Raw genomic sequence first — 57671 nt, forward strand, 5'->3', positions numbered from 1 at the left:
TTCGGCGCGCTCCGCACCAAAACTCCACACACAAGACCACAACAGCCGCTACGTGGGGACTTTCGGCGCGCTCCGCACCAAAACTCCACACACAAGACCGCGACAGGCGCTGCGTGGGGACTTTTGGCGTGGAGTGCGCCACAGCTCGACACACAAGATGGCGAGCCCTGCTGTAGGGCGGCTTGTGTGTAGTGCACCATTTCTGCACACTTTCGCGCAGAGCCCGCCCTCCCTGGGGGCTCCCCCTTGGACAGTGTGGTGGGGAGGGGGGTGGGGGTGGGGGTGGCTTGTGGATGGGTGCTGACTGTGGAACGGCTGGCGGTGGCGGGATCGGCGCTACCAGGGGTTTTCCGCGACCACCCACGGGCGTCGCCCCGGAGGGCTTCGCGTTCTGGGCGCGTCAGCGGCCAGCGGAGCCCGCAGGGGCCCCGGCGGGAGCGACGATCTGCACCACAGCGGACGCACGACATCTTGATTTTGATCTTTTGCGGTCAGGCGCCGGTGAACGACTCCTGGCCGACGACCCGCAGCAGCGCCAGATGTTCCGCGGACGGCGTGCCCGGCGGCGCGGTCAGCAGGATCAGGCGCTGGTCCTCGCTGGGCGTCAGCAGCATTTCGAAGTCGAGTTCGAGCAGGCCCACGGTCGCGTGCTGCAGCCGCAGCCGGCTGGTGCGGCGCACCGCGACCTCGTGCCGGTCCCAGATCTCGGCGAACTCGGCGCTGCCGTCACGCAGCCGCTGTACCAGGGCGGCGGACACCGCGTCGTTGCCCCGGCGGGTGACCGCGGCGCGCAGGTCGGCGACGTGGAAGCGGCTGGCGTCGTCGTGGTCCTCGACCGGGACCGCTGATCGCATCCGGTCATCGTGGAACCAGCGCCAGACGATGTTGTGGTCCTGCTCGTGGTCGTGCGGGCCGGTCGCGCAGATGTCGCCGAACAGGGTCTCGGCCAGCGCGTTCTGAGCGAGGAGGTCGCCGAGGTCACTGACGATCTGGGCCGGGGACGCGGTCAGCTGGTCGAGCAGGGTCAGCAGGCCCGGGCGGACGTGGCTGCCGGCCAGTCGCCCAGCCGGCGGACGGTGCCCGGCCAGCAGGTACAGGTGATCGCGCTCGTCCTCGTCGAGCCGCAGCGCGTGCGCCAGAGCGCGGAGCATCTGAGTGGACGGCTGCGGACTTCTGGCCTGTTCCAGACGCATCAGATAGTCCGCGGACATCCCGGCCAGCAGGGCCACCTCCTCGCGGCGCATGCCCGGGGTGCGCCGGCGCGGGCCGGCCGTCATCCCGACGTCCTGCGGCCGCAGGCGGTGCCGGCAGCGGCGGATGAAGTCGGCGAGCCCGGGTCGGTCCATGCCCTCATCGTGGCGCAATCGCCGGCGAGCAGCCAAGGACTGCTGATCCTAGCCAGAGCCGTCCGCTCCTCAACGCCGTCCGCGGGCGGCAGCCTGGCGGACGACTTCGAGAGAGGCGGGTGCGCCATGAAGGCGATCATGTTCGAGCAGTTCGGTGGTCCGGAGGTTCTTTCGGTACGGGAGGTGTCCCTCCCGCGGCCCGCCCCGGGTCAGGTGCGGATCAGGGTACGGGCGGCCGGCCTGAACCAGCTCGACTTCAAGATCCGTAGTGGGGTCATGCAGCAGGTGTTCCCGACCACGTTCCCGGCCGTCCCGGGCGTGGAGGCGGCGGGGGTGATCGACGAGCTCGGCCCGGACGTCACCGGCCTGGCCGTCGCCGACGAGGTGATCGCGTTCACCGACACCGGGTCGTACGCGGAATACGCCCTGGCCACCGTGGTCGCCCGCAAGCCGGCCGGCCTGGGCTGGGACGAGGCGGTGGCGCTGCCGGTCGCCGGGGAGACCGCGCAGCGGGTGCTGGACCTGCTCGCCGTGAAGGAGGGCGAGACCCTGCTGGTGCACGGCGCGGCCGGCGCGGTCGGCGGGATCGCCGTCCAGCTCGCGGTCGCCGCCGGCGTGACCGTCATCGGAACCTCGTCACCGGCCAACCACGATCACTTGCGGTCGCTGGGGGTGACACCCGTGGCGTACGGGGCGGGGCTGGTGGACCGGGTCCGCGCGCTGGCGCCGCAGGGCGTGGACGCGGTGTTCGACGCGGCCGGGTACGGCGTGCTGCCGGACTCGATCGAGCTGCGCGGCGGCACCGCCGAGCGGGTCGTCACGATCGCCGATCCGGCCGCCCGGGAGCTCGGCGTGGTGTTCTCCGGCGGCGGGCGGAACCGTGCCGACCTGCTCGCCGAGCACGCCCGGCTCGCGGCGGCCGGGACGTTGCGGGTCACGGTGGCGGCGACGTTCCCACTGCCGGAGGCTGGGCGGGCCCAGGACCAGAGCGCGACCGGGCACAACCGCGGGAAAATCGTTCTGCGCCCGTAGGGCCGGCTGTGATCCTTGGCCGATGGATGCCGATGCCTTCGAGGCCGGGCAGCGCGCGCGGGAGTACTTCCACTCGCTCACCGTGCTGCCCGGCGCCTGGACCGTGCTGCGGCTGGACGGGCGGGGCTTCTCCCGCCTCACCGAGCAGCACTTCACCAAGCCGTTCGACGAGCGATTCGCCGGGCACATGACGGTCACCGCGCAGACCCTGCTGACCGAGCTGGGGGCGCGGTACGCGTACACCGCGAGCGACGAGATCTCGCTGCTGTTCGACCCCCGGTTCGATCTGTTCGGCCGCGGCGTGGAGAAGCTCGTGTCGATCTCGGCCGGGATCGCCAGCGCCACCTTCACGCAGGCGGCCGGGGTGGCCGGGCACTTCGACTCGCGGGTGTGGCTCGGCACGGCGGCCGGGGACGTGGCCGACTACTTCTCCTGGCGGCAGGGTGACGTGGCGCGGAGCGCGCTGAACGGGTGGTGCTACTGGACGTTGCGCAACGGCGGCGCGTCCCGGTCGGAGGCGTCCCGGGCCATCGACGGCGCGAGCACGGCCGAGAAGAACGAGCTGCTGTTCCGGCACGGGATCAACTTCAACGAGGTGCCGGCCTGGCAGCGGCGGGGTGTCGGGCTGTGGTGGATCGACGCCCTGACGAAACGCCGGCGGATCTGCGTCGAACGGGAGCTGCCGATGAAGAACGCGTACCGGGAACTGGTCTTTCAACTCATCGGTTGAGTGTGCTAGGTTGCCTTTCAACCGATAAGTTGAAACGAGGGACGGCATGGCGGCGGATGAGCTGAACCGGGTCTTCGCCGCGCTGGCCGATCCGACGCGGCGCGACATGGTGGCGCGGCTGTCGGCCGGTGACGCGACGGTGAACCAGATCGCCGAGCCTTACCCGATGTCGCTGCAGGCGGTCTACAAGCACCTCAAGGTGCTCGAGGAGGCCGGGCTGGTCAGCCGGCCGCCGGGGCCGCAACCCCGGTCGGTGCGGCTGGAGCGGGACGTCTTCGACGAGGTCGGTGGCTGGATCGAGCAGTACCGGCGCCGGGCCGAGGCGCGTTACCAGCGCCTGGACGCCGTGCTGCGCGCCCTGCCTGCCCAGGACCCGAACGAGCGAGAGGGAGAAGGACGATGAGCGAGGCACGTATCGAAGCCGACAAGGACCTGCCGATCATCCGGATCACCAGGGACTTCGCGGCCACCCCGGAGCAGCTCTTCCGGGCGCACACCGACCCGGAGCTGTTCGCCCAGTGGTGCGGCCCGGACTCGACAGTCACCCGGATCGACCGCTGGGACGCCACGACCGGCGGCGCCTGGCGCTACGTCGCGGTGCAGGGCACCGAGGAGTACGGGTTCCACGGCTCGTTCCACGAGGTCGGCCCGGAGCGGATCGTCCAGACGTTCACGTTCGAGGGCATGCCCGAGGGGGTGTCCCTGGAGACGCTGACCTTCGAGGACCTCGGCGACGGCCGGACCCGCCTGCACGCCCAGTCCCTGGTGGACAGCATCGCCGGCCGGGACGCCTGGCTGCAGAGCGGCATGGAGACCGGCGTGAACGAGGGCTACACCAAACTGGACACCCTCCTGACCAAGGGCGCCCTGTAGACCGGTTGTCCACAGGGCCGAGCGGGCGGCGCGGGATTTCGGGACCCTGTCCTGATGTCACGCGTCGCCCAGGTACCCACATCACTGACCAAGGCCCCGTTCCGGGGGTCGGCCGCGATCCGCGACGGCACGCTCAGCCGCAAGATGCTGCGCAGCCGGGCATGGCAGCGGCTGCTACCCGACGTGTATGCGCACCGGGACCTGCCCGTCGACCATCGGCTCCGGTGCACAGCCGTGGGACTCGTCATGCCGGCCGGGACCGCGATCGGTGGCGCCAGCGCCGCCCATCTCTGGGGCGCGCCCCTGGTGCACCCCGATCCGCCGGTGTCCGTGGTGGCGCCCCGCGACCGGTGGATGAACAGATTTCCCCGGGTCGCGGTCCATCACACCGTGCTCGGTCTCGACGACCTCACCGAGCTCGACGGGACACCGGTGACGACGCCGGAACGCACCGCCTTCGATGTCGGGCGACGGCTGCCCCGCGTCCACGCCGTCGTGCTGTTCGACGCGCTGCTCCAGCAGGGGACGCTCGACGCCGGCGCCGTGATGGAGCTGGCCCGGCTGCGCGGCCGGTGGCCGGGCATCCCACTGCTCAAGACGGTGCTGAGCCTCGCCGACGGGCGAGCCGAATCGCCGATGGAATCCCGCCTGCGGCTGCTGCTGCACGACGGCGGGTTGCCGGCGCCCCAGCCGCAGTACGAGATCCGGGACAGCCTCGGACGCCTGATCGCGCGGGTGGACCTCGGCTGGCCGGCGGCGCGGGTGGCGGTCGAGTACGAGGGTGATCATCACCGGGAACGCGAACAGTTCCGGCGCGACATCAGCCGGGCACAGGCGATACAGCGGCAGGGCTGGACGATCCTGCGGTTCACCGCGAACGACGTCCTCCGGCTGCCCCGGGAGACGGTCCTGGCGGTAGCGACCGAGCTGGCCAAGCACCGCTGACCCCGCGATCGATCAGGTTAAGGGCCGCCACGACCAGCCGAGACCACCCAGCTGGCCCCCACGGCCCCTATCCGACCCCCATAACGGCCCCCACGACCAGCCGGGACCGTGCAGCTAGCGCTGGCGGCCCGGTCCGACGGGGGCTGCGGGCGGTGACCACAGGCGCCGCCCGGGAGGCGCGGGGTGGTCTGGGGGTGGGCGGCGTCGCGTCTGACCGGTGGGGGCTGTGCACAGGTCGTACCAGGAAAGGAGACGGCCTGGAGCGGCCGCCTCCTTTCCGGACGAAGCGTTATGGGGTGGGGAAGAGGTCGTCGAAGACGGCTACCCGGTCGAACTGCATGGCGAAGTCGCGGGCCCGGGTCTCCATGGCGTGTTTCTCGGATTCCGGCATGTCGAGGACGACACGGTCCAGGGCGTCGCCGAGGGCGTTGATGTCGCCGGCCTCGATGATGATGGCGGTGTCGCCGACCGCCTCGCCGGTGCCGCCGGTCAGGGTGGTGACGATCGGGCCGCCGCCGGCCAGCATCTTCTCGGCCAGGGCGATGCCGAACGTCTCGACGAAGTCCGGTTCCGGCTTGGTGGGCAGCGCGTAGGCGGCGCACCCGGCCATCAGCAGCGGCTTCTCGTCGTCGTCGACGTCGTTGAGGAAGATGATCCGGTCGTCTTCCTTGGTCATCGCGCGGACGTGGTCCAGGGCCGGGCCGTTGCCCGCGATGACCAGCGGATACTCGTCCCGGGCGGCCATCTGGCCGTACGCGATGACCAGGTCGTAGATGCCCTTGGCCCGGGCGACGCGGGACAGGAACAGGATGTACTTGCCGCGTTCCAGGCCGCGCTTCTTCAGCGCCTCGTCGACCGCGTCCTGCTCCAGGCCGAGGAACGCGGACGAGTCGATCGGCGGGTAGCTGACCGTGACCCGGTCCTGGCACGCCTGGGCGAAGGACGTGCCGCAGTGCGCGTCGACCTCCTCGGCCGAGGCGATGATCTCGTCCTTGGTGTACTCCGAGACCGCGACCACCTCGTCGCTGGCCAGGAACGTGGTGAGCAGGACGGTGGCGGCGCCGAAGCGGCCCTCGCGCAGGCAGGAGCGGATCACGTTGGTGACGTCCGAGCCGACCGCCTTCGCGATCGTGTGCACCTGCGGGTTGAAGCCGGCTGCCCGGGCCGCGGTCACCGCGTCGTTGATCACCTGGGTGTGCGGGACCAGGTACATCGACAGGCACACCGTGGGCACGCCGTCGCTGAGCAACTCGACCAGACGCCCGGTGAGGCCGGCCAGATGGCGGCCGTCCGGGACGCGGTAGTCGCCGACCGCTTCCGGGCGTTCGACGGTGATGCCCTCGCTGTACGGGAGCAGGCGGTCGAGCGGCTTCAGCGGCAGACCGGCGGCCTGCAGCGTCGGGATCGGCCAGGTGAGCAGGCGGACGTCGTCGAAGCCCCGGGTCAGGGCCACTTCGGCGAGGTTGCGCGCCTCACCCGAGTGTCCGCAGATCACCGGGTCGGCGCGGACCGCGATCACGAGTCTCCGGGTAGGACGGCTCATGGTCATTCCTTAGGTGTTCGCAGGGGGTTTGGAGAGGGTGAAGGAATGGGACGGCGGGCGGATCCCGTGCGCCCAGGTCGAGGGCTCGGGGCCGAGCTTCAGGTGCAGCCGGCCGCCGCGGTGCACGTCGGTGGCGGCCAGGTGACCCGCGTGCAGCGGTTTGCCGTTGAGGGTGGCGGACTGGACGTACTGGGCCGGCGGGTCGTGGTCGAGACCGTCGACGCCGATCGGCGTCTCGCGGTGCCCGCTCGTCTCGATGATGAACTCCTCGTCGCCCACGCGCATCGTGGCCCGCTCGAAAGCGGGGGCGTTCACCAGGAAGAGGTTCTGCCCGGCGACCGGGAACAGGCCCAGGGAGGCCCAGACGTACCAGGAGCTCAGACCGCCGGAGTCGTCGTTGCCCGGCAGGCCACCGGGGCCGGTGCCGAACTGCCAGGTCAGCGTGGAGTGCACGATCTCGGCGGTGCGATCTGGTCGGCCGGCGTAGTGGTACGCCCAGGGCGCTTCCATGTCCGGCTCGTTGTTCAGCCCCTCGAACCGGTTCAGCGCGTAGCCGAGCGCCATCTCGGCCGGTTGCGGGCCGACGCCGGGCTGCTTGACCGGCTCGGCGCCGTAGCCGAAGAACCGGTCCAGCTGGTCGATGAAACCCTTGTCGCCACCGGACAGCTCGATCCGGGCGGCCATGTCGTGCAGCAGCCGGAACGAGTAGTTCCACTTGCCGCCCTCGTAGAACTCCGAGTCGCGCAGCAGGCCGGTGGTCGGCTCGAACGCGTTCACCCACTGGTGGCTGCGGCGCTCCAGGTCGTCGGCGAGGCGCCGGTCGTTGAGCGCGCGGGCCAGCTTGGCGGTGCAGTGGTGGGCGTAGGCCAGGTCGAGGGTATGGGTGATCGGGTGCACCAGGCCGTGCTCGAAGAAGTCCTCGCCGTACATCCGGCGCAGGTCGTCGGCCATGTGCACGAGCGCCCAGCCCCAGTCGATGCCGTTGCGGCCCAGGGCGTGCGCGTCGGCGATCGCGGTGTGCGCGAGCGCGGACGCCTGCCGGAAGAACCGGTCGGCGCCCCGGGCCATCCGGTACCCGATCGGGAAGTTGCCCTCCTCCTCGCAGACCCGGATGAGCGACTCGAGCAGGTCCATGGCCCGGTCCGGCGCGATCGCCTGCAGCAGCGGGATCTGCGTCTTGTAGATGTCCCACATGGTGCAGATGTCGAACGCGTACGGCCCGGAGTTCGGCCAGAACGGGCTCTCGTCGTCGGCGACGCACGGCTTGATCAGCGAGTGGTAGAGCGCGGTCGCCATCACCGTGCGCCGGGCCGGGGTGCCGCCCTCGACCTTGACCCGGCCGATGTGGTCACCCCAGCGGGCCCTGGTGCCCGACCGGACCTTCTCGAACGCCGGCTCGGCGGTGCCGCACTCGCGCCGCAGGTTCTCCTTGGCCTGCTCGCAGCCGCGCAGCGAGAACCCCATCCGCACCTCGATGGTCTGCCCGGCCCGGGCCGAGCCCATGAAGAGCAGGCCGAACGGGCGCAGCGTGGTGTGCCGGATGCTGTCGAAGTCGAGCCGGGTGCCGCCCGGGATCAGGCGCCGGTCGTACCAGAGCATCTGGCGCCAGCCGGGGGTGTCCGCCTCGATGTAGACCGAGAGCGGCACGCCCTCCATGACCACGGTGCCCTGCGCGCAGCCGTGGCCCATGCTCTCCACCTGGGCGCGCAGCGGAACCGTGCGCCCCAGGTCGATCGCCAGGCCGCCGCAGGACAGGTCGAGGACGACCCGGGCGCTGTGGTGGTCGGGGAACGTGTACCGGTGCACGGCGACCTTCTCGCCCACGGTGATCTCGCTGCGCACCCCGGTGTCGAGGTTCGCGGCGTAGTAGCCGGGCTCGGCGCGCTCGTCGTGCAGCGCCCAGGACTGGCCGAGATCGTCCAGCGGCTGGACCATCGGGGTGACCCGCACGTAGTTGTAGTACTTGCGGATCGCGCCGGTGCCGGACTGCTGGAAGTGGGTGAAGCCGGAGGCCTGGGTCCGCTCGAACATCTCCTCGGGCACGCCCTCGGTGTTCTTCGCGTACCGGCCGTAACCGGTCGGGTAGGCGCCGGAGTAGGCGCAGGCGGAGACCATGCCGAAAGGCGAGGTCGCGCCGGGGTGGGTGTTACCCACCTGCGGCTTGGGCCACCACCAAGTGGCGGCCAGACCGTGTGCCCTGGGCAGGTCGGTCGCCGCGGTGCCGATGAATGGATCAACGTTGTCGAGGATTTCGGGACTCTAACCGGCCGCGAACCCTCCTGTGGTTTCAATCAGGTGAACTGCTCCATAGGAGTGACACATGCCCCGCTCAACAACATCTCCTGGAACTCTTCCGGGGGCTTCGGCGGGCTGAAGAAGAATCCCTGTACGGCCGGGCAGCCGGCCGCCTTCAGCGCCTCCCAGTCGGCGGTCTCCTCGACCCCCTCGGCGATCGTGGACATGCCCAGCGACCGGGCCAGCCAGAGCACCGCCGAGATGATCGACGCCTTGCGCTGGTCCTCGGCCAGGCCGGCCACGAACGAGCGGTCCAGCTTCACGATGTCGGCCGGAACCGACTTGAGCCAGGTCAGCGAGCTGTATCCGGTGCCGAAGTCGTCGAGCGCGATCCGTACGCCGAGCCGCTTGATGGTGGCCAGCCGCTCGCTGACGTCGACCGTCGAGGCCAGCAGCGCGGTCTCGGTGATCTCCAGGACCAGCCGGGCCGGGTCCAGCCCGGGGTGCGAGGCGAGCAGGTCGGCCAGTTTCGGCACGAAGTCCGGCTCGGCCAGCTGCCGCGGGCTGACGTTCACCGACACGTAGCCCAGGTGCCCGGACCAGTAGAGCAGGTGGTCGACCGCGGAGCGCAGCACGTGCTCGCCGAGCGGCACGATCATGCCGGTCTCCTCGGCCGCGCCGATGAAGTGGTACGGGCTGAGGATCCGCCCGTCCGGGGTCCGCATCCGGCACAGCGCCTCGGCGCCGACGATCTGGCCGGTGACCGTGGAGACCACCGGCTGGAACCAGAGCGGCAGCGTCCACGGCAGGTTCCCGGCCAGCGCCTGGCGCAGCCGGGCCTCGGCGGCGATCCGCTCGTGCACCGACGCCCGCATGCCCTCGGCGAACACCTCGAGCCGGTTGCCGCCGGCCCGCTTGGCCGCGTACATCGCGGTGTCCGCGGCCAGCACCACGTCGTCGGTGTGCTCGGCGCCGTACACGGACGCCACGCCGATACTTACCGTGATCGGCAGCTGGTTGCCGCTCACGTCGAGCGGCTGACCCATCGACGCCAGGATCTCCTGCCCGGTGCGCAGCCCGTCGGCCGGCGGGCCGGCCAGGGCCACCACGAACTCGTCGCCGCCGAGCCGGGCCAGCAGCGCGCCGGACGGCACGGTACGGGCCAGCCGGGCGGAGAGCGCGCGCAGCACGTCGTCGCCGGCCGCGTGCCCGGAGCCGTCGTTCACCGACTTGAACCGGTCCACGTCCAGGTAGATCACGCTGACCGGCTCCTTGCGGGCCAGCATCCCGGCCAGGTCGTTCTCGAACGCCTTGCGGGACAGCAGCCCGGTCAGCGTGTCGTGGCGGACCTGCCGGCGCAGCTCTTCCTGGTGGTTGCGCGCGCTGGTGATGTCCATGCAGTGCGCGAAGATGAACCGCAGCTTGCCCTGCTTGTCGTAGAGCGGGGTGCTGTGCAGCTCGACCCAGATCAGTGTGCCGTCGTCGGTGCGCCGGTACTGGCGGGTCATGGTGATCGGGTCCCGGGACGCGACCGCCCGGTCGAACGCCTTCATCTCGTCGTTCACCGCGACGAGCGGCACGTCGCGGACCGAGAAGTCGGCCGGAAGCTGGTCCGGCAGCCGCAGCCAGTGCCGGTAGGCGGCGTTGGTCCGCAGCACCCGGCCGTCCGGGGCGAACATCACCATCGGTACGGGTGTCTCGTCGAAGGCGACGCTGAGCTGGGCCTGACTCTCCTCGAGGTTGTCCTGGGCCCGCCGCTCCTCGGACTCGGTGAGGCCCCAGGCGACCACCTGGAAACCGGCCGCGAGCAGCACCGCGACGCCGTGCAGCACCGCCCAGACCAGCGGGTGCGACATCGCCTGGTGGTGGTCGTAGGTGTGCGAGCTCACCAGCACCCCGAACACCGCGTGGTGCAGGGTGGTGGCGACCAGGAACGCGCCGAACGGCGCCCAGTCCCGGTACAGCGCGAGCGCGGCGACCGCGATGAAGAACGAGAAGTGCGCCTCGGTCAGGCCGTTGCTGAGCGAGACGAACCCGCCGCAGGCGACCGTGAAGCCGATCGCCACGCAGACCGACTGCAGCCGCCGGTGGCGCACCAGGGTGCCGGCCACCACGCACGGCAGCACCAGCAGGTCGGTCCAGAGCAGGGTCGAGCCCTGATCCGGGCGCAGCGCCCCGAACACGGTCACGCCGACCACGACGACGGCGAGCAGCAGCGTCAGCAGACGATGCCGCGCCGCCCAGTCCTCATCACGGAGGCCGCCACCGGCCGGAAGCCGGTCACGCAGCCACGTCAGCCAGGTACCCACGACTGCTAGATCGGCCTGAACCGCACACGGTCATAGGGTGAGGCCGGTAGCTACTCAGGAGCGAAGCACCGCGGCGAGCCCGGCGACGAAGCGGTCGACGTCGCCGGTGGTGCTGCCGAGGCCGAAGCTGGCCCGGAGCAGACCGGTCACGGCGGTGTGACAGCTGCCGGATTTGTCGGTTTTTAACAAAGAGCGGACCAGCGGATGGGCGCAGAACTGACCCGCCCGGACGCCGATGCCGTGCTCGCGGGCCAGCCGCCGCGCCACCTCGGCCGGGTCCCGGCCGGGCAGGTCGAGGGAGACGATGCCGACCCGCGGGTGGTCCGGGCCGAAGACGCTCACCTCCCGGGCCTCCGGGATGTCGCGCAGACCGTCCCGGAGCCGGGTCAGCAGCTCCTGCTCGTGCCCATGCAGAGCGTCCCGGTCGGCGGTCAGCAGGGCCGCGCAGACCGCGGCGAGCGACACCGCGCCGAGCAGGTTGGGGGTGCCGCCCTCGTGCCGGGCCGGGCCCTGCGACCAGGTCAGCTCGCCGGGCCGGTCGCCGACCAGGGCACTGGCGCCGCCGCCGGCCAGGTAGGGCTCGGCGGCGTCCAGCCAGTCGGCCCGGCCGACCAGGACGCCGGCGCCGAACGGGGCGTACAGCTTGTGACCGGAGAAGGCCAGGTAGTCGGCGCCGAGGTCGCTCATCGAGACCGGCTGGTGCGGGGCGAGCTGGGCGGCGTCGACGATCACCCGTACGCCGTGGGCGTGCGCGAGGTCGGCGAGTTCCCGGACCGGCCAGAGCTCGCCGGTGACGTTGCTCGCGCCGGTCACGGTGAGGACTTTCTCGCCGGGCGCCTGGAGTGCGTCTTCCAGCAGTCGACGAGCCTCGGCGGGCGACGCGGGTGTCGGGAGGCGGAGCGGGTTCGGCCAGGGCAGCAGGTTCGCATGGTGTTCGCCGTCGAACACGATCGTGGTGGTGCCGGCCGGCAGGGCGCGGGCCAGCAGGTTGAGCGCGTCGGTGGTGTTCCGCGTGAAGATCACCTGGTCGCCGGGGCGGGCGCCGGCGAACTCGGCCACCACGTCCCGGGCCACCTCGTACGCCACGGTCGAGGTCTGCGAGCGCACCCCGGTGCCGCGGTGCACGCTGCCGTAGCGGGGCAGCAGCTCGGCCACCGCGGTCGCGGCGGCCTCCACGCACGGGGCGGACGCGGCGTAGTCGAGGTGGGTGAACCGCACCGTCTCGCCGCTGGGGAGCTCGGTCTTCAGGTCGTCACCGATGATGCCGAGAGCCGACATGGCATGCCTCCGCTGAGGTCATGGACCGCCGAGGGTCCGCGCTTGCCGTCGTCGATCGACGCCGGCCCGGTCCTCACCCGGGGCACCCCATCGCGAACGCAAGGGTTGCCGGTCAGCGAGCCGGGGCTTGTCGCTGACACTCATGACCTGGCAACGAAGTTAGCAGACGTCACAGGCACGCGCCATATCCCATACTCAGAGTAGGGATTAGGGTCGATGGATGACCACCTTCGAGCAGCAGTGGACGCAGTGGCACGACGGGCACGAGAAGCGGCGGGCCGACCCGCACGGCTTCCTCGCGATCACCGGACTGCACTGGCTGACCGGGACCCCGCAGCGGTTCCCGGACGCGCCGGGCGAGTGGAGCACCGGCCCGGACGGCGTACTGGTGACCCTGAGTGACGGCGAGGAACTGGCCGGCATCGGCGCCGGCGAGCACCGGTTCGACCCCATCGAAGAACGCGGCGACATCACGGTGGGTTATGGCGACGCGATCCTGGAGATCGCCCGGCGGGGCGGGTCCGACGTGCTCCGCCCGCGGCACCCCGGCCACGAGACCCTGGTGAAGTACCTCGGCACGCCGGCGTACACGCCGGACGAGAAGTGGGCCGTGCCGGGGACGTTCGTGCCGTTCGACGAGCCGCAGCCGATCACGGTGGGTTCGGTGGCCGAGGGTCTCGAGCACGTCTACGAGTCGCCGGGGCGTATCGAGTTCAGCGTCGGCGGGCAGGACCTGTCGCTCACCGCGTTCAACGGGAGCGCGCCGGGGTCACTCTTCGTGCTGTTCACCGACGCCACGTCGGGGGTCACCACGTACGCGGCTAACCGCAGCCTGGCCGTCGCGGCGCCGGACGCGGACCGTGGCGTGGTGCTGGACTTCAACCGGGCGACGAACCTGCCGTGCGCGTACACCGAGTTCGCCACCTGCCCGCTGCCGCCGGCCGGGAACAAACTCCCGATCGCCGTCGAGGCGGGCGAACAGCTTCCGCGGTAACTTCCGGGGATGGAGCAGCTGCTCGCGCCCCTCGAGGCGCTGATCGGAATCCGCTCGACCGCCGACCGGCCCGGTGAGCTGCACCGGGCCCTCGGCCTGGCGCTCGACCTGGTCGGACCGGGCTTCGAGATCCGCCGATTCGAGTCCCGGGGCAGGCCCAGCGCGCTGGTGACCCATCCGGACCGGCCCGGCCGGCCCCGGGTGATCCTGAACGCGCACCTCGACGTGGTGCCCGGCACGCCGGATCAGTTCCGGGCACGCCGGGAGGGTGACCGGCTCTACGGCCGCGGCGCGCACGACATGAAGGCGGCCGCGCTCACCCTCGCCACGGTGTTCCGCGAGACGGCCGGCGACCTGCCGTACCCGATCGCCCTGCAACTGGTCACCGACGAGGAGATCGGCGGCTTCGACGGCACCGGCCACCAGCTCGGCCACGGGGTGCGCGGGGACTTCGTGATCATCGGCGAGCAGAGCGGGCTGCGGGTGGTCACCGAGTCGAAGGGGCTGGTCCGGGCCCGGCTGATCGCTTCCGGACGCACGGCCCACGCGGCGTACCCGTGGCTGGGCTCCAACGCGCTGCTCACCCTGATCACCGCGACGCAGCGGCTGATGGAGCGCTACCTGACACCGGCCGAGGAGGCCTGGGTCACCACGGTCAACCTGGCCCGGATCGCGACCGGCAACGAGGCGGTCAACCAGGTGCCGGCGGACGCGACCGCCTGGCTCGACATCCGCCACCCGCCCGAGGACACCGACCTGACCGGCCGGGACGCGGCCTCGATCGCCGAGCATCTGCGCTCGATCACCGGGCCGGAGGTGACCGTGGAGGTGGACAGCGTCGGCGCGCCGCACCGGGCCGACCCCGGCAGCGTCCAGGTCCGCGCGCTGCAGGAGGCGATCCGGACCGTCGGCCACCCCGGATCGCTGCTGCGCAAGCACGGCGCGGCCGACGGCCGCTTCTACTTCGGACTCGGCATCGACGCGGTCATTTTCGGTCCCACCGGCGACGACCAGCACGGCCCCGCGGAATACATCGACCTCAGCTCACTGCAGCCCTACCACGACGCCATACTTCAATTCCTCAAATCAACCCCTGTTTCGTACGCCGATTAGCGGAACCGGCCCGGCCGCCCACCCCGACAACGGCCGGCGCGCCGGGTGGCGACCAGCGCGGCAGACCGGCCGGGCGCAGTGCCGACCGCGGTCGCGTCGATCACCCTCGGGGCTGTTCCTGGTTCTGCCGGGGGTACCGATTACCCCCGTGGTGAGCGGCTCCGTGAACGGGGCCTCAGAGCGCGTAGGCTGGGCCTCAACCGTGGTGCGCGAACGCCCCGCTCCCGTGCGGGGCCGGCGCCCGGTGCCGGATCGCATCAGCTCTGGCTCTCGATCCGAGCAGGAACCGGAGAAGACCGTGGCGCACGCCTGGCGAAACAAGACCGCACCACCCACCACGAGGGCCGGTCGTGCCGGTCGTGTCTGATGCCCGGCATCGGACCCGGGTGGCTCAGCTGGTGGCGGCGCACGGCCCGGACGTGGGCCGGTTGTGCGACGCGTGCGTGGCCGAGCTGCCCGACATCGCCGGCGCCGGCCTCGCCGTGATCACCTCACTGCCGGCCCAGCAGGTCCGGTACGCCAGCGACGCGGTCAGCGCCCGGGTCGAGGATCTGCAGGTCACGCTCGGCGAGGGCCCGTGCAAGGAGGCGTACGCCGACCGCCGGCCGGTGCTGGTCACCGACCTGGACGACGTCCAGTGGACCCGGCGGTGGCCGATGTTCACCCCGGCCGCGATCAGCGCCGGCGCGCGGGCGTTGTTCGCGCTGCCGCTCGAGGTCGGCTCGACCTGCCTCGGCGTGATCGACCTGTACCGGCCCCGGCCGGGCGCGCTGGCCGGCGCCGACCTGGCCGAGGCGCTCGCGTTCGCCGGCGCCGCCTCCGAGCTGCTGCTCGCCGAGCAGATGCCCGGCGGCCAGCTGCCCGGCACCCAGGCGATGTACGCCCATCGCGCGGTGGTGCACCAGGCCACCGGCATGATCAGCGCCCAGCTCGGTGTGCCGATCCCGGACGCGTTCCTGCGGCTGCGCGCGTACGCCTACTCCTCCGACCGGAGCCTCGACGACGTCGCGAACGACGTGGTGGGCCGCCGGCTGCGTTTCACCGAGGCGGACGATGACACCTCGACCCACTGACCACGACGACCGGGACCGGGAGGCGGCCGTGAGCACGTCTCAGGAACAGACTCTGGCACAGATCTTCGTCGACCTCTCCGACACGCTGGTCGCGGACTTCGACATCATCGAGTTCCTGCACCTGCTGTCCGAGCACTGCGCCGAGCTGCCCGGTGTGCAGGCCGCGGGCATCATGATCGGCGACAATCCCGGCAACCTGCGGGTGATGGCCTCGTCCTCGGAGCAGGCCCGGCTGCTGGAGCTGTTCGAGGTGGAGGCCGACCAGGGGCCGTGCGTGGACTGCTTCGTCAGCGGCACGGCCGTGGCCGACCCGGACCTCGGCGCGCCCGACCCCCGCTGGGCCCGGTTCGCGGCCCGGGCCCGCGAGGCCGGCTTCCACGCGGTGCACGCGATCCCGATGCGGTTGCGCGACGACGTGGTCGGGGTGCTCAACCTGTTCTCCGCCCGATCGGGCGGCCTGGAGCCGGCAGTGTTGGACAGCGCTCGGGCTCTGGCCAATACTGCCGCCCTCGGTCTGTTGCAACACCGGGCCATCGAGTATCGGCAGGTCCTGGCCGAGGAGGTACAGCACGCCATGAACAGCCGGGTCAGCATCGAGCAGGCCAAGGGCGTCGTGGCCGAGCACCTCGGGCTGGACATGCCGGCCGCGTTCGCCGAGCTGCGCCGCTTCGCCGCGCGGTCCGGGCTGCGGCTCAGCGACCTCGCCACCGCCGTCACCGCCGGCGACCACGGCCCGCCGCCCCGGAGCCCGGACGACCGGCCCCGGGTGCTGCTCCTCCAGCTCGTCGACGTCCACGCCCTCGCCGGGCTCCGCGCGGCGACCGGCCGGGCCGCGGTCCGGCACGGCCTGTCCGCGTCCCAGACCGACCAGTTCGTCCTGGCCGTGCACGAGGCCGCGGTGAACACCGTGCGGCACGGCGGCGGTGGCGGCCAGGTCCTGGTGTGGCTCGCGGCCGGCGCGCTGTGGGCCGAGATCAGCGATCAGGGCGGCGGCATCCCCGACGACAAGCGCGTCATCGTGATGCCGGACCCCGGCTCCGAGGGCGGCCGGGGGCTGGCCCTGATCGACAAGGTGTGCGCCGTCGTCGACATCCAGACCGGTGTGTCCGGGACCCGTCTGCTGCTGGGTTATCCGCTCGACTCGCCGGTGCTGCCCGCGCCCGGCACCGTCGAGGGGTAGCCGAAGAGCCGGCCCAGGTCGAACAGGTCGAGCAGCCACACCAGCACCGGCGACGCCTGGGCCAGCACCACCGGGCAGCCGAGCGACTCCCCCTCGGCGCGGGCCAGAAGCAGCTCCCGCAGCACCGAGCAGTCGCAGAAGTCCACCTCCGCCGCGTCCAGCACCAGCCGGGCCGGCGCGGGACCGGTGAGCACCCGGCGCAGGGTGGTCGCGATCTGCGGGGCGTTGGCCAGGTCGAAACTGCCGGCCAGGGTCACCGTCACCGTGCCCCGCACCGGACCGGAGACCTGGATCTGCCCGGGCATGCTCCACGTCACGAGCATCGCCATCCCCCTCCGCCCGCAGGCCCGGGGCCGGCAGGCTCGGGCGGGCCCCTCGGGGCGATCCGGGGCCGCGGACACCCGAGGCTTCCACGGTAACCCGCCCGGCACGGAGGCAACGCCCGCCGGGAAATGGTCAGACGGTCGCGGCCAGCAGGTGCTCGACGCGACGGGCGATCCCCCGCAGGTACGGACCGCGGTCCGGGTCGACGAGCGCGTTCAGCGAGCACGGGCCGTGCCGGTGGAGCACCTCGGCGTACCGGGTGTCCGGGTCGACCCGGTCGCCGGTGGGGCCGACGGTCTGGTCGGCGTAGGTCAGCGCGTCGGCGAGCACGGTGCGCTCGTCCGGGTAGACGGCGAGCAGCTCGCTCAGGCCCTTGGCCGCGGCCACGAAGCGGGCACCGGAGTGGTACGCCACCAGCCCGGCGACCCGGATCGGCCAGCCGTACCGGGTCAGGTGGTCGGCGCCGTCGAGCGGGTGGAAGCCGGTGACCACGGTGGGTGCGGCGTACCCGATGTCGTGCAGCCAGGCGGCGGCGGTGAGCAGGTCGGCGTCCACCCCGAGCGGGCCGGCCAGCCCGGCGGCGCGCTCGGCGACACCCTGGGTGTGCCGCCAGCGGTTGCCCATGTCACCCAGCAGCGCCTCGGCCAGCAGCCGGGCCGCGCTGGTCAGCGGGCCGGCCGGGGCGAGCGCGGGAAGCACGAGGGTGCGCGCGAAACGGGGTTCGCGCAGCAGGCTGGGGGCCGTCATGGCCGGATGGTAGGCCGCGGACGGTTAACAGCAAGCGAACTGAGCATGAGCACGCTCTGAATGCCGGTCCCGGCCGGGTCAGTGCGCACGGTGCGCCCGGTGCGCGCCGGGCCGGCGGCGGGGCCGGGTCAGCAGCAGCGCGGCGCCACCACCGACGATCATCGCCCAGCCCATCACCATGATCGGCAGGGTGGACGGGCCGGTGATCGGGGCCGCGATCGGGTCCACCCCGGCGCCCGGCTGCGACCGGCTGGGTGACGGCGACGGCGACCGGGGCACCGACGGGACCACCACGGTCGACGGCGCGACCGCCTGCACCCCCTTGCCGGCGCTGCCCAGCACCGAGCCGTCGGCGTGCGCCTCGTACGTCTTCTTGCCGCTCTCGAGGTCCGTGCGGGTCAGGTGGTAGGCCGCGGACACGCAGATCGCCGACTCCCCCGGCGCCAGGGTGGTCGGCGCGCAGGTCACCCCGGCCGGCAGCCCGGTCACGGTCAGGCCGGTCACCGTGACGTTGCCGGTGTTGGTCACCACGATCGTGGACACCACGTCGTCGGCGAGGCTCAGCCGGCCGTCGCCGTCCCGGTCGGTCCACGCCGCGGTCTGCTTCGCGACCAGCTTCGGCGCGGCGGTCACCACCCGGACGCCGGCGCTCGCGGTGGCGAACGTGCTGGTCGTCGTGGCGCCGGGGCGGGCGCCGGTCAGGGTGGCCGACGCGGTCAGCGCCCGGCCGGCGTCCACCTCCGGCTGGGTGACCGCGGACGGCCGGTTCGAGACGCAGGTCATCTGCTCACCGCGGGCCAGGGCGGTGGTCGCGCAGGTGGCGGCACCGGTACGGGTGTCGGCGAGCGCGATCCGCTCCACGGTGGTGTTGCCGGTGTTGCTCACCGCGTACCGGAAAATGATCGTGTCGCCGGCGGTGACGCCCGCCGCGTGCCCGGCCGGAGCGACCTGCGGGGTCATCGTGAGCGTGAGCGCCGGTGCCGCGGTGACCAGCGCGACGCTCGCCGAGAACGGCCCGAACCGGGCGCCCGAGCCGGACACCCACGCCTCGTCGGTGATCGGCCCGCCGTCGTCGACGTCGGCCTGGGTGACCGGGTAGGGGATGTTCGCCGTGCAGGTCATCACGTCGCGCACGGCGAGCACGGCCCGCGGGCAGGTGACCGTCCCGGCGGCCGGATCGGTCACCGCGACCCCGGTCATCGTCACGTTGCCGTTGTTGGTGATCAGGTACGACCAGCCGATGTGATCCCCCGGCTCGGCCGCGCCCTGCCGCCCGGGCGGGTCGACGGCCGCGGTCACCATGCCGGTCAGGGCGGGCGCGCCGACGGCCACCGGCACGTACGTGTACGCCGGCCCGAACCGCACGGTGACCGCCGACCCCGGCCCGGTCGCGGACACGTAGGAGGCCGGCCCGAGCGGTTTCCCGGCGTCCACGTCGGCCTGGGTGACCGTGTAGGCGCTCCCGGAGATGCAGGTCATCAGCACCCCGACGGCGAGCGTGGCGGACGGGCAGACGGCCGTGCCGGTCAGCTCGTCGGTGACCGTGATCCCGCGCATCGTCACGGTGCCGTCGTTGACCACGTCGAACTGGAACATCACCACGTCGCCCGCGGTCGCCGCGTACCGGTGTGCGCCCGGTGTCACCCCGGCGTCGGAGGTGATCCGCAGCCGCAGGTCAGCGCTGATCACCGGCAGGGTGACGGCGTCCGAGCCGTAGTCGGTGACCGTCGCCGCGGCCGGCGCGCGGCCACCGGCCCGGGCGGTGGCGACCAGGGCGAGGCCGGCGTCGACGTCGGCCTGTGTCACCGGGTACGCCGCCGACGTGCAGGTCACCGTCGCGTGCACGGCCAGCGGGCCGCCCGGGCAGACGGCCGTGCCGGTCAGGGTGTCGATCACCCGGATGTCGAGCATGGTGACGTTGCCGGTGTTCGTCACCACGTACTGGAAGGTGATCGTGTCGCCGGCCCGGACCGCGCCGCTGTGCCCGGCCGGAGCGATCGTCGCGGTGCTGACCACGCCGAGCCCGGCGGACGGGCTGACCACCGGGACCGGCCCGGACCCGGACGCGGTGACCGTGACGTTCGCCGGGGTGAGCAGGGCGGCGACCGCGTCGTCGTGCACCGGCAGCCCGGCGTCCACGTCGGCCTGCAGCACCGGGTACGGCGCGTCCGACGTGCAGTCCACCTGGGCGCCGACCGCGAGCGTGCCGCCCGGGCAGGTGACGCTGCTGATCAGGGTGTCGGTGACGGCCAGCGCGTGCAGGGTGACGTTGCCGGTGTTGCGGACCCGGTAGGTGTAACCGACGGTGTCACCGGCCCGCACCGGGGTGGCCGGCGCCGGGGTCACCGTGAAGGTGATCGCCGGGGCCGCCAGCGCGACGGAGACCGGCGTGGTGAACGGGCCGAACGACGTCGGCGACCCGGCGGCCGGGGTGGCGGTCACGGTGGCTCCGCCGCTGATCGCGGTGCCGGCGTCGACCCGGGCCTGGGTGACCGTGTAGAGGGTGGCGGCCGTACAGGTCATCGACGCGGCGACGGCCAGGGTGGCCTGCGGGCAGGTGATCGTGGCGCCGAGGCTGTCGGTCAGAGTGATCAGGTCCATGGTCCGGTCACCGTTGTTGGTGACCGTGTACGTGTACCCGACGGTGTCCCCGGCCTCGGCCGCGTTCTGGTGCCCCACCGGGGTGACCGCCGGGACCACCACCACGGCGAGCGACGCGTGCGCCAGCGCGATCGGGATCGACGAGGCCACCCGGCCGTAGAGCACCGGGTCCGCGGCGAGCGTGGTGACCGCCTCGACGCTGACCGTGTCGACCAGCGGCAGCCCGGCGAACACGTCGCCCCCGGTCACCGTGTACGTCGCCCCGGTGCAGACCACCGTCGCGCCCGGGGCCAGGTCGGTGACGCCGCCGCAGCTGACCGGCGCGCCCCGGGTGGTGGTGACGCTCAGCGCGGTCATCGTCAGGTTGCCGGTGTTGGTGATGTCGTACCGGTAGGCGATCGAGTCAGCCGCCTGGACGCCGTTCTGCCGACCGCCCGGGGCGACCGTCGCGGTGTTCTGCACGCTCAGCGACGGCTGGGCGGCGGCCACCGTGATCGTGGCGCTGTCGCTGTTGTTGCCGCTCACCGGGTCGGTGCTGCCCGAGGTGGTGATGCTCGCGGTCACCGTCAGGCCGCCGCTCACCTGCGCGGCGGCGACCAGGTCGACGGTGGCGACGTTGGCGGCCGGGTCGCCGATGTCCGGGGCGAGCAGCACCGGGACCCGCCAGGACAGCTGCCCGAGGTCGAAGGTGGTGCCGGCGGTCTCGGTGCTCGCGGAGATCTGCAGCCCGGACGGCGCGCTCTCCTGGAGCACCACGCCGGCCGCGTCGGAGGGGCCCAGGTTGGTGACCCGGATCCGGTACCCGACCTCCGCGCTGACCACCGCCGACGGGGTCGAGGCGGTCTGCGTGACCTGCAGGTCGGAGCGTTTCACCACCGGCTTCGTGGTGGTCACCGTGTTGTTCGACGGGTCCGGGTCGCCGGTGGTCGCGGAGATCTCCACGGTACGGGCGTAGCTCGCCGCCGCGTACCCGGCACTGATCGGCACCGGGTCGAAGGCGACCTCCCACGTGGTGTTCTTGAGCATGGTCGCCAGGGTGCAGACGTACGCGCCGCCGTCCGGCGTGTACCCGGCGGTGACCGTGCCCTGGAAGGCGCAGCCGCCCCCGCCGGTCAGCGTGTACGCCGGCACCGGCTGGCCGGCCGCCACCGCCTGGCGCAGCACCACACCCTCGGCCCGGGTCTGACCGTTGTTGACCACCGTGACCCGGCCCCGGACGTCGTTGCCGGCCACCAGCGTCGCCGGGTCGGACGGGTTGACCAGGGTCTGCGTCACGGCCAGGTCGGTGCGCAGCAGCACGGTGAAGTTGACCGTGTCGGTGTCGTTCGACGACCTGTCGTCATAGGTCGGTGAGATCACCGTGGTGGTGGCGAAACCCGGCCCGGCGGCCGCCGTCGCGTCCAGCGTGGCGGTGCCGGTCAGCGGCACGCTCGCCCCGGCCGGCAGGGTGCCGACGGTGCACGCGTTCGGTGTGCAGTACGGGCTGTTGCGCGCGATCGTCACCCCCGGCGGCACGATCGTGTTGAACGTGACGTTGGTGGCGTCCGACGGGCCGTAGTTCGTCACCACCAGGGTGTAGTTGACGGTGTCACCGGCGTACGCGCTGGCCTGGCTGAGCGACAGCTTCACGCCGACGTCGGCGACCGCGCTGCCGGAGCTCTGCACCGAGTAGTTGTTGTTCGCCGCGCTCGGGTCCGGGGTGCTGCCGGTGACCGAGACCGCGTTGTTGACCGCGCCGCCGCCGCTCGGCTTCAACGTCATGTCCAGGGTCACCGTGGTGGTGGCGCCCGGCGCCATGTCGGCCAGCTGGCACTCCAGGGTGCCGATCGCGGTCCGTGCGCAGGTGCCGCCGCCGGCGCTGGTGTACGTGGCGGTCGACGGGATCACGTCGGTGAGCACCAGGCCCCGCGCCACCGACGGCCCGGCGTTGCTGACCGTGATCGTGTACGTGATCGGGGCACCCGCCACACCCGGCGTGTTGGTCATGGTCACGCCCACGTCGGCCAGGGTGGCCACCGCCGCGCTCACCGAGGTCGCGTTGTCGGCCTGGTTCAGCTCGTACGTCGTGCTCGTCACCGACCCGGTCAGCGTCGCCTGCGCGCCCGGGGTGGCCGCGGGCAGCACGTCGCCGCTCACCACCATCAGCCCGGTGCCGCCGGCCGCCAGCGACGGCAGGTCACAGCGCGCGTTCTGGCCGGTGACCGTGCAGGTCGCGCCGGACATGGTGGCCGTGACGTTCACGATGCCGGCCGGTACCACCGCGCTGACCTGCACCCCGCTCGCGCTGCTCGGGCCGGGGTTGGTGACGGTCAGGTTGGTGGTGGCGACCCGGCCGGCCACCACGGAGCCGGCCGCGAGCGCCGCGGTGATCCCCAGGTCGGCGGCCGGTGCCACGGTGGTGGTGGCGCCGGTCGACACCGCGGTGCGCGGGGCGGCGGCGAGCGGGTCGGTGTACGCCGCTGTCGCGTCGTCGGTGAGCACCGTGCCGGCCGCGGCGCCGGCCACCCGGACCTGGTAGCTGAACGACCGCGACTCGGTGACCGGGATCGAGCCGCCGGTGGACGCGCCGGCGCCGACACCGGTCCGGACCCGTACGGTGCGGGTCGCCGCGTCGTACTCGCCGGTGTCGCCGTCCGCGGTGTCGCTGACCGCGGTGGTGGTCGAACCGGTCACCGACCTGATCGAGCCGGGCACGAACACCGTCCCGGCCGGCAGGTCGTCGGCGAGCGTGGTGAGCTGGGCCGGGTTGCCGCCGTTGTTCGTCGCGGCGACCGTGTAGGTGAGCACGTCGCCGACGTTCGCGGTGGCGGCGCTGGCCGTGGTGGTGGCGGTCAGGCAGGCGGCCGTACCGAAGATGATGCCGTCGAGGAAGTTGCCGATGCTCGGGTCGGCGCTGGCCGAGGAGACCGACTTGAACGCGAACTGGGTCGTGGTCTGCCCGGCCGGGACGGTGTAGAGGCCCGAGTACGTACCCCAGGCGGTCTTGCCGTCGACGAAGCTGCTGCCCTGCTTCACGGTGGCGCCGGGCGCCCCGATCATCAGGTCCATCGTGTCGGTGCCGGTCCGGCCCCGGTGGCTGAGCTGCCAGCGCAGCACCTGGCCGGGTGTGGTGGCCAAGTCCTGATAGAGGGTGGAGACCTTGTTGGCGTTCAGCTCGGCGTGCTGGGTGCCGGACGCGGCGTAGACACCCTGGAACGGCTGGTGCCAGATCTCGATCATCTTGTCGGTGGCGGTGGTCAGCCAGCCGGGCACGTTCGTCTGCGAGGTGATGCTGATCGCGCCCGAGGCCGGGTTGCTGACCGTCAGGGCCGGCGCCTCGAAGTCACCGTTGGTGAGCAGGACCGGGGCCCCGCAGGTGGTCGCCGCGGCACGGGCCGGTTGTTGCTCCTGGGGCAGGTTGACGACGGTCAGGGTGAGCAGCACGGCGAGCACGGCGAGCAGAGCCGAGTAGCGTCCGACGGTCACCCCGCGACGCTATGACGGATGATTCATCCTTTAGTGGTTTTTAGCGGCATCCATCACCCTGGCCGTTCGGTCAGTCACCCATCAGCCGAACAGGTCTTGGCCGCCCGGTATCGACCTGGTTGGATCTTTAGGTTTACTCCCTGCCGCCAACGTTAGGTACCCCATGAGCGATGCGCCCACGACCGGGCGTCACCGGATGAGTTCCCCGTGGCTGCGGAGGCACCGCAAACGCCTGATCGGCGCGCTGGTGCTCACTCTCTCGCTGACCCCGCTGGCCTTCATGAACACCGCGGGCGCGGCGACCGCGCTGGCGCCCCAGCCGGGCAACTTCACCGGATCCGGGTTCGACGCCTGCACCGCGCCGTCCAGCGACACCATGGCCACCTGGCTGAAGTCGTCGCCGTACCGGGCGGCCGGCATCTACATCGGCGGCGTCAGCCGGGGCTGCGCCCAGCCCAACCTGACCGCGGACTGGGTGCGCGAGCAGGTCACCCGCGGCTGGCGGCTGATCCCGATCTACGTCGGCCCGCAGGCCAGCTGCACCAAGGCGACGAAGAAGAACCTGATCGCGGACGCCACCGCCGGCGCGCAGGGCACCGCCGCCGCCAGCGACGCGGTCGTGCAGGCCCGGGCGCTCGGGCTGTCGCCGGAGAGCGTGCTGATCTACGACATGGAGGCGTACGACAGCACTAACGTCGCCTGCAGGACCGGCGTGCTGAACTTCATGAACGCGTGGAGCACCCGGCTGCACGACCTCGGCTACTTCTCCGGCTACTACAGCAGCATCTCCTCCGGCATCGCCGACCAGGTCGCGGTCTACACCAAGGCCGGGTACGTCCGCCCGGACTACGTCGACTTCGCCCGCTGGGACGCCAAGGTCACCGTCACCGACACGCTGATCCCGACCGGCTACTGGGCGCCGAACCGGCGGATGAAGCAGTACCAGGGCGGTCACGTCGAGACGTACGGCGGCGTGTCGATCAACATCGACAACGACTACCTGGACTTCCGGCTGCTCCCCGCGACGAAGCAGGCCGACTGGACCCGCAACGGCTGGTCCGACCTGCTGGCGCTGACCAAGAGCACCGGCAACGTGTACCAGTACCCGGGCAACGGCTACTACCTGTCCGAGGGCAAGCGGACGTACGTGACAGGTGGTTTCGCCGGCATGGACCAGCTGGTCCGGATGGACCTCAACCGGGACGGCTACCAGGACGTCGTCGCCCGCAAGAAGTCCACCGGCGCGGTCTACGTCTACCCCGGCCTCAGCACCGGCCGGCTCGGCAACCGCAAGCAGATCTATAAGGACCAGCGCAAACTGCGCGAGTTCACCGCGATCGGCGACGTCACCAAGGACGGCTACCCCGACCTGCTGGCCCAGCAGATCAACAACGGCAACCTGTACCTCTACCCGGGCGTCAAGGGCGGCAAGTTCGGCACCCGCAAGGTCCTCGCCTACGGCAACTGGAACAACCGCAGCGAGTTCGCCGGCGTCGGCGACTTCAACCGGGACGGTTTCCAGGACCTGGTCGTCAAGCAGACCACGACCGGCGACCTCTACCTGTACCGCGGAAAGTCCGGCGGCTTCCAGACCGGCCTGAAGATCGGCACCGGCAAGAGCCTGCGCGACCTGGCCGGCGTCGGCGACTTCGACCGCGACGGCTATCCCGACCTGGCCGCCGTCCAGGCCAGCACCGGCTACGTGTACCTCTACCGCGGCACCGGCAAGGGCCTGTCCACCGGCGTCCGGATCGCCACCGGCTACAAGGGACGCACCCAGCTGTTCTGAGCAGGGTCCGGCCGGTGGATCAGCGCGGTCCGCCGGCCGGCCGGCGCGCCGGCCCCTGCTTGGGCTCGGCGGCGAAGAGCCGGAGAAGCGGTTCCCACGCCTCGCGGACGGACCCGGCGGCACGGGAGGCCGGTGCGGGCGTGGCAAGCGATGAGTTCGTCATGAGTCGAGAATGCGGTGTGAACATCAAGGTGAACTCAACCCCGGCTCAGGTGCAGGGCAGCCTTCGGTAGCGGGGCCGGCCGGCCGAGCAGGTAGCCCTGACCGAGTTGGAGACCGAGTTCCAGCAGCTTGTCGTGCTCAGCCGCGGTCTCGATGCCTTCGGCGATCAGCATGGCGCCGATGTCCGAGGCGAACCCGACCAGGCACCGGGCCAGCGCCATGCGCACCGGGTCCCGGTCGATGCCGCTGGTGAGCGTGATGTCCAGCTTGATGATGTCCGGACGCAGCTGAAGGATGTGGCTGAGGCTGGCGAACCCGGCGCCGGCGTCGTCGACCGCGATCAGGATGCCCGCCTCCCGGAGCCGCTCCGTGACGGCGACCAGCTGCGGGTAGTCGTGGACCTGGGTGTGCTCGGTCAGCTCGACCGCGATCATCCGGTGTGCGTTCGCCAGCAGGGTCTGCTGCACCTGAGCGTCGAGGAGGGCTTCGACCGACAGGTTGGTGCTCAGGTACGTCCCGGCCGGCACGCCGTCGAGAGAGGCGAGCGCCCGCTGCATGGCCAGGAACTCCAGCTCGATACCGAGGCCTGCCTCGGCGGCGGCGGTGAACGCGTGGTCCGGTGAGGAGAAGTCGTCCTTGTGGAAGCGGGCCAGGGCCTCGTAGGCGACCACCGTCTCGTCGGCGAGCCGCAGGACCGGCTGGAACGTGGGCTGGATCGCCCGGGACCGCAGTACCCCGTGCAGGATGTCGAGGGTGACCTGGCCGGTCCGCGTCATGGCTGTCATGCCCTCATGGTCGGAGCCGACCCTCAAGCCGGGCGCAATCCCGCTTCATGTTTTCGGCAGCGCGGGGTGACAGCTCACGCCGGCGCCGCTGCTCACCGCTCTCCGGGAAGCTTGCCGAAGCCCTGAATCCCGGCAGAGCTGAGCTTGAGACAGCGGCCCGACTGTGGTGAGCATGAACGCCACCGCAACTCTCCAGCCCTTCGCCCCGGCCACGATCGCCCAGGTCACGACCGTTCCGGCCGCCCCGCCGAGCCTGTGGGACCCGGCCACCCCCGGCATCGAGCTGACCGTGGTCGTCCCCTTCTTCAACTCGGGCCCGGCGGTGGCCCACACGGTCCGGAACATCACGGCCACCCTCTCCGCCGCCGGTATCGGTCACGAGATCATCGCGGTCAACGACGGCAGCACCGACGGCTCGCAGTACCACCTGCACGGCATCCACAACGTCCGGCTCATCGACAACCGCACCAACTCGGGCAAGGGCCACGCCCTGCACCAGGGTTTCGCCGCCGCACAGGGCGCCTGGGTCGGGTTCATCGACGCCGACGGCGACATCGACCCGCACCACCTGGTCACCTACCTGAAGCTGGCCCGTTTCGGCGACCACGCCGCCGTCTACGCCGACAAGCGTCACGCCGACTCGGTCAGCACCGCCTCCCGGCTCCGCAAGCTGATCTCGATCGTCTTCTCCACCCTGGTCACGCTGCTCTTCCTGCTCCAGGTCCGGGACACCCAGACCGGTTGCAAGATCATCCGCCGGGACGCCCTCGCCCAGCTCCTGCCGCACCTGCGGGAGCAGCGGTTCGCCTTCGACCTGGAGTTCTTCGTCGCCGCCAAGGCCGCCGGCATCGGCAACCTGCACCCGGCGCCGGTGGCGCTGAACACCGGTGCGACCGGCAGCACCGTCAGCACCAACTCGATCGTCCGCACCCTGCGGGACACCATCACGATCCACCGCCGCCACCTCGCCGGTCACTACCGCGAAGCCGCCGCCTGAGCCCCGAGTACAGCTCACGCCGATGCTCGACCAGGCCGGCGACCAGCAACACCCCCAGCGACAGCACCGAAGCAGCCAGACCCAGCCGTAACCACTTCCACGGGGCGTACCGCACCGTGAAGGCCCCGGAACCGGCGCGGACCGCCACCGTCCCCGCGACGGTAGGCCGGGTGACCTGGTCACCCGCCGTCCAGCTCGCCGACCACTCCTCGGGCAGCACCACCCAGCCGGGCGCACCCGCCGTCACTCGCCAGCGCGTCGAACCCTCACGCAGCAGGCCACCGGACGCGCCGGACGGGACCGTCCCGCCACTCGCACCGGGCAGCACCGCCTCCGTACCGAGCCGCCCACCGGCGGCCCAGGCCAGCGCCGCGGCAACATCCCCGTCGCGCGCGCTCACCACTCGACCGGTCCCGGTGACCGTCACCCGGTAGAGGTCGAGCTCCACGGTCCGCAACACCGGCCGCAGGTCCTGCTGCCGGCCGAGCCAGGCATAGGTGTCGCTCTCCCGGTCACGGGCCAGAGCGACGTACCGGATGCCCAGCGGCGCGATCAGACGTCCGAACCGTCCGCCGCCGCCGGCCGCCACCAGGCGGTCCAGGTACGCCATCCGCAACGAGGCCGAGTTGGTCCGCACCGATCCCAGCTCCGCCGCGTCGCTGCTGAGCACCGGCCGGCGGAAGAAGGCCGCGGCCGGCGTCGCCACGCTGCGCCCGCCGGTGAACGTGAAGGGCTGGTACTGATGCCACGGCAGGAACAACACCGCTTCGTCACCCGCTCCCATGATCTGGTCGGCGGTGTACCAGGCTCGCGGATAGTGGCTCACCCGCACACTGCCCCCGAGCCCCCAGACCAGTGACGTTCCGACCGTCGCGTACATGCCGGCCAGCGACAGCGCCGCCATGGCCGCCACCGCCCGCACCCGCGGGTCACGCCCCGGCCGGCAGCGCACGGCCAGCGACTCGGCCGCGGCTCCCACACCCACCGCGTAGCCGAGCATCGCCAGCGCCATCCACTTCTGCTGCTCCCGCATGGCGTGGAAGAGCGGCAGGACGTCGAAGGCGACCCGGTAGAGCGGCCCGAGCGGACCCGCGATGCCGGCGCCGAGCAGCAACCCGGCCACGGTGACCGCGGCCAGCGGCGCGCCGGTGGTCACGTCACGCCGGAACATCCGGGTCAAGCCGGCGGCCGCGGCGGCCACCAGCACCAGAGCGGGCAGCAGACCCAGGGTGACCTCGGGGCTGCTGTCCGCGGCGCCCCGCCAGAAACCCCGCAGCGTGGCGACCGTCGCCGCCAGCCCGGCCGCGCCCGGATGCGTGGCGTACACGTCCAGGTCCTCCTCGCCGACCCGGACGGTGAGGATCGCGCCGGCCACGACGGCTGCCGCGTACGCGTAGACGCACCCGGCGGAGGCGATCACGATCAGCGTGCGCGTCAGGTCCCGCCACCGGGGCCGGGGCAGCAGCGCCACCGCGACCAGCACGGTCAGGCCGAGCCACGCGGCGTGCGCGCCGACCGAGATGGCGAGGGCGTACCAACCGGCCGGGCGGGCGGCGAACCACCGGCCGCGCCGCCGCGCGTGCAGCGCGGAGGCCGCCATCGGGCCGAGCAGCGCCACCGCGAGCAGGAACGGCACGTGCCCGGCCTGGATCCGCTCCACCACGAACGGGTTGACGCAGGCGAACAGCGCCGCCGGGTACCGCCGCCACCGGCTCCCGCCGGCGATCGCGGAGACGCCGCCCGCGGCGATCGGGAAGTATGCCAGGATCATCAGCCAGCTGGTGGCGCCCGCGCCGACCAGCGTCCGCAACACGTGCGTGGTCAGCCGGTACGGCAGCGCGTCGAGCGCGGCCGGGTCGAGCCCGTACAGACCCGGGGTGAGCGCCTGGTGCGGCCCGGACACCCAGTCCAGCAGCAGCAGGTACCCCGGCCGGGTCCACGGCGCGACCACCAGCGCGCCGGCCAGCAGCCCGAGGAGCGCGGACTCCGCCGTGAGCCGGGCGGTGGTGACCGCGGCCGGTCGCCGGTGCCGCGCGGCGGGCGGCCGGGCCGATACTGTCCGGTTTGGCCGAAAATAGATCACTTATTCCAGTATCGGGGACACCACCGCGCTGCGCGGCGATATCCGCAACGTTCTCAACCCCGGCCACCGGCCGCCGATCTTCCCGGTCACCGCCCCGACGGCGGCGGCGACCGCGGAGGGCCGATGCGCATCCTTGTTCTGAACTGGCGGGACCTGAGCCACCCGGCGTCCGGTGGCGCCGAGGTCTACACCGAACAGGTGCTGCGCCGCTGGGCGGCAGCCGGGCACCAGGTCACCCTGTTCGCGGCGGCCGTCACCGGCCACCCGGCCGACGAGGTCCGCGACGGTTACCGGATCATCCGGGCGGGCAGCCGGTTCACCGTCTACCGCGAGGCACAACGATGGTGGCGGCGGCACGGCCGCGGTCGCTTCGACCTGGTTGTCGACGAGACCAACACCGTGCCGTTCCACGCGCACGAGTGGGTGAACGACGGCGCCCGGACCATCGCCCTGGTCCACCAGACGTGCGAGGAGATCTGGCACATCAACGCGCCGCCGGGGCTGGCCCACCTCGGCCGGCACCGGCTGGAGCCGAACTGGTTGCGGCGGCTGGGCCGCGGCCCGGTCCTGGCCGTCTCCGAGTCGACCCGCCAGGCGCTGGCCCGCTTCGGCGCGCACGACGTGACGGTGGTGCCGGAGGGCTACGAGCCGCCCGTCCCGCTACCCCGGCCCGCCAAGGAACACCGGCCCACCGCCGTGTTCTGCGGCCGGATGGTGAACTACAAGAGGCCCTCGGACGTGATCCGGGCGGTCGAGCTGGCCCGCGGCCGGATTCCGGACCTCCGGCTCTGGATGCTCGGCGGCGGTCCGCTGCTGGAGTCACTGACCGAGGCCGCACCGCGCGGCGTCGAGTTCCTCGGCCGCGTCTCCGAGGCGGACAAACACGATCTGATGGCCCGGGCCCACGTGCACCTGGCGGCCAGCGTCCGGGAGGGCTGGGGCCTGGTGGTGACCGAGGCGGCCGCCCTCGGTACCCCGACGATCGCCTACGACGTGCCGGGGCTGCGGGACTCGACACGGGCGGCGGGCGGGATCGTCGTGCCGCCGCGGCCGGAGGCCATGGCCGACCAGCTGGCCACGTCGCTGCCCGGCTGGCGCCGGCAGTCGCCGGAACCACTGCCGCACGGTGGCGCCCACTCCTGGGACGAGGTCGCCGCCACCCTGCTGACCGCCGCCGAGAAACACGCCCGCGTCCCGCGCGGTCCGATGCGGGTGGCGGCCTGACCCGGCCTCAGTGGCAGCGCGCCTCCCCCTCGTCCTCGACGTCCTGCGCCGCCTCCAGCGGATGGAAGGCCCAGGTGTACGACTCCGGCCGGAGGGTCAGCGCGAGCACCCCGTGGTGGTCGTAGTCGGCGAACTCGCCGGCGGGGGCACCGGTGGCGGCCGTGCCCTCGGGGCGATAGTGCGCCTGGCCACCGGTGCCCACCACGAACTGCCGGACCCCGGTCCGGTCGGCGGCGCCGTTCCCGTTCAACGGGCCGAACCGCTGGTAGTCGGCTTCGTGCCCGGACAGCAGCAGGTCAACCCGATGCCGGTGCAGGGTGCCGAACAGCTCCTCGGTCCGGCGGTCCGGGCCGGCGATACCGGTTGACCAGCGCGGATGATGCCAGGCGGCGATGACGCACCGGCTGCCGGCCGCGGCCAGGTCGGCGTCGAGCCAGCTCTGCTGGGGTGAGCCGGCTCCGCAGCCACCGGTGACCGCGGAGCAGTTGGAGTTCAGCACCACCAGGTGCCACCGGCCGATCTCCTGCGACCAGTACCCGCGGGTGTCCTGGATCCGATCGCCGAAGTAGGCGGTGAACGACGCCGCGTCCTGCACCTTGTACTCCTGGTTGCCGTACACCGGCACGGTGCGGGCCCGCAGCCGGCCGAACGAGGGACCGTAGACGGTGCGGTACGCGGCGGCGGTCGGCATCTCGTACTGGAGATCGCCGAGGGCCAGCAGGTAATCCGGGTCCAGGGCGACCGCGATGTCCGACACCGACTGCTGACGGCACCGGTCGCCCTGCGCCTTGGTGGCCCGTTGCAGGTCCGGGTCGTCGGGGTCGCAGGCCATGTCCCCGGCCGCCACCACGGTGACGGTGTCCGGCCCGATGATGATTTCCAGCCGGTGGCGACTGGCCGGCCACCCCAGGATCACCACCAGCGCGACCACGGCGGCGGCGGCGATCCACATGGCGGGGTGGCCCCGGGCCCAGCGCATCCGTTGCCGGGACCGCTCGCCGAGCAGCCGCCGGAGGATGCCGGTCATCGGGCCCGCCGGGCCCAGGAAGGCCATCGCGGCCGCCACCGCACCCGGCGGCGCCGATGGCGGACGTCCCAGACCCCGGGCCGGCCGGGCGGCAGCCGGACGGCGTACATGAAGCCCGCGGCGACCGTGACCGTGACCGGGAGCAGGTAGAAGGCGTAGCGGGCCACCCGGGCCGGGCCGTACCGGACCGCGAAGGTGCCGCCGCCGGGCAGCGACCACCCGCTCATCCAGCCCTGCAGGGTCACCTTCGCCGCACCCTCGATCCCGCTCAGCTGCCAGCCCGGCGCCGCGCTCTCGGTCAGAGCCAGCGTGGTGGCGCCGGCGGCGGTGACCGTGCCGGAGAACTGCGCCGGGTTCGACCGTGTCCAGGTCACCGACGGGGCCGGCACCGCCGGGGCGGCGGGGGCCTGCCGCACCAGGACGACCGACGAGGACGACGCCACCGGGCGCAGGCGTACGCCCCGGTACTCGACCTCGGACTGCTGCTTACCGGCGAGATCGCGCAGGCCGTACAGGTACAACCGGGTCTCCACGGTGTTCGGGTCCGGCGGGATGAGCGTCTCGTACCGCGTCCAGCCCCGGTACACCGCCACCGACGGCAGCTTGCGGCACAGGTCCGGGCCACGCAGGTAGAGGCAGAACTTCGGGTTGCGCAGCGCGACACTGCGCGCCTGCATGGACAGCTCGTAGAGCGAGGCGGCGCCGACGTCCCCGGCGGTCGACCCGATGCACGCCAGATGACTCACCGCCTTGAGCGTGTACGTGGTCTCCCCGTCCACACCGACCTGCGCATCGGCGGCCAGACCGGCCTGCTCGGCGCTCTGGTCGTCGTAGCGGTAGCAGTCCTCCAGCGACTCGAACGGCGCCAGCACCGAACCGGCCGGGCCACCCTCGACGCGCAGCACGTGCCGCCCGGCGGTGAGGTCGACGCTGGTCTCCGGCACGACCGGCGGCCACACCTCACGGCTGCCCACCTCCTCCAGTGCCTGCACCTGTACCGCCCGGTACTCGGTCACCGCCTTGGGCGCCAGCCGCAGGCCGACGTCGGCGTGCAGGATTATCTGCAACTCACCACCGGCGTCCATGGTCACCACACCCTCGTACGAGGTCCATCGGTTGCTGAGCGCGAGCCGGGCGGCCAGCTCGCACCCGGCCGCACCGGTCTGCCACAGGCAGATCTGCGGCCGCGGGCCCGCCAGGTGGCGGTACTGCAGGCGCACCCGGTAGATCTGCCCGGGCGCGGCGTCCCGGACCACGACCCGGGTGCAGGCCGCATGGTCGGCAGCGCTCAGCCGGACCGTGCGCTCCTGCGCCGTCCCGGTCATCCGAGCGGTGAGGCCGAGCTCGGCCCACGGCCGTGGCTCGTAGTTGTTGCAGTCGAAGACCGGACTGAACCCGCTGACCCGGGCCGGCGTGCGGGCGGCGGCCAGGAGAGTCAGTCCGGTGGCCGAGCCGACCGGCACGGACGCCGGCTTCGCCACGTCCAGGGACACCGTGCGGCGGGTGCCGGCCTGGATCGCGAGGACCCGCCGGCCGGCCGGCAGCGGCACCCGCAACACGGGCCGCCGGGAGACCGCCTTGCCGTCCACCGTCACCACGGTCGGGTCCTCCAGCAGCAGGTTGCCGCCGTCGACCCGGGGGAACAGCGCCGGCGCGGCCCGGGCCCGCTGAGCCAGCGTGTAACGGCCGGCCGCCACCTGCACCGTCGTGGCCGGAGCACCGGAGTCCACCGCCGGCACCGGCCAGTGCACGACGTCCGGGGTGACGGCGGCGCTGTCGTCCACCTGGGGACTGGTCGCGGCCACCGAGGTGTCCGGGCGCGCGGCGATCGCCGTCCGGCTGCCGACCGTGCCGAGCACCGCCGCGCCCGCGTCGGCCCGGGCCGGGGCGTCGAGCACCCGGTCGTAGGTGCGTACGGTCGGGCTGGACCCGCTGCCGAGCCGCCACACCTGCAGCAGGCCGTCGGTCTCCAGGGTCACGCCGGGAACCCGGGCCATCGCGGCCGCCAGCACCCGGTCGTCCGCGAAATACCGGTTCGGCAGGCCCCGGACCAGATCGTGCCGGACGATCACCCGGCTGGCACCGATCGCACCCAGCAGCTTGGGCACCGCGGTGAGGTCACCGGCCAGCAACGCGCTCTCGATCAGCCGCAGGTCGGCAGCGAACCCGGGCACGTCACCGAAGTACCCGTCCGGCTTGGGTTGCACCACCGGGTGCTGGATCAACAGGTTGGCGATGCTGTCCGCGCCGAAGAATCCCCAGGTCGTCGGCATCTGGTAGTAGTCGTCCAGGGGGAGGACGAAGACCTTGCCGGGCCGCGGGTCAGCGTCGATGCGCGCGGCGACGTCCCACCACTCCGGCGCCACCCGCACGTGCATCGAGGGCTGGGTGGGCCGTTCGTCCGGCATCACCCCGCCGGTCCAGATCGGATACGGGTAGGCCAGCACCAGCAGGACCGGGGTCGCCGCCGCGGCGTACGTGAACGGGCGCAGACGGTGGGCTGCCCGGCGCACCCGGGACAGCATTCCCTCGACGGTGACGGCCAGCATCACGCCGAAGAACGAGACGAGCAGCTGACCGAGTTTGCTCATCGGCTCGCGGAACAGCCAGAACCCGGGAGCGTGCAGGTAGAGGAACAGGTTGAGCCCGCTCAGCGGTGGCCGCAGGCCCTTGGCCAGGAACACGAACACCAGGATCACGGCGAGCATGCCGAGGGCGACCCGGCGCAGCCGGCGAGACGCCAGCAACGGGGCCACGAAGACCATCGCGGGCAGCAGGTAGCGGATCCAGATCCACCAGGGGCGGTCCAGTCCGGCGGCGAACGGCAGATACTGCGGCAGGAACCAGGCCCAGTTCGCCACCATGGTGAGGATGTTCGGTGGCAGGTTGTTCACCTGTGACCAGGACCAGTTGGTGGGATCGGCGAAGGTGGCGTTCGCGGTGGCCCCGCCGCCGCCGACGAAGCTCTGCGCCAGCGGCACCAGCCACCACGCGTTCAGCCCGATCGCCCAGGGCACCGCCGCGACGAACCACTTCAGCAGGCGGCCGGCCGCCGTACGGCCCAGCAGCAGGAGGGCCAGCACCGGCGTGCCGGCGACGGCCCAGGCGTACGCGACCACCAGCATCGGCGGGTTGAAGCTGAGAAACGATGTGGGCATCAGGGCGAACCCGGCGATCGGGCTCGGCATCCGCCGGCCCATCGCGGCCCGCATCGCGACCCCGGTGATGAACGCGACCGAGCCCACCGAGATGACGTTGAGCGGGTTCGGCAGCCGGGTCAGGAAGAACCCGTTGGCCATGCCGAAGGTGCCGGCCACCACGATGGCGGCGTGGCTGCGGACGAACGCGCCGGCCAGGTACGCCACCCCGAAGCCCACCAGGCCGTAGATGCACGTGTAATAGAGCCATTGCGCGGAGTACTCGGTCAACCCGGCCAGCCGGCACAGCCAGATGAGGATGAACTCGAACGCCCGGGCCATGGTGTAGCCGGCGGACCCGGCGCCGGTCTGCTGGTGGTTCCAGGACCAGGTCATCTCCGGTGCCCAGCCGCGCCGGATGAACGCGCCCATGTCGCCACCGGCGATGAACGTCCCGGTCCGGAACCAGCGGCTGACGATGAACACGTCGAGCGCCAGCACGATCAGGTACGGCCGCGCGGCGACCAGAGCCGCCCGGGTGAGCAGGGCCCGCATCAATCGGCGCGGTCCTCGTGGCGGAGCCCGGCCAGGCCGAGCGGCACGGCCAGGCCGGCGAGCGCAAGCCCGAGCAGGGTGGTGTGGAAGACCAGGTCGGTCTGCCCGAACGCGTGAGCGGGGCCGCAGGCGGCGAAGAGGACGACCGCCAGGCCCAGGGCGCGTCGCCACAGGCTGCCGGCCAGCTCGGTCAGGCTCCGGTGGGGGCGCCGGTGCCGGGCCCGCGGCCGGGCACCGGTTCCGGCGTCGTCGAACGACACGGCACACCTCCGGACATCAGCGGACAACTTCCCCATCGGCCGGTACCGCCGCCCGGCTGAGCGGCCACCTGGCTCAAGGCAGGCTCAGGAGGCGGGCAAGCTTCCCTCGGGACCGTTCCCCTGCGGCCCGCCGTACCGCACGCTCGGTGACATGCCGAAGCTCACCGCCGTTCTCCGCCGCAGCCGCACCGCCGTCCTGCTGGTCGTGGCCGGGATCTTCGGAGCGGTGCTGGCGATGGCCGCACCGGCCGCCGCGGCCGTGCCGTCGAGCGCCGACACGCTCGTGCTCACCTGGACCGACGGCGGCGACCTGCGGGTCACCGGCTTCGGTTACCGGGCCCGCGACCTCGTCGAGGTCCGCCTCGGCAGCAGCCCGATCCAGCAGACCCGCGGCGACGAGAACGGCCGGATCGAGGTCAGCGTGCCGCGGCCGCTGGTGGCGACCGGCGCTTCCGGGGCCAGCATCGTCCTGACCGGGCGCTCGGTCTCGGGCGCGGCCCGGGTGATGATCTCGGCGGTCCCCCCGCAGGCGGCGGGACGTGGCCCGGTCGACCTGCTCCCGTGGGTCTTCGGCACCGTCGCGCTCGCCGGCCTGGCAGTGGTCGTGTGGCGCCGGAGCACCGGCGGCAACGGCGAGGCACCGCGCGGCTACCGCGGTTGCCACGTCGCCTGAAACGCAGTCGCACCCGGACGCCACCCGTTCCGCTCTCGAGGCCCGGCAGCCTGGGTGCACGGGCCTGGATCCTGGCTCGCACCCCCGCGAAAGGTCTTGTATGGGATACGCGGCGCGTGCTCTGGTCGGGGCGATTCCCGTCCCGGCGGCGGTCCTGAACACCGACGGCCTCGTCCTGGCCGCCAACGAGGACTGGTCCGCGCCCGGGACCGACGGTGAGTTGTACCCGCCCGAGGGCACCTTCCTCACCGCCTCGCCCGGGCCGTGCGGCGCGCACCGGGGCGTGCTGGAGGCGGTGTGGCGCATCGCCCCCGGGTCCGCGCCCGCCCTCCTGGAATGCCGGTGCGACCGGAACGCCGACCGCACCCTGCGGGTGGCCCGCCTCGCCGACGGCGACGAGCAGCAGTGCCTGATCACGGTCACCACGCAGGTGAACGCCGATGTCGCCAAGGCCGAGTTCCTCGCGCTGCTGAGCCACGAGGTGCGTACCCCGGTGACCACCGTGGTGGCGGCCGTCGAACTGCTCCGGGCACAGTCGCTGGACCAGGAGGTCCGGGAGATCGTCGACAGCGTGCACTACTCGGCCACCGCCCTGGGGGAACTCACCGAGAACCTGCTCGACCTGGGACGCCTGGCGACCGGCCGGCTGCACCTGACGCACGAGCCGGTGGCGGTGCGGGCGCTGCTGGAGGGTGTGGTGCAGCCGTTGCAGCTCCAGGCCCGCAGCAAGAGCATCCTGCTGCTGGCCGCGCCGGCGCCGGACCTGCCGGCCGAGGTCCTCGGTGACCCGGGCCGGCTGCGCCAGGTGCTCGCCGCGGTGGTCGGCAACGCCGTCAAGTTCACCGCGGCCGGCGAGGTCGTGGTGCTGGCCGAGGCACCCGGTGACGGGTCGTACGTGCTGACCGTGTCGGACACCGGCCCGGGCATCGCCGAGCCGCAGCGGGTCCGGATCTTCCAGCCGTTCACGCAGGCCGACTCGTCGGCGGCCCGCCGGCACGAGGGCGCCGGGCTCGGGCTCGCGCTCGCCTCCCGGCTGGTGGATCGGATGGGCGGAACGATCGAGGTGGACTCCGAGCCGGGGGCGGGTGCGCTGTTCCGGATCCGGCTGCCGTTGCACGCCGCTCCCACGGCCGTCGGCGACGCCGGCGAGCCACGGCCCCTGGCACGTCGCCGGGTCGCGGTGGTGGCCACCTCGCCCCGTTCGGTACGGGCCCTGTCCTGGCTGCTGACCAGCGCCGGCGCCGAACCGGTGCCGGCCGACCTGTCCGTGGTGAGCCGGCCGATGCCGGACGTGGACACCGTCCTGTGGTGCGACGACGCGCACGACCCCGAGGCGGTGCGCCGCGCCGACCTGGTCATCCAGGCCCTCGGCCCGGACGGCATGGCGCTCATGATCAGCACCACCGACCCGCGTACCGGCATCGTCCGGCGGCCGGGTGTGCTGACCGCGCCGCTGGTGCTGGGCCGCCTGGTCGCGGCGCTGAACCAGGAACGGACCGGCGTGCGCGGGGCACCGGTCACGGTGCCGCCGCTGCCCGGCGGCCGGGTGCTTCTCGCCGAGGACAACGACGTCAACCGCACGGTCTTCCGCCGCATGATCCAGCTCATGGGAGTGACCTGCGACGCGGTACCCGACGGCGCGGCCGCGGTCGAGGCGGTGCTCAGCGGGACCCGGTACGACGTGGTGCTGATGGATGTCCAGATGCCTCGCACCGACGGGCTGGAGGCGAGCCGGCGGATCCGCGCGGCCGGGTCACGTACCCCGATCCTGGCCCTGACCGCGACCGAGTCGGCCGACCGGGACAGGTGCGTGGCGGCCGGGATGGACGGGCGCCTGAGCAAACCGATCACGCTGGTCGAGCTGCGCTCGGCGTTGAAGCCGTACCTGAGTCCCGCCGTGCCGCCCTCGGACGTCGACCATCTGATCACCCAGCTCCGTACCGACGGCGACGCCTCCCCGGCGATGGCCCGATGACACTCCACCGGGAAAGGCCCACCGTGTCTGACAACGCCGCGACCATCGACAACGAGCTCGCGGACCTCTACGCCCAACTGGACCGCGAGCGCCACCGCAACGCCGAGCTCGAACGCACCGTCGAGGGGCTGACCCGCTCGGTGAACGAGTTGCAGGAGTACGCCCGGGACGTCAGCCACGACCTGAAGGCCCCGCTCGCCGGCATCTGCGGGTACGCGCAACTGCTGGAGCACCTTGACGTCGGCTTCCCGCGGCCCGTCGAGTACGACGAGTTCGTCGCCGAGATCAACCGGTGCACCGACCGGATGCGGCGGCTGATCGACGATGTGCTGGCGTACTCGACCACCCGGGACGCCCGGCTGCGGATCGCGACGATCGACCTGAACGCGCTCGTCGACGACCTGACCGCGGACGCGACGGAACTGCTCTACCCGGCGCCGCAGGTCACCCGGGAACCGCTGCCTGCCGTCCAGGGCGACCACGGCATGGTGCGCCGGGTGCTGGAGAACCTGCTCGGCAACGCGTTCAAGTACGTGCCGGCCGGCGAGACCGCTCGGGTGCACGTCGCCGGCCGGGTGCTCGACGACCGTCTGGTACGGATCGAGGTGAGCGATCACGGCATCGGCATCCCGGACGGGCAGCACGAGGCGATCTTCGACGAGCTGCACCGGATCCATCCGGACGCGTACCCGGGCACCGGTCTCGGACTACCCATCTGCCGCCGCATCGTGCAGCGGCTGAACGGCACCATCGGCGCCGACCCGCAGTTCCGCGGTGGCACCCGGATCTGGTTCACCCTCCCGCTGGCACCGGTGTCCGCCGAGCAGCCCGCCGACCCCGCCTCCACACACAACCTTGACCTGAGCCGGACACCGGCTTGAGGTCGCCGGCCGATCCGTTCACCGGCAACGAACGACAGACAAGGAGGTCCACATGCCATTGAGGCGACTGCTCTGCGCGGTCGGCGTAGCGACAATCGGGGCCGCGACGACGCTGGTCGCCTCGCCGACGATCGCCCTCGCCGCCCTGGCCGCGCCCAAGAATCTGACGGTGGCCCGGGCCACCGACGACGTGAACCGGATCCAGGTGGGCTGGAAAACGGTCCCGGACGCCGATCACTACACGCTCGACATCCTCGCGGGTGACGTGGAGACGGTGTTCGACCTGCCGGTCACCGCGACCGCTCACACCGTCGACGCGCCGAACCCGTGCACGGCGTACAGGATCCGCGTCGGCGCGGTGGACGCGGACGGCACGGTCACCAACACCGGCTACTACTCGCTGCGGGCGCTGACGCCGAGCGCGGTGATGGGTATGGCTCCCACCCGTACCGACGCCGGCTCCACGGCCACCGCCACCTGGCGTGCGCCGGCGTGGACCGGCTACACGCCGCTGACCGGGTACCGCTCGGTCTTCACCCGGCTCTCCGACGGCATCGTGCTCGCCGACCGGACGAGCACGGACCTGTCGTTCCAGTACTCGGGCATCGACCCGTCGCGGGCGTACACGCTGGCCGTGACCACGGTCAACGAGTACGGGGCGTGTGTGACGGCCAAGTCCCTGCTGGACCGGTTCCGGCCGGCCGACCCCACCGACCTCGTCGTGGAGCGGACCGCGAACGCGCCGGGCACCGTCTCGGTGGTCTGGAAAGCGCCCGCCACCGGACCGGCTCCGGCGTACTACCAGATCGGGTACGGCACCGACAAGGTCACCAAGACTCTGCAGGTGCTCGCTCCGGCCACCGCCACGACGCTCGCCCTGGCCACCGACAAGGTCTGGATGGTGGAGGTCAAGGCGTACAACGAGAACGGCGGCAGCAGCGCGCTGACCGGCTCGGTCCCGGTCTGGGAACCCGCCGTCACCACGCCGGCGCCGACACCGCAGTCCACCGAGAACCCGGTGCCGGACGACCCCGCCGTTCCCACGAACACCTCGACGATCGTGGACAGCGGTCCCGACCGGGCCCCTCCGACGATCACCACGACGCTGTCCCAGAAGCCGGTGAACGGCTGGTTCCGTACCCCGGTCACCATCCGGTTCACCTGTGCTGACGGCACCGGCACGGTCGCGGTCTGCCCCGCGCCGGTCCTCGCCGACACCGACGGGGCGGCCCGTCGTTTCTCCGGCACCGCCAAGGACGCGGCCGGTAACACCACCACCACCACGCTGATCTTGAAGATCGACCAGACGGCACCGCAGATCACCGCGACGGTGCGCGGCACGAAGAACGCCGACGGCTGGTACACCTCGCCGCCCACGATCCACTACACCTGCGGCGACGAGACCTCGACGATCTCCAGTTGCCCGGCGGACACCGTGGTGACCGCCGCCGGCGCGGGCCAGAAGATCAGCGGCATCGCGTTCGACAAGGCCGGCAACACCGCCGCCGCCACCGTGGTGCTCAACCTCGACCTGACCGCGCCACGGATCACCGCCTCGGTCGCCGGCGACACCGGCGCCGACGGCTGGTACACCACCGCGCCGGCCGTCCACTTCACCTGCACCGACACCGGATCCGGGATCGCCTCCTGCCCGGCCGACACGCCGGTGGGCCTCGACGGCACGGATCAGACGGTCACCGGCGTCGCCACCGACAAGGCCGGCAACAGCACCACCACCTCGGTCACCGTGAACGTCGACCGGACCGCTCCCGGCATCAGGACCATCGTGGGCGGCACGCCCACCAGCGACGGCTGGTACCGCACCGCCCCCACGGTCCACTTCGCCTGCCTCGACGGCACCTCGGGCATCGCCACGTGCCCGGCCGACACCAGGGTCGCCGCCGACGGCGCCGGCCAGGTCGTCACCGGAACCGCCACCGACAAGGCCGGCAACAGCACCACCACCTCGGTCACCGTGAACGTCGACCAGACCGCCCCTGTCATCACCGCCACCCTCACCGGGGGCACCGCGAACGCCGACGGCTGGTACAGCGTCGCGCCGGTCGTCCACTTCACCTGCACCGACGCCGGATCCGGTGTGGCGCTCTGCCCCGCCGACACCCCCGTCACCACCGACGGCGCGGGTCAGGTGGTCAGCGGCACCGTCACCGACAAGGCCGGCAACAGCACCACCACCTCGGTCACCGTCGACATCGACCGGACCGTACCGGTCATCACCGCCACCGTGCTCGGCGCCACCACCAACACCGCCGGCTGGTACCGCACCACCCCGACCATCCACTACACCTGCATCGACACCGGATCCGGCGTGGCACTCTGCCCCACCGACACCCCGGTCACCGACGGCACCGCCCAGAAGATCACCGGCACCGTCACCGACAAGGCCGGCAACAGCACCACCATCACCACCACCGTCAGCCTCGACCAGGTCACGCCCACCATCGGCACCACCGTCACCGGCGCCACCCCGAACGCCAACGGCTGGTACAATACCGCCCCGACCATCGGGTTCACCTGCACCGACGACCGCTCCGGGGTCGCCTTCTGCAGCACCGGCAGCACGGTCACCACCGACGGGGCCGGGCAGAAGGCCACCGGCACCGTCACCGACAAGGCCGGCAACACCGCGAGCACCACCACCACCGTCAATCTCGACCGGACCGCGCCCGGCATCACCTCCACCGTGGTCGGCACGAAGAACAAGGCCGGCTGGTACACGACGGCACCGACGGTCAAGTACACCTGCACGGACGACCGCTCCGGCGTGGCGCTCTGCCCCGCCGACGCGGTGATCACCGACGGCGCCGGGCAGAAGATCACCGGCACCGTCACCGACAAGGCCGGCAACACCGCGAGCAGCGGCACCACGCTCAACGTCGACCGGAACCCGCCGGTCGTCACCGTCGCCGGCGCCGTCGACGGCGCGGTCTACGGCCCGGACGCGGCGCCGGTCGTCACCTGCCTCACCACCGACGCGGTGTCCGGGGTCGCCACCCCGGCCGCACGCACCGACCTGGAGAATTTCGGCAAACACACGGTGACCTGTGCCGGCGCCACGGACAAGGCGGGCAACACGGCCACCACGGTGCAGCTGAAGTACACCGTCCAGCCGACCGTCGAGTGGCTCAGCGCGCTGACCCACCGGTACCTCACCGGCGCCTCGGCTGTCACCCTCCGCCAGTTGGACGCCGATCTGGCCGCGCACCGCTGGTCGGCGTACACCGGACGGATCATCGGCCTGGCCGCCGGTGCGAAGCCCGACGTGACGATTGCCAACGCGACCGAGCTCGTCTACTGGGCGGTGATGATGCCGCTGTACAGCTGATCCACACCTGATCACCCGCCGACGGTGGGCCGGGGCTCGTCGAGCTCCGGCCCACCGTCGGCATTATCTACCTAAAAAAACCATAAATATGCTCATAATTGGTCTATGACCCGAACGCCCGCGCTGTCGATCGTCGTGCCGGCCTACAACAGCGCCGTCCTCCTGCGGGAGTTCCTGACGTCGTGCCTCGCCTCGACGTACCGGGACTTCGAGATCGTCGTGAACGACGACGTCCGGTCGTCGGACGGGACGGCCCAGCTCCTGGACGCCTACCGGGAACGTGGCCTGCGGGTCCGGTACCTCCAGGAGAACCGGTCGATGGCGCAGGGACGCCGGCGCGGCGCGGCCGAGGCGACCGGCGACGTTCTGCTGCATCTCGACACCGACATGACGGTCACCCCGGGCCTGCTCGCCGAATGCGCCGCACTGCTGTCCGGGCCGTACGACGCCCTGGTGATCCCGGAGGAGTCGTTCGGCACCACGTTCTGGGCGCGGTGCAAGTGGCTGGAGAAGAAGTGCTACGACGGCGTCGAGCAGATCGAATCGCTGCGCTGCCTGCGCCGTGACGTCTACGAGAAGCTCGGCGGCCACGACGAGCGCATGGTCTTCTCCGAGGACAAGGACCTCGACCTGCGGGTCCGCGCCGCCGGGTACCGGATCGGCCGGACCCGCAACGTCCTGTTCCACAACGAGGGCGAGCTGCGGCTGTCGCGCACCCTGAAGAAGAAGCTCGGGTACGTGACCACGGCCGACGTGTTCGCGCGCGAGCATCCCGAGGCGTTCCGCTGGCAGGTCAACATCCTGCACCGCTTCCGGCTCTACCTGCGCCACGTCGGCTACCTGCGGACCCACCCCCTGCTGTACGGCGGGATGTGGTTCATGAAGATCGGCGAGTTCGGCTTCGGCGCGATCGGGCACCTGCGCGGCCGGGCAGCCGCCGGGCGGGCGGTACGCGCATGACCCGGGTCGCGCACGTCATCGCCGAGTTCTCGGCGCGGGAGGCGATGGGACGCACCGTCACCGAGACCGCGACGAGGGTGCCCGGCGAGCATCACCTGATCACCACGCACGTCGTCGACGGCGCCGGGGCGTTCTCGGGAGTGACCGAGCTCGGCGGCGCCCTGGAGACGTTCCCGCTGGGTCGCGCGGCACCACTGGCCGGGGCACTGGCCGGGATCCGCCCCGACCTGATCCACCTGCACGCCGGGGCGCTCGGACCGCTGATGGCGCTGCACCCGGCGCTGCGGCCGTACCCGAAGGTGCTGACCGTCTACGCCTGGCCGACGCTGCCCGGTCCGCGAGCCTGGCGCCGGAGCACCCTGGCCGAGATGTGGTCCTCCAACGTGCTGCGGCCGCGGGTGGCGGCCACCACGGTGATGCCGGTGCCACTGGCCGTCGCGGCGCTGCGCCGGGCCGGGGTGACCACCGTCCTCACCCCCGACCCGCGCGTGGCCGAACGCCTCGGCCGGTCGGGCGGCCCCCAGGTCGTCCGATACGCCTGCGGCGCCCCGGACGACGACCGCCGCGCCCACTTCGACCGGGACCACCCGGTCATCGTCTTCGCCGGCCGCGCCGAGACGGTCCGCGGGCTCGACACCCTGCTCGACGCGTTCCGTGCCGTGCGAGCCCGCGTGCCGGGCGTCCGGCTGCGCCTGTTGCTCATCCCCCGGCCCGAACTGCCCGCCATCCTGGCCCGGGCCGGCGCCGCGGGCGACGCGATCGACGTGCTCACGGAGCCGGTGCCGGACCTGCTCGGCGAGTTCGCCGCGGCTCAGGTGGGCACCTGGCCGTTCAAGTTCGACTACACCACCTCGCCCCCGGCGATGGCGCTGGTCGAAGCGATGGCGGTGGGCCTGCCGGTGGTGGGCACGGACGTCTCCTGCGTCCGGGCGGTCCTCGAGGACGGGGTGAACGGCCTGTCCGTGCCGCCGGCCGACCCGCCGGCCCTGGCCCGCGCCCTGGTCACCCTGCTCACCGACGAGGCCGCTTGGCATCGGTACGCCCGTGCCGGTAAGGAGTCGGCCCGTGACCACATGGGCTGGGCCCAGGCGACGGCGCGGGCAGGCGCGGCGTACCGGTCGGTGCTCGGCGCCCGGCCGGACTTGCCCACGGCTTGACGGTGGCATGAGATCCACTTGAGGTTGGGCCGCCATGCTCTACCCATGACGATCTCGCAGCTCACCGCCACCGCCACCACCACCGCCACCTTCGTCCGGGGTCCCGGCGAGGCAGCCGTCGACCTGACCCTCGTCCTGCCCCGGCACGGCTCCCCCTCCGCCCTGAGCTACGTCGTCGAGCGGATGTGCGAGGCGCTCTACGCCCAGTGCATCAGCTTCGAGATGGTGGCCGCCGTCTCCGACGCCGAGACCGGCACCGGCCGGTGGATCGGTTTCCTGGACGTCGCCGAGGGTGCGGAGATCGACGCCTACGGTGTCATCGAACTGCTCCACCAGGCGCGCGAGCGCGCCGCCGCCTGAGACCTGAGGGTGACATCACGCGCCGGACCGACGGATCGCCTTGAATATCCGGCCGGGTGACCGATCAGAGTTCTGTCCGATCCCGCCATCGCCCCCCGGAGGAGCCGTGCCCAGGCCACGCGCACTCGTTGTCGAGGACTCCCCCGAGTTCATGATGATCTGCCGTCATCTGCTGGAGAAGGAGGGCTTCGAGGTCTTCGCCGCCGGCGACGGCCAGGAGGCCGTGGCCCGGGCCAAGAAGCAACGGCCGGACATCGCGATCCTGGACCTCGGCCTGCCGGACGTCGACGGCATCGAGGTGTGCCGGCAGATCCGGCAGTTCACCGATGCGTACATCATCATGGTCACCGGCCGTACCGACGAGCTCGACAAGGTGGTCGGCCTCTCCGTCGGCGCCGACGACTACGTCACCAAACCGTTCTCGCCGCGGGAGCTCTCGGCGCGCATTCAGGCGATGCGGCGCCGGCCGCGCGCCTCCGCCCAGGCCCAGCGCGAAGCCGTCCGCGAGTACGGCGACCTGCGCATCGACCTCGAGGTCCGCGAGGTGTCCCAGGCCGGTGTGGTGCTCGAACTCACCAAGATCGAGTTTGATCTGCTCGACCTGCTCTCCTCCGCGCCTCGCCGCACCTTCACCCGGCGCCAGCTGCTGGAGGACGTCTGGGGCGACAATTTCTACGGCGATGACCACATCATCGACGTGCACGTCGGCAATCTGCGGCGCAAGCTGGGTGAGTCGGCCTCGGCGCCGCACCACATCCGTACGCTGCGCGGCGTCGGCTACCGGTTCGAGCCCTGACGCCTGCCTAGCGGCGACCGCGGCGCCACCGGGAGGTGTGCGCCGCCTGCACCACGGCCGCGACCAGCGGCGCCACCGCGTCGCCCGGCGATCCGGTGGTGTCCACCAGCAGCTCGGCGCAGCGGGCCGGCCGCTCGGCGAGCAGCCGGCGGAACCGGTCCTGCTGAGCTCGCTGGCCGGCCAGGCTGCGCTCCGGTTTGCGGCGATGGATCACCTCGGCCGGCGCATCGGGCAGCACCAGCAGGTCCGGCGCGGGCACCAGGAATTCCACCAGGCGAGCCGCCCGGGAGCCCGGCCACGGCGACTCCCGCAGGTCGAAGACCCAACGGTCGGCGATGACCACGCGCCGGCGGGCCAGGGCCGGCGTCACGGTGCGCAGATAGCGCCAGCTGTACTCGCCGGCGTAGAACCAGGCCGCGGCGCGGCGCAGCCAGACGTGATCCGCCGGCGGTTCGTCCGCCTCGGGCCCGCCTGCTCCGCGCCCGGTCGTCCCGGGCGTGGGCGCGGTCGAGCCGACGCCGAGCACGCGACGGGCGAACGCGACCCCGGGCAGGTTGCCGCGTGCCATGCCGAAGTACGCGGACGCGGTCACGAACCCACTGCGGCGCAGGCTCTCGTCCAGAGCGGCGGCGACCGTGGACTTGCCGGCGCCGTCCGTGCCCACCAGGGCGACCACGACCCCGCGGACCCGCAGACCCAGCGGGCCGGCAGCCGGCCCGGCGGGCAGAACGCCGCGTCGCTGCGCCCACGTCGCGCCCACCACACCGGGCGCGAGACTGCGGGCGGCCAGGCGCCACCGGGCCCGCCGGGGAAGGCCGGCCGCGGCCCGGGCCCCGCCCGCAGCCCGGAGCAGATCCGCGGCGACGCCCGCGCCGAGCTGTCCGGTGAGTCGCCGCGCCAGCCCGGACCGGGCCTCGCGCCCCGCCGCCGCCCACGCCGCGACCGCCTCGGCGAGGCGCTCGGGGGCCGGTATCCGTCCGCGCAGCACCGGGCGTACCAGCAGGTCGGCAACGGCAGCGGCACCGGTCAGCCGATGCGTGACCGGGTCAGCGGTGACCTCCGCGGCCGGGACCAGCAGGATCGGCCCGACGCGCAGGTCACCGTACGTGAGGTCCACGACGGCCAGCCCGCCGCCGGTCTGCACCGCGACGCTGGTGTGCCGCAGCCGCCGTGGATCCGCGGCCTCGGCGATCACCGCACAGGTGTGCCGGCGGGCGAGGGCGGCGATCGGGCCGGACGCGGCGCACCAGACGTCGAGGTCGGCCGGCCCGGTGTCGGCCACCCAGCGGTCCGGCGCGCCGGTGGCGCCCTGCCAGGCCCACGGCAAACCGGACTCGGCGAGGACCGCGGCGACGGTGTCCCGCACCTCGGCCCGGCTCGGCGACGGGAGGAGCAACTTCTCGGACATCGTCCTGAGTATCGTTCCCGGCGACGCGGCGCGAGCTGATTCCGGAAGAACGGCGACGGCCGGAACCGGCAGCTTCCCCGGTGACCGGCCGATACGGGTGACGTGCAGATCGATCTCGGACGCGCCGGTAGTGCCCTGCTACGAGCCGCCGGTCCGATCGCGGTGGCCGTCGCCGTGCAGAGCGCCGGGAACCTGGCCTTCCACGCGCTGGTCGGCCGGCTCCTCGACCCCGCGGCGTACGGAGCGCTGGGCACGGTCCTGGCCGCCATGGTGATGCTGGGCATTCCGCTCGGCGCCCTGCAGACCGCCGCCTCGGCACACGCGGCGACCCACGGCGCGGGGCGGGACACCACCCGGCGGTCGCTGCGCTCGGTGGCGCTGTACGGCCTGCTGCCCGGTGTGGCCACGCTGGCCTGCGCGCCGCTGATCAGTGCGTACTTCCATCTCGACGGACTGTCCGAGGCGACGCAACTCGCGCCCTACCTGATCGTGGCCGCGGTGCTCGCCACCGCGCGCGGGCTGCTGCTCGGCACCGGGCAGATCTCCGCGGTGGCCTCCACCTACCTGGTGGCCACCGGGGTACGCCTGGTGCTCGGCCTCGGGCTCGCCGTGCCCTTCGGCGTCGCCGGCGCGCTGGCCGCGACCCTGCTGGGTGAGGTGGCCGCTTTGGCCGCCGCGGTCCGTGTCCTGTGGCGTGATCCGGACCGGACACCCGGCGTCCGGCTGCGGTTGAGCGCGGTGGGCAGCGCGGCCGTTGCGGTGACCGGCCTGTTCCTGTTCTCCACGGTCGACCTGCTGCTCGCCCGCCACCACCTCGCGGGCACCGCCTCCGGCTCCTACGTCGCCGCGGCGACGGTGGCCAAGACGGCACTCGCGCTGCCGGCCGGGATCATGGCGGCGGTCTTCCCCCGCCTGGTCGCGGCGTACCTCCGGCCCGGTCGCGGCCGGCTGCTGCTCAGCGTGCTGGCCGCCGTCGCCGGTCCCGCCCTGCTCGGCGCGGCGGTCCTGGCCGCGGCGCCGGCACTGGTGCTGCGCATCCTGTGGGGCGACGGGTACGCCGGGGACACCACGCTGGTCCAGATCCTCGCCACCGTCGCCGGGATCACCTCCGTGGTGACCGTCCTGACGAACGCCGCGCTGGCCCGCCGATCATGGACGACACTGATCCCGTGGGCCGGTGCCGTGCTCGAGGTCGTCCTCATCCAGCGGTGGCACAGCTCGGCCGCGCAGATAGCCGCCTGCTCGGCCGCGGCGCTGCTGCCCACTCTGCTGGTGGTCGCGGTGACCGAGGGACGCGCCTGGACCCGCCGTGTTCCCCGGGCCCTCCCGGAGGAGACCGCACTGACGGTGGCCGCACTCCGGTAAGGGGTTACACATGAGTTTCGCAGCGCGCACCCTGGTCGAGGCCCTGGCCGGCCCGGCCGCGATCACCGACGAGCACGGCCGGATCCTGGTCGCGAACGCACGGTGGCGGCAGTCCGGTCCGGCCGAGGGTGACGTGCTGACCAGGACCGACCAGGATTGCCCGGCGCACAACCGGCTGCCGGACCTGATCCGGGACATCCGGCCACCGGCGGACGCCGTGCTGACCTGCCGGTGCGGCCCGGTCCCGGCGACGACGATCAGGGTCAGCGGCCTGGAGAGCACCTGCGGTGCGCAGCGCCGCCTGATCGTCGCCGAGGCGGCCACCTCCGATGCGTCCCGGCAGCAGTTCCTCGCCCTGCTCGGGCACGAGGTGCGGACTCCGGTCACCACTGTCGTCGCCGCGATCGAACTGCTGCGGGCCCAGACCCTGCCGTCCGACGTCCGGGAGACCGTCGACAGCATGCATCGGGCAGTGCACGGGCTGCGGCTGCTCACCGACGACCTGCTGGACCTGGCCCGGCTGGAGACCGGAACGCTCCTCACCCGGCCCGGACCGGTGACGGTCCGGGACCTCCTGGAGAGCGTCGCCGAGCCGCTTCAGCAACAGACGCGGGAGAAGGGCATCCTGCTGCTCGCCGCGCGCGAGCCGAGCCTGCCCCCGGTGGTCGAGGGCGACGCCGACCGGCTGCGCCAGGTGCTCGCGGCCGTCGTCGGCAACGCGGTCCGGTACACCGACCGGGGCGAGGTGGTCGTCACGGCGCGGGCGGACGGCGGCGACGCCTACCTGATCGAGGTCTCCGACACCGGGCCGGGTATCGCCGGGGAGGATCAGGAGCGGATCTTCGAGCCTTTCGTGCAGGCCGGGTTCTCGGCCGCTCGGCGGCACGAGGGCGCCGGCCTGGGCCTGGCGCTGGCCCGGCGGCTCACCCGATGCCTGGACGGAACCTTGACCGTACGCTCGGAGCCCGGCCACGGATCCTGGTTCACCATCCGGCTGCCGCTGCGCCCGCTGCCGGGACCGGCCGGGCCCGGGGTCCGGACGCCGATCCGGACCCGGGTCGCCGTCGCCGCGCCCACCCTCCGTTCCGAGGAGGCGCTGGCCTGGATGGTCACCGCCGCGGGCGCCGACGCCGTCCGGGTGAGCCTCGACGACGTGATCGCCGGGCGGAGCGGCACCAGCGTCGTGGTGTGGTGCGACGACGCCCACGACCCCACCGCCGCGGAACGAGCCGAGGCGATCCTCGCCGCGGTCGGCGATTCCGGCCGGGCCTTGATGGTCAGTGCCACCGATCCGCGCACCGGGGTGGTGCGGCGGACCGGTGTGCTGAGCGCCCCGGTGACCGTCGACCGGCTCACCGCCGCTCTCCACCAGCAGCGCACCGGGGTGCGGGGCGCGCCGTTGCCGGTGGTGCCGCTCCCACCGGGACGGGTCCTGCTCGCCGAGGACAACGAGATCAACCGCACCGTGCTGCGTCGCATGATCGGGCTGATGGGAGTCGACTGCGACACCGTCGTGGACGGGGTCGCGGCGGTGGCGGCGTTGCTCGGCGAGACCCGCTACGACCTGGCGCTGATGGACATGCAGATGCCCGGGTTGGACGGGCTGGAGGCCACCCGGCAGATCCGCGCGGCCGGGTGCCGGGTGCCGGTCGTCGCCCTGACCGCGACGGCGCTGCCCGAGGACCGGGAGCAGTGCCTGGCCGCCGGGATGGACGGCTACCTCTCGAAGCCGATCACCTTGGCCGAACTGCGCCGGGCGTTGCTGCCGTATCTGACGACCCCGGCACCGGCGACCACGCCGCCCGTCCCCTCAGGCCCGGTCGTCCCCACGGACCCGCCCGTCGCCACGGACCCGCCCGTCGCCGCAGGCCCAGTCGTCGCCCCAGGCCCGGTCGTCGCCGCGGGCCCGGTGGAAAACGCCACTCCGGCGGCGCAGCCGGGCCCGCCGGAGGGCAGCGCCCTCTCACTGGTGCAGTTGCACGAGCTCGAGGCCCAGCTGGAGGACCGCGAACTGGTGGCCATGACCGTCAGCACCTTCCTGGCCGAGCTCAGTGGGCGCCGGCAGGGCATGACGGACGCGCTCGGCACCGGCGAGCACAACCGGCTGGGCGCGATCGCGCACACTCTCAAGTCCTCCAGTGCGCTGCTCGGCGCCGGGCCGCTGGCCGATGCCTGCGCCCGGGTCGAACGGCTGGCCGCCGCAGCCGTCGACGCCGGTGTCCTGGCCGCCGCGGTGGCCGAGGTCGACCGGGCAGCGGCAGCGGCCGAGATCGCGATGACCGTCTACCTCCACGCGGGCTGACCACCCGGAGACCGGACTCCCGGGCCGTGACGTGCCCGAGCCCGGTCAGCCGGCAGGCGGCGTGGCCGGCTCGGGGCACCGGACCGCCACCGATCAGGCGCGATGACCGGCCCGGGGCACCTGGCCGAAACCGGTCAGACGCGGTGACGGCCGGGATGACGGTAACGCCGCAGCTGGCCGCCGGCGGCCGGCGCGAAACGGCGCCGGAGCCACAGGCCGGCGATACCGGACAGCGCCAGCGCACCGGCCCAGGGGACCAGGTCCGCGACGCCGATCCCGGCCGCTCCCGGCGGCACCGCGCCGATCAGCGTACGCAGGTCACCCGCCGGGGTGTGGCCGGTGAGCAGCACACTCGTACCGGCGGCCGCGGCGGCCGTCACTGCGGTGCTGGCCGAGGTGAGGAGCATGTCCACCGCACCGGCCGGGTCCGCGGTGACGGAACGCTCGGCCTCCGAGCCGACTCGCACGCGCACCGCCGAGCCGCTCCGGAAGCCGACGGCGGACACCACCAGCCCACGGCCCGATCCGGCGGACCGCCACGCGACAGTCAAAGCGTCGGCGTCTCCTCCGTAGCCCGGCCCGTCGGCCCGGGCCGGCATCGGCGCGAGTCCCACGCCGAGCACCGCGGCGGCCAGGGTGAGACCGGCTCTGCGCAGGCCGGATACGGAGGTACGGGCAACGATCACGCTGCGATGGTGCCACGCCTCGGTTGCAGAACCGGTGCCGGAACCCGTCCGCCCGGTAGCTCCGCCGCCCGCCACCCGCCCCGGCCCGCCACCCGCCGATCGGGCAGCAACCGGGAGGTGGGGACGGCCCGAGGTTGCGAGGCGGCCGTTCGTGGAACGGGCAGGCCACCGGGCCGCACCCGACTGTTCTGATCTTCAAAGGACAGAACCGCTGGTTCGGCGCCGGGTTTTCCCGGCGCCGTTCCGCTTTTTTCACGGTACGAACGGGGAGTCCCGCCCGCAGGCTACAAGCCGAGTCCCGCCCGTGAGGCCCACGCGAGACCGCTCCGCCCCGGACCGCCACGCGCCTTCCGCTCAGTGGCTGGCTCTCCGGGGTGTCTCGCCGTCGGCGAGGCACCCCGGAGAGCCAGCCCGCCACCGTGACGCACCCGCGGTGCCGGGTTGCCACGGTTCCCGGCATGCCGGGAACCGGGATGCCGGCTCGGGGTCTACGCCGGGCGGGTGGCGGTCACGATCATGCGGTGGTGAGCGGCGGTCAGCGGGTGGCCGTCCTCGCCGTGCCCGGCGACCGTGGTGAAGCCGGCCGCGGCGTACCAGTCCCGGATCTCCGGGAAGCCGAACAGCCGCTTCAGGAACGTCAGCTTGCGCGCCGCGCCGTCCCGGATCACCGTGCGTTCCACCTCGAACCGGGCGGTCAGCGGATCGAAGTGGTGCCGGTCGACGAGCATGTCCCCGTTGTCCAGGGCCGCCGTGATCCGCGACGGCGTCCAGGACGTCAGGAACCGCGCCAGGTTGTCGAGGTCCATCGCGAGCCGGCCGCCGGGGCGCAGCACCCGCACGATCTCGTCGAGCACCGCCCGGTTCGAGGCGTCGTCGAAATACCCGAACGCCGTCGACCAGTTCACCACCCGGTCGAACCGCCCGGTCCACCCGGCCGGCAGCGCCCGCATGTCCCCGGCCACGAAGTCCACCTCCGCACCCCGAGCGGCCGCGTCCGACCGGGCCCGGTCCAGGAACACCTCGGAGAAGTCCAGCCCGGTCACCTCGCACCCGCGCCCGGCCAGCGCGATCGCCAGCGACCCGTGCCCGCAGGCCAGGTCCAGCACGGCCATCCCCGGCTCCAGCTCGAGCAGCCCCCCGACGAGATCAGCCACCGCGGTCCCGCCCACCGCGATGGGCACCGCCGGGCCGTGCGTCACCCCAGCCCCTCCCGCCGCCGCTCCGCCCGCGAAGAAGTGCAGATAGTCGTCGTCATACATGGCCAAGGCATCGAACAAGTCCACTGTCACCCCTCGACGCTAGACCGTCCGGGGCGACGCCGGTGCGCGATCCAGCGCACGCGATGCTCGCGTTCCGGAACGGCGGGCAGCGCGCGTCACCACCCCCGGCTGGTCCTCACGGCCCTATCGGGCGGGCCTTAACGGCCACCAGGCCCAGCCCGGCTCGCCGGGCTGGGCAGCAGCGCCCTTATAGAGCCCGGATAACGGCCACGAGGACCAGCCGGGGGCCTGACCACCCGGCCCGGCTCAGCGCCGGCGGTGGCCGGCGAGCGCCAGTGGTTGCTGAACGGGCCGTGACCCGACGATGGGGGCTCTCCGGGCTGGACGCGAAGGTCGTTGGTGGGCTTGGGCGGTGGTGGGGGTCATACGATCGGGGTGTGGCTGGGGTTGTGAGTGAGGGCGGGGCGCCGGCCTTCTGTTATCGGGTGACCAAGTACGACCCGGCGGATCGGGACGAGCGGGGGTCCTACGTCGGCGGCGAGGACGTCGTGAGTGATCACGGGGTGGTCGAGGCGGCCTACCTGGCCGCGGTCGGTGCGTTCGCGCGGACAGCGGGGTGACGACGCTGTCGGTCCGGGAGCCCTCCGTGGCCGGTCTGGTCAACTTCGGGGTCGAGGCGGCCGTCGACGGGCACGGGCTGGCCGGGCTGTTCCCGGCGGACCTCGCGGGCTATCACGACGGCGCCGAGATCCCGCTGTCCGTCGGCCTGGAACTGGTGCGGGCGATGCTCCGGGACAACGGCGCGTGGTGCCGCCTCGAGGTCGACGGGCGTTTCTCGGTGCACGTCGGCTGGGACCAGTACGTCTACGTCAGCAGCACCTCGGCCTGTGCCGGCGCCGTCGCGGCCACGCACCGGCTCGGGTTGTTCGCCGAGCCGATCCCGGAGTCGCCCTACCTTCCGGAGCCGCCCGAGTCTCCGGTGCGAGCCGCCGACGACGCGTTCTGGACGGACGTCGCCGGCCTCGTCGCCGCACAGGGCCCGGTGCTGCTGGAGGAGGGTTTCGTCGGGAACGCCTCGCGCTGGCACCGGCTCACCGCCGAGCGGCTCGGCCCCGTCCGCGCCGGGCTGACGCCGCGGTCCCGGCTGCTGCTCTGGCCGGACCTGTCCACCGACATCGCGTCGGTGCTGGCCGCTCTGCCGGCGGACGACAGCACCGTCGAAGTCGTCCGGGAGGACCGGTCCGGGACGATCACCAGCCGGTACGCCGAGGAGGACAGCTGCCCGGCGCTGCTCGCCGGCGCTCGGGCCGCTGCCGTCCTGTCGCTCTATGCCGACGAGCGGCATCCGCTGATGACCGCGGTGCTGCCGGACCCCGACGGTGTCCTGCGCGCGCGGTGGGCACCGTGATGACCGGCGAGCCGCACGGAGATCGCGGTGGCGGCGCGGGTCAGCACCTCGCGGCCGGGACCACGGCGTTGCCGGTCGTGGGCGAGGTGGATCCGGGAGAAATTTCCGGCGTGGTGTCGGATTCGGCGGTGGGCGTTCGTGGGATGGGTTGAGGGGTGGCCGGATCGGGCCGCCGGGAGTGAGGAGTGATCCGATGACGCGGTACCTGGTCTCGTTCAACGACGGTGCGATGGACCACATCAAGGACGACGAGTGGGAGGACCTGGCCACGTCCTCCAAGGCGGTGGTGCGGGAGGCCTGGGAGGCCGGGGTGTGGGTCTACGGCGGCGGGCTGCAGCGGCAGCGGGCCAGCGTCGTGGGCACCGACGGGCTGGTCACCGACGGGCCCTACCCGGAGACCAAGGAGGTCATCGGCGGGTTCTCGGTCATCGAGGTGGACACCCGCGAGGAGGCCCTCGCCTGGGCTGCCCGGATCGCGGCCGGGTGCCGGTGCGCGCAGGAGGTCCGCGAGCTGATGCCCGACCCCGAGCACGACAAGATGATCGGCCTGACTGATCGGCACAGGTGACGTCCTGACACGGCGGCCCGCCGCGTCGACGGCGGCGGGCCGGGGCCGGACCGGCGGGCCGGAGTGGCGGAGTGGCGGCCAGGGTTCGGGGCCAGGGTGGGGGCGGCGGTCCGGAGCGGCCGCCCCGCCCCGGATGCCCGCTCAGCGATCGGGAGCCGGGACGACGTCGCGCTGCTCGGCGGGACTGTGCACAGGTCGTACCGAAAAAGGATGATGGACCGGAAGCGGTCCGGCGGCTACGGGGAATGGGTCCAGAACAGCAGGACGTAGGCGCCGTAGCTCGCCGAGACGACCGCGAGGGTGACCAGGACCGCGATCACGGTGCGGATGCGGGCGGCGGCCAGCGCGATGGCGATCGGCAGCAGCAGCGGGAACGCCGGTACCAGCAGGCGGCCCTTGGCGTGGTAGTAGCCGTGACCGAAGATGACCATCGCGATGATAACCAGGGAGAAGACCGCGAGGGGCCAGGCGCGGGCGTCGCCGGAGAGCGCGAAGAACAGGGCGATCGCGGCCACCAGGACCACGGTGCACATCACGATGGCCAGGTCGCTCTTGCCGAGGAGCACGGTGCGGGCGGTCGACAGCGTGTAGTAGCCGTTGTCGTAGTACATGTTCCAGGTGTCCTTCTGGACACTGAAATAGCCGTTCAGGGTGCCGAGCCGGTCGCCGACCCAGCCGACGTAGGCGAGGAAGCCGAGCGGGGCGATCACGCCGCCGAGCCACGGGCGCCAGCTGTCCTGACGGCGGATCACCGCGACCAGCGCGGCCAGGCCGACCGCGGCGACCAGGGCGGCGCCGGTCGGGCGGGTCAGGCCCGCGAGGCTGCAGAGCAGACCGGCGATCAGCCAGTGCCGGCGCAGCACCGCGAACAGCGACCAGGCGCAGAGCGCGGTGAACAGCGTCTCGGTGTAGCCCATCGACTCGACGATGCCGTGCGGGATGACCGCCCAGACGCCGGCCAGCAGCACGCCGGTGCGGCGGTTGTGCAGGTGCGTCCCGATCGCGAACAGGCCCCACGCGGCGGCCAGGCCGGCCGCCCAGGCGATCGTGATCGCGGCGACCGTGGCGTCACCGGGGAGGACGTGGTCGAACGTCCAGATCAGACCGGGGTAGAGCGGGAAGAACGCCAGGTTGCTGGGGAGCGGCGTGCCGTCCGGGCGGAGCGCGAAGGCCGCGTCGTAGCCGCGGCTGATGACCGCGAGGTACCAGCCGCCGTCCCACCGGGTCAGCTGCTGCCAGAAGTCGCGGTGCAGGTTGTCGGCGGTGAGCCAGAACGCGATCAGTCCGGACGCGCGGAGGACGGCGTAGAGGGCCAGGGCCGGCCAGGCTGCCAGGAACCCGATCCGCCCGAGCACGGGCGGCGCCGCGACCGGGGCCGCGACGGCCTCGTCCACTGTGGTGACCGGCTCGACCGGCGTTTCACTCCCGGGAGACCGCTGTGCGGGAATCCGGGGTGACCCGGTGATAGTCTCGACATCTTCGGCCGTCAATCTGAGCTCCCCGGTGCGACTGCTTGGCGGTGCCGGGAGCTTACTGGACGTCCATTACGCCGGTGGTACCTGAGGACTACTCACAATCACGGCGAATGCGTCCAAAACCGGGCAAGATAAACGCCATAAATGGCGGAGATCACCGCAAGGACCGTCAAGACCGAGATCATCGTACGTCGATGGGCGCCGGCCAGTCCCGTGGCGATCGGGAGCAGCAGCGGGAAGGCCGGGATCAGCAGCCGGCCCTTGGCGTGGAAGTAGCCGTCGCCGAAGAACACCATCGCGACGATGACCAGCGAGAACACCGCGAGCGGCCAGGCGCGCCGGTTCGCCGAGAGCACCACGGCCAGCACGATCGCGGCGAGCAGCACCAGCGTGCACATCAGATAGGCCAGATCGACCCGCCCGGTGAGCAGCGTCCGGGCCGTGCCGAGCGTGTAGCCGCCGTCGTCATAGGACATCTTCCAGGCGTCCTTCTGGACGTGGAAATAGCCGTCGGCGCGGCCCAGCCGGTGTCCTACCCAGACGACGTACCCGAACAAGCCGATCGGGGCGATCAGGCCGGCCGCCCAGGGGCGCCAGCCGTCCCGGCGGGTGAGCCCGGCGGCCAGCGCGGCCAGCCCGACCGCGGCGATCAGCGCGGCGCCGGTCGGCCGGGTCAGGCCCGCGAGGGCGCAGAGCAGACCGGCGGTCAGCCAGTGCCGGCGCAGCACCGCGAACAGCGACCACGCGCAGAGCGCGGTGAACAGCGTCTCGGTGTAGCCCATCGACTCGACCATCGCGTGCGGGACGACCGCCCACAGCGCGGCCAGCAGCACACCGGCCCGGCGGCTGTGCAGATGCGTCCCGATCGCGAACAGGCCCCACGCCGCGACCAGCCCGGCGAGCCAGGCGAGCGTGATGCCGGCCGCCGCCGCGTCGCCCGGCAGGACCGGGTGGAGCAGCGCGATCAGGCCCGGGTAGAGCGGGAAGAACGCCAGGTTGGTGGTGGCCAGGGAGCCGTCCGGGTGCAGCGGGATGGCCAGGTCGTAGCCGCGGGTGGCGATGCCCGCGTACCAGCCGGCGTCGTAGCGGCCGAGGATCGCCCACAGGTCGCGGTGCGGGTCGGTGCCGAAGAACGCGAGGGCGAGCAGGCCGATCGCCCGCAGCGCGGCGTAGCCGGCGATCGCCGGCCAGGCGACCCGCAGGCCGACCCGGCGGCGCGGCGCCGGGAAGTCCCCGGCCGGGGCGGCCCGCGCCGGCACGTCGTGCTCCGGCGACCGTTGCGCG

General features: G+C 72.5%; 43 protein-coding genes and 1 riboswitch (1 of these 44 running past the window's edge). Of the genes, 25 read left to right on the forward strand and 18 right to left on the reverse strand.

From position 1 onward, the window contains the following. Positions 1 to 491: 491 nt before the first annotated feature. Entirely contained in the window at positions 492 to 1346 is an 855-nt protein-coding gene (locus ADL15_RS34515; protein ID WP_067699959.1) for a helix-turn-helix transcriptional regulator, read from the reverse strand. A 126-nt stretch (positions 1347 to 1472) separates the two neighbouring features. Between ADL15_RS34515 and ADL15_RS34520 the strand changes: the two genes are divergently transcribed. From ADL15_RS34520 to ADL15_RS34540, 5 genes are read left to right on the forward strand one after another with little or no spacing between them, the layout of a single operon-like run. Then, positions 1473 to 2378, forward strand: coding sequence for an NADP-dependent oxidoreductase (locus ADL15_RS34520; protein ID WP_067699966.1), 906 nt, complete (start codon positions 1473 to 1475; stop codon positions 2376 to 2378). 22 nt (positions 2379 to 2400) lie between these two features. Continuing rightward, positions 2401 to 3108: a tRNA(His) guanylyltransferase Thg1 family protein gene (locus ADL15_RS34525; protein ID WP_067699968.1), complete on the forward strand. Its 708-nt coding sequence runs from the start codon at positions 2401 to 2403 to the stop codon at positions 3106 to 3108. 46 nt (positions 3109 to 3154) lie between these two features. Beyond that, complete coding sequence (locus ADL15_RS34530; protein ID WP_067699971.1) at positions 3155 to 3511, forward strand: ArsR/SmtB family transcription factor; 357 nt, start codon at positions 3155 to 3157, stop codon at positions 3509 to 3511. Then, positions 3508 to 3981: an SRPBCC family protein gene (locus ADL15_RS34535; protein ID WP_067699974.1), complete on the forward strand. Its 474-nt coding sequence runs from the start codon at positions 3508 to 3510 to the stop codon at positions 3979 to 3981. Before ADL15_RS34530 ends, ADL15_RS34535 begins: the two co-directional genes overlap by 4 nt. A gap of 54 nt (positions 3982 to 4035) precedes the next feature. Continuing rightward, positions 4036 to 4926 (forward strand): DUF559 domain-containing protein, encoded by an 891-nt coding sequence (locus ADL15_RS34540; protein WP_067699977.1) that lies wholly within the window; start codon positions 4036 to 4038, stop codon positions 4924 to 4926. Between the two features lie 289 nt (positions 4927 to 5215). On the opposite strand, the gene ADL15_RS34545 is transcribed toward ADL15_RS34540, so the two are convergent. The 4 genes from ADL15_RS34545 to ADL15_RS34560 are packed head-to-tail and all read right to left on the reverse strand — an operon-like array spanning position 5216 to position 12291. After that, complete coding sequence (locus tag ADL15_RS34545; RefSeq protein ID WP_067699979.1) at positions 5216 to 6469, reverse strand: glycosyltransferase; 1254 nt, start codon at positions 6467 to 6469, stop codon at positions 5216 to 5218. 9 nt (positions 6470 to 6478) lie between these two features. Next, positions 6479 to 8719: a glycoside hydrolase domain-containing protein gene (locus ADL15_RS34550; protein ID WP_067699982.1), complete on the reverse strand. Its 2241-nt coding sequence runs from the start codon at positions 8717 to 8719 to the stop codon at positions 6479 to 6481. Between the two features lie 41 nt (positions 8720 to 8760). After that, positions 8761 to 11013 carry a putative bifunctional diguanylate cyclase/phosphodiesterase gene (locus ADL15_RS34555; protein WP_067699984.1) on the reverse strand — a complete coding sequence of 751 codons (2253 nt, stop codon included), beginning with the start codon at positions 11011 to 11013 and terminating at the stop codon, positions 8761 to 8763. A 54-nt stretch (positions 11014 to 11067) separates the two neighbouring features. Further along, the gene (locus tag ADL15_RS34560) at positions 11068 to 12291 is read right to left on the reverse strand and encodes an aminotransferase class V-fold PLP-dependent enzyme (protein WP_067699986.1); all 1224 of its coding nucleotides are present in this window, start codon (positions 12289 to 12291) and stop codon (positions 11068 to 11070) included. Between the two features lie 33 nt (positions 12292 to 12324). Continuing rightward, positions 12325 to 12439, reverse strand: a riboswitch (SAM riboswitch). A gap of 72 nt (positions 12440 to 12511) precedes the next feature. Between ADL15_RS34560 and ADL15_RS34565 the strand changes: the two genes are divergently transcribed. The 4 genes from ADL15_RS34565 to ADL15_RS34580 all read left to right on the forward strand — a co-directional run bounded on the left by ADL15_RS34565 (position 12512) and on the right by ADL15_RS34580 (position 16651). Then, positions 12512 to 13285: a DUF1684 domain-containing protein gene (locus ADL15_RS34565; protein ID WP_067699988.1), complete on the forward strand. Its 774-nt coding sequence runs from the start codon at positions 12512 to 12514 to the stop codon at positions 13283 to 13285. 9 nt (positions 13286 to 13294) lie between these two features. Next, positions 13295 to 14398 carry a M20 family metallopeptidase gene (locus ADL15_RS34570; RefSeq protein WP_067699992.1) on the forward strand — a complete coding sequence of 368 codons (1104 nt, stop codon included), beginning with the start codon at positions 13295 to 13297 and terminating at the stop codon, positions 14396 to 14398. Positions 14399 to 14784: 386 nt separating this feature from the next. Further along, positions 14785 to 15471: a GAF and ANTAR domain-containing protein gene (locus tag ADL15_RS34575; protein ID WP_157441794.1), complete on the forward strand. Its 687-nt coding sequence runs from the start codon at positions 14785 to 14787 to the stop codon at positions 15469 to 15471. Between the two features lie 28 nt (positions 15472 to 15499). Continuing rightward, the gene (locus ADL15_RS34580) at positions 15500 to 16651 is read left to right on the forward strand and encodes an ANTAR domain-containing protein (protein WP_067699996.1); all 1152 of its coding nucleotides are present in this window, start codon (positions 15500 to 15502) and stop codon (positions 16649 to 16651) included. Here the strand turns inward: ADL15_RS34580 and ADL15_RS34585 are convergent. The 3 genes from ADL15_RS34585 to ADL15_RS34595 form a co-directional block, all read right to left on the reverse strand. Next, on the reverse strand, positions 16600 to 16980 hold the full coding sequence (locus ADL15_RS34585; RefSeq protein WP_067699999.1) for an STAS domain-containing protein: 381 nt from the start codon (positions 16978 to 16980) through the stop codon (positions 16600 to 16602). The two genes, ADL15_RS34580 and ADL15_RS34585, sit on opposite strands and share 52 nt — an antisense overlap. 127 nt (positions 16981 to 17107) lie before the next feature. Further along, a complete protein-coding gene (locus tag ADL15_RS34590; RefSeq protein ID WP_083972161.1) occupies positions 17108 to 17722 on the reverse strand; it encodes an HD domain-containing protein in 615 nt (204 codons plus the stop codon). A gap of 78 nt (positions 17723 to 17800) precedes the next feature. Next, complete coding sequence (locus tag ADL15_RS34595) at positions 17801 to 23788, reverse strand: DUF7507 domain-containing protein (protein WP_067700001.1); 5988 nt, start codon at positions 23786 to 23788, stop codon at positions 17801 to 17803. A gap of 196 nt (positions 23789 to 23984) precedes the next feature. Between ADL15_RS34595 and ADL15_RS34600 the strand changes: the two genes are divergently transcribed. Further along, positions 23985 to 25577, forward strand: a complete 1593-nt coding sequence (locus ADL15_RS34600; protein WP_067700004.1) for a glycoside hydrolase domain-containing protein — start codon at positions 23985 to 23987, stop codon at positions 25575 to 25577. 197 nt (positions 25578 to 25774) lie between these two features. Here the strand turns inward: ADL15_RS34600 and ADL15_RS34605 are convergent, their stop codons facing one another. Then, the gene (locus ADL15_RS34605) at positions 25775 to 26524 is read right to left on the reverse strand and encodes an EAL domain-containing protein (protein ID WP_232344735.1); all 750 of its coding nucleotides are present in this window, start codon (positions 26522 to 26524) and stop codon (positions 25775 to 25777) included. 172 nt (positions 26525 to 26696) lie between these two features. Between ADL15_RS34605 and ADL15_RS34610 the strand changes: the two genes are divergently transcribed. Then, positions 26697 to 27521 carry a glycosyltransferase family 2 protein gene (locus tag ADL15_RS34610; protein WP_067700010.1) on the forward strand — a complete coding sequence of 275 codons (825 nt, stop codon included), beginning with the start codon at positions 26697 to 26699 and terminating at the stop codon, positions 27519 to 27521. Here the strand turns inward: ADL15_RS34610 and ADL15_RS34615 are convergent. Continuing rightward, positions 27469 to 29604, reverse strand: coding sequence for a hypothetical protein (locus ADL15_RS34615; protein WP_067700013.1), 2136 nt, complete (start codon positions 29602 to 29604; stop codon positions 27469 to 27471). The two genes, ADL15_RS34610 and ADL15_RS34615, sit on opposite strands and share 53 nt — an antisense overlap. Positions 29605 to 29727: 123 nt before the next feature. On the opposite strand from ADL15_RS34615, the gene ADL15_RS34620 reads away from it, so the two are divergent. After that, positions 29728 to 30828 (forward strand): glycosyltransferase family 4 protein, encoded by a 1101-nt coding sequence (locus ADL15_RS34620; RefSeq protein ID WP_067700016.1) that lies wholly within the window; start codon positions 29728 to 29730, stop codon positions 30826 to 30828. A 7-nt stretch (positions 30829 to 30835) separates the two neighbouring features. Here the strand turns inward: ADL15_RS34620 and ADL15_RS34625 are convergent, their stop codons facing one another. Genes ADL15_RS34625 through ADL15_RS34635 form a run of 3 tightly spaced genes read right to left on the reverse strand, consistent with a single transcriptional unit; the run spans position 30836 to position 35807 of the window. Beyond that, the gene (locus tag ADL15_RS34625; RefSeq protein WP_067700092.1) at positions 30836 to 31855 is read right to left on the reverse strand and encodes a metallophosphoesterase family protein; all 1020 of its coding nucleotides are present in this window, start codon (positions 31853 to 31855) and stop codon (positions 30836 to 30838) included. Next, complete coding sequence (locus ADL15_RS34630) at positions 31852 to 35547, reverse strand: hypothetical protein (protein WP_067700019.1); 3696 nt, start codon at positions 35545 to 35547, stop codon at positions 31852 to 31854. The genes ADL15_RS34625 and ADL15_RS34630 overlap by 4 nt, the downstream gene beginning before the upstream one ends. Next, complete coding sequence (locus tag ADL15_RS34635) at positions 35547 to 35807, reverse strand: hypothetical protein (RefSeq protein WP_067700022.1); 261 nt, start codon at positions 35805 to 35807, stop codon at positions 35547 to 35549. Before ADL15_RS34635 ends, ADL15_RS34630 begins: the two co-directional genes overlap by 1 nt. Positions 35808 to 35958: 151 nt before the next feature. Here ADL15_RS34635 and ADL15_RS34640 point away from each other — a divergent pair, with 151 nt between their 5' ends. From ADL15_RS34640 to ADL15_RS34675, 8 genes are all read left to right on the forward strand, one after another. Then, positions 35959 to 36480, forward strand: a complete 522-nt coding sequence (locus tag ADL15_RS34640) for a hypothetical protein (RefSeq protein WP_067700025.1) — start codon at positions 35959 to 35961, stop codon at positions 36478 to 36480. A 100-nt stretch (positions 36481 to 36580) separates the two neighbouring features. Continuing rightward, positions 36581 to 38455: an ATP-binding protein gene (locus tag ADL15_RS56630; RefSeq protein ID WP_067700029.1), complete on the forward strand. Its 1875-nt coding sequence runs from the start codon at positions 36581 to 36583 to the stop codon at positions 38453 to 38455. Positions 38456 to 38478: 23 nt separating this feature from the next. Continuing rightward, the gene (locus ADL15_RS34650; RefSeq protein WP_232344736.1) at positions 38479 to 39336 is read left to right on the forward strand and encodes a sensor histidine kinase; all 858 of its coding nucleotides are present in this window, start codon (positions 38479 to 38481) and stop codon (positions 39334 to 39336) included. Between the two features lie 52 nt (positions 39337 to 39388). Next, positions 39389 to 42682: a Neogenin gene (locus ADL15_RS34655; protein WP_067700034.1), complete on the forward strand. Its 3294-nt coding sequence runs from the start codon at positions 39389 to 39391 to the stop codon at positions 42680 to 42682. A gap of 105 nt (positions 42683 to 42787) precedes the next feature. Continuing rightward, a complete protein-coding gene (locus ADL15_RS34660; RefSeq protein WP_083972165.1) occupies positions 42788 to 43642 on the forward strand; it encodes a glycosyltransferase family 2 protein in 855 nt (284 codons plus the stop codon). Then, the gene (locus tag ADL15_RS34665) at positions 43639 to 44799 is read left to right on the forward strand and encodes a glycosyltransferase family 4 protein (RefSeq protein WP_067700040.1); all 1161 of its coding nucleotides are present in this window, start codon (positions 43639 to 43641) and stop codon (positions 44797 to 44799) included. Before ADL15_RS34660 ends, ADL15_RS34665 begins: the two co-directional genes overlap by 4 nt. Positions 44800 to 44844: 45 nt before the next feature. Then, positions 44845 to 45159 carry a hypothetical protein gene (locus tag ADL15_RS34670; RefSeq protein WP_067700043.1) on the forward strand — a complete coding sequence of 105 codons (315 nt, stop codon included), beginning with the start codon at positions 44845 to 44847 and terminating at the stop codon, positions 45157 to 45159. A 106-nt stretch (positions 45160 to 45265) separates the two neighbouring features. Continuing rightward, entirely contained in the window at positions 45266 to 45955 is a 690-nt protein-coding gene (locus ADL15_RS34675; protein ID WP_083972166.1) for a response regulator transcription factor, read from the forward strand. 7 nt (positions 45956 to 45962) lie between these two features. Here ADL15_RS34675 and ADL15_RS34680 read toward each other — a convergent pair whose 3' ends face one another. Next, positions 45963 to 47363 carry a nucleoside/nucleotide kinase family protein gene (locus ADL15_RS34680; protein ID WP_067700049.1) on the reverse strand — a complete coding sequence of 467 codons (1401 nt, stop codon included), beginning with the start codon at positions 47361 to 47363 and terminating at the stop codon, positions 45963 to 45965. A gap of 102 nt (positions 47364 to 47465) precedes the next feature. Here ADL15_RS34680 and ADL15_RS34685 point away from each other — a divergent pair, with 102 nt between their 5' ends. Next, positions 47466 to 48728, forward strand: coding sequence for a polysaccharide biosynthesis protein (locus ADL15_RS34685; RefSeq protein ID WP_067700052.1), 1263 nt, complete (start codon positions 47466 to 47468; stop codon positions 48726 to 48728). A 10-nt stretch (positions 48729 to 48738) separates the two neighbouring features. Next, the gene (locus ADL15_RS34690) at positions 48739 to 51030 is read left to right on the forward strand and encodes a hybrid sensor histidine kinase/response regulator (RefSeq protein ID WP_067700055.1); all 2292 of its coding nucleotides are present in this window, start codon (positions 48739 to 48741) and stop codon (positions 51028 to 51030) included. 134 nt (positions 51031 to 51164) lie between these two features. Here ADL15_RS34690 and ADL15_RS34695 read toward each other — a convergent pair whose 3' ends face one another. Together ADL15_RS34695 and ADL15_RS34700 are read right to left on the reverse strand one after the other, a co-directional pair. Beyond that, the gene (locus tag ADL15_RS34695; protein ID WP_067700058.1) at positions 51165 to 51716 is read right to left on the reverse strand and encodes a hypothetical protein; all 552 of its coding nucleotides are present in this window, start codon (positions 51714 to 51716) and stop codon (positions 51165 to 51167) included. Between the two features lie 488 nt (positions 51717 to 52204). Beyond that, positions 52205 to 53005 carry a class I SAM-dependent methyltransferase gene (locus ADL15_RS34700; RefSeq protein ID WP_067700061.1) on the reverse strand — a complete coding sequence of 267 codons (801 nt, stop codon included), beginning with the start codon at positions 53003 to 53005 and terminating at the stop codon, positions 52205 to 52207. A 368-nt stretch (positions 53006 to 53373) separates the two neighbouring features. Between ADL15_RS34700 and ADL15_RS54605 the strand changes: the two genes are divergently transcribed. From ADL15_RS54605 to ADL15_RS34710, 3 genes are all read left to right on the forward strand, one after another. Further along, on the forward strand, positions 53374 to 53556 hold the full coding sequence (locus ADL15_RS54605) for a hypothetical protein (RefSeq protein ID WP_198171142.1): 183 nt from the start codon (positions 53374 to 53376) through the stop codon (positions 53554 to 53556). Next, positions 53553 to 54344 (forward strand): hypothetical protein, encoded by a 792-nt coding sequence (locus ADL15_RS34705; protein WP_198171143.1) that lies wholly within the window; start codon positions 53553 to 53555, stop codon positions 54342 to 54344. Before ADL15_RS54605 ends, ADL15_RS34705 begins: the two co-directional genes overlap by 4 nt. Positions 54345 to 54537: 193 nt before the next feature. Beyond that, on the forward strand, positions 54538 to 54912 hold the full coding sequence (locus tag ADL15_RS34710; RefSeq protein ID WP_067700064.1) for a YciI family protein: 375 nt from the start codon (positions 54538 to 54540) through the stop codon (positions 54910 to 54912). Between the two features lie 236 nt (positions 54913 to 55148). On the opposite strand, the gene ADL15_RS34715 is transcribed toward ADL15_RS34710, so the two are convergent. Together ADL15_RS34715 and ADL15_RS34720 are read right to left on the reverse strand one after the other, a co-directional pair. Beyond that, the gene (locus ADL15_RS34715) at positions 55149 to 56306 is read right to left on the reverse strand and encodes a glycosyltransferase family 39 protein (RefSeq protein ID WP_198171144.1); all 1158 of its coding nucleotides are present in this window, start codon (positions 56304 to 56306) and stop codon (positions 55149 to 55151) included. Between the two features lie 182 nt (positions 56307 to 56488). Beyond that, on the reverse strand, positions 56489 to 57671 hold the 3' portion of the coding sequence (locus tag ADL15_RS34720) for a glycosyltransferase family 39 protein (protein ID WP_067700067.1). Its footprint extends 29 nt past the window's final position; only the last 1183 of its 1212 coding nucleotides appear in the window; the start codon falls outside the window, past its right edge — the gene reads right to left on this strand; it ends in the stop codon at positions 56489 to 56491.

It is taken from the genome of Actinoplanes awajinensis subsp. mycoplanecinus (assembly GCF_001509495.1).
GTDB classification, from domain to species: domain Bacteria; phylum Actinomycetota; class Actinomycetes; order Mycobacteriales; family Micromonosporaceae; genus Actinoplanes; species Actinoplanes palleronii.

Bases quoted from the DNA above. Each gene is read 5' to 3' on its own strand.
- ADL15_RS34515 (WP_067699959.1), bottom strand. From the start codon at position 1,346: ATGGACCGACCCGGGCTCGCCGACTTCATCCGCCGCTGCCGGCACCGC.
- ADL15_RS34520 (WP_067699966.1), top strand. From the start codon at position 1,473: ATGAAGGCGATCATGTTCGAGCAGTTCGGTGGTCCGGAGGTTCTTTCG.
- ADL15_RS34525 (WP_067699968.1), top strand. From the start codon at position 2,401: ATGGATGCCGATGCCTTCGAGGCCGGGCAGCGCGCGCGGGAGTACTTC.
- ADL15_RS34530 (WP_067699971.1), top strand. From the start codon at position 3,155: ATGGCGGCGGATGAGCTGAACCGGGTCTTCGCCGCGCTGGCCGATCCG.
- ADL15_RS34535 (WP_067699974.1), top strand. From the start codon at position 3,508: ATGAGCGAGGCACGTATCGAAGCCGACAAGGACCTGCCGATCATCCGG.
- ADL15_RS34540 (WP_067699977.1), top strand. From the start codon at position 4,036: ATGTCACGCGTCGCCCAGGTACCCACATCACTGACCAAGGCCCCGTTC.
- ADL15_RS34545 (WP_067699979.1), bottom strand. From the start codon at position 6,469: ATGAGCCGTCCTACCCGGAGACTCGTGATCGCGGTCCGCGCCGACCCG.
- ADL15_RS34560 (WP_067699986.1), bottom strand. From the start codon at position 12,291: ATGTCGGCTCTCGGCATCATCGGTGACGACCTGAAGACCGAGCTCCCC.
- ADL15_RS34565 (WP_067699988.1), top strand. From the start codon at position 12,512: ATGACCACCTTCGAGCAGCAGTGGACGCAGTGGCACGACGGGCACGAG.
- ADL15_RS34570 (WP_067699992.1), top strand. From the start codon at position 13,295: ATGGAGCAGCTGCTCGCGCCCCTCGAGGCGCTGATCGGAATCCGCTCG.
- ADL15_RS34585 (WP_067699999.1), bottom strand. From the start codon at position 16,980: ATGGCGATGCTCGTGACGTGGAGCATGCCCGGGCAGATCCAGGTCTCC.
- ADL15_RS34590 (WP_083972161.1), bottom strand. From the start codon at position 17,722: ATGACGGCCCCCAGCCTGCTGCGCGAACCCCGTTTCGCGCGCACCCTC.
- ADL15_RS34600 (WP_067700004.1), top strand. From the start codon at position 23,985: ATGAGTTCCCCGTGGCTGCGGAGGCACCGCAAACGCCTGATCGGCGCG.
- ADL15_RS34605 (WP_232344735.1), bottom strand. From the start codon at position 26,524: ATGACAGCCATGACGCGGACCGGCCAGGTCACCCTCGACATCCTGCAC.
- ADL15_RS34610 (WP_067700010.1), top strand. From the start codon at position 26,697: ATGAACGCCACCGCAACTCTCCAGCCCTTCGCCCCGGCCACGATCGCC.
- ADL15_RS34620 (WP_067700016.1), top strand. From the start codon at position 29,728: ATGCGCATCCTTGTTCTGAACTGGCGGGACCTGAGCCACCCGGCGTCC.
- ADL15_RS34625 (WP_067700092.1), bottom strand. From the start codon at position 31,855: ATGACCGGCATCCTCCGGCGGCTGCTCGGCGAGCGGTCCCGGCAACGG.
- ADL15_RS34630 (WP_067700019.1), bottom strand. From the start codon at position 35,547: ATGCGGGCCCTGCTCACCCGGGCGGCTCTGGTCGCCGCGCGGCCGTAC.
- ADL15_RS34640 (WP_067700025.1), top strand. From the start codon at position 35,959: ATGCCGAAGCTCACCGCCGTTCTCCGCCGCAGCCGCACCGCCGTCCTG.
- ADL15_RS56630 (WP_067700029.1), top strand. From the start codon at position 36,581: ATGGGATACGCGGCGCGTGCTCTGGTCGGGGCGATTCCCGTCCCGGCG.
- ADL15_RS34655 (WP_067700034.1), top strand. From the start codon at position 39,389: ATGCCATTGAGGCGACTGCTCTGCGCGGTCGGCGTAGCGACAATCGGG.
- ADL15_RS34660 (WP_083972165.1), top strand. From the start codon at position 42,788: ATGACCCGAACGCCCGCGCTGTCGATCGTCGTGCCGGCCTACAACAGC.
- ADL15_RS34665 (WP_067700040.1), top strand. From the start codon at position 43,639: ATGACCCGGGTCGCGCACGTCATCGCCGAGTTCTCGGCGCGGGAGGCG.
- ADL15_RS34670 (WP_067700043.1), top strand. From the start codon at position 44,845: ATGACGATCTCGCAGCTCACCGCCACCGCCACCACCACCGCCACCTTC.
- ADL15_RS34680 (WP_067700049.1), bottom strand. From the start codon at position 47,363: ATGTCCGAGAAGTTGCTCCTCCCGTCGCCGAGCCGGGCCGAGGTGCGG.
- ADL15_RS34690 (WP_067700055.1), top strand. From the start codon at position 48,739: ATGAGTTTCGCAGCGCGCACCCTGGTCGAGGCCCTGGCCGGCCCGGCC.
- ADL15_RS34710 (WP_067700064.1), top strand. From the start codon at position 54,538: ATGACGCGGTACCTGGTCTCGTTCAACGACGGTGCGATGGACCACATC.